Source organism: Pseudomonas nabeulensis (genome assembly GCF_004682045.1).
Lineage (GTDB): Bacteria > Pseudomonadota > Gammaproteobacteria > Pseudomonadales > Pseudomonadaceae > Aquipseudomonas > Aquipseudomonas nabeulensis.
In genome coordinates, this window is record NZ_QUZT01000027.1 from 1 (window position 1) to 57,671 (window position 57,671).

Annotated in this window: 47 protein-coding genes (1 of these 47 running past the window's edge); 16 read left to right on the forward strand and 31 right to left on the reverse strand. The window is 61.1% G+C overall.

All coding sequences use genetic code 11. The annotated features are described in order from the left end of the window. Nucleotides 1-36 precede the first annotated feature (36 nt). From DYL61_RS15440 to DYL61_RS15490, 11 genes are all read right to left on the reverse strand, one after another. Entirely contained in the window at nt 37-588 is a 552-nt protein-coding gene (locus tag DYL61_RS15440) for a GNAT family N-acetyltransferase (protein WP_135309021.1), read from the reverse strand. A gap of 5 nt (nt 589-593) precedes the next feature. Continuing rightward, on the reverse strand, nt 594-1,055 hold the full coding sequence (locus DYL61_RS15445; protein ID WP_033900377.1) for an LEA/WHy family protein: 462 nt from the start codon (nt 1,053-1,055) through the stop codon (nt 594-596). Nucleotides 1,056-1,066: 11 nt separating this feature from the next. Beyond that, entirely contained in the window at nt 1,067-2,488 is a 1,422-nt protein-coding gene (locus tag DYL61_RS15450; protein ID WP_135309022.1) for a nucleobase:cation symporter-2 family protein, read from the reverse strand. 96 nt (nt 2,489-2,584) lie between these two features. Next, on the reverse strand, nt 2,585-3,562 hold the full coding sequence (locus DYL61_RS15455) for an NAD(P)-dependent oxidoreductase (protein WP_135309023.1): 978 nt from the start codon (nt 3,560-3,562) through the stop codon (nt 2,585-2,587). Next, nucleotides 3,559-4,851, reverse strand: coding sequence for an MFS transporter (locus tag DYL61_RS15460; protein ID WP_135309024.1), 1,293 nt, complete (start codon nt 4,849-4,851; stop codon nt 3,559-3,561). The genes DYL61_RS15455 and DYL61_RS15460 overlap by 4 nt, the downstream gene beginning before the upstream one ends. 45 nt (nt 4,852-4,896) lie before the next feature. Beyond that, on the reverse strand, nt 4,897-5,838 hold the full coding sequence (locus tag DYL61_RS15465) for a sugar kinase (RefSeq protein WP_135309025.1): 942 nt from the start codon (nt 5,836-5,838) through the stop codon (nt 4,897-4,899). Then, nucleotides 5,831-6,613 carry a sugar phosphate isomerase/epimerase family protein gene (locus tag DYL61_RS15470; RefSeq protein ID WP_135309026.1) on the reverse strand — a complete coding sequence of 261 codons (783 nt, stop codon included), beginning with the start codon at nt 6,611-6,613 and terminating at the stop codon, nt 5,831-5,833. The genes DYL61_RS15465 and DYL61_RS15470 overlap by 8 nt, the downstream gene beginning before the upstream one ends. An 83-nt stretch (nt 6,614-6,696) precedes the next feature. Next, nucleotides 6,697-7,758 (reverse strand): LacI family DNA-binding transcriptional regulator, encoded by a 1,062-nt coding sequence (locus DYL61_RS15475; RefSeq protein WP_135309027.1) that lies wholly within the window; start codon nt 7,756-7,758, stop codon nt 6,697-6,699. A 136-nt stretch (nt 7,759-7,894) separates the two neighbouring features. After that, entirely contained in the window at nt 7,895-8,536 is a 642-nt protein-coding gene (locus DYL61_RS15480) for a DUF1345 domain-containing protein (RefSeq protein WP_135309028.1), read from the reverse strand. A 97-nt stretch (nt 8,537-8,633) separates the two neighbouring features. After that, complete coding sequence (locus DYL61_RS15485; RefSeq protein WP_135309029.1) at nt 8,634-11,720, reverse strand: efflux RND transporter permease subunit; 3,087 nt, start codon at nt 11,718-11,720, stop codon at nt 8,634-8,636. A gap of 6 nt (nt 11,721-11,726) precedes the next feature. Beyond that, on the reverse strand, nt 11,727-12,851 hold the full coding sequence (locus tag DYL61_RS15490) for an efflux RND transporter periplasmic adaptor subunit (RefSeq protein ID WP_135309030.1): 1,125 nt from the start codon (nt 12,849-12,851) through the stop codon (nt 11,727-11,729). A gap of 289 nt (nt 12,852-13,140) precedes the next feature. Between DYL61_RS15490 and DYL61_RS15495 the strand changes: the two genes are divergently transcribed. Both DYL61_RS15495 and DYL61_RS15500 read left to right on the forward strand, forming a co-directional pair. Continuing rightward, on the forward strand, nt 13,141-13,842 hold the full coding sequence (locus DYL61_RS15495) for a response regulator (RefSeq protein WP_105697105.1): 702 nt from the start codon (nt 13,141-13,143) through the stop codon (nt 13,840-13,842). Between the two features lie 3 nt (nt 13,843-13,845). Continuing rightward, on the forward strand, nt 13,846-15,147 hold the full coding sequence (locus DYL61_RS15500) for an ATP-binding protein (protein ID WP_135309031.1): 1,302 nt from the start codon (nt 13,846-13,848) through the stop codon (nt 15,145-15,147). On the opposite strand, the gene DYL61_RS15505 is transcribed toward DYL61_RS15500, so the two are convergent. From DYL61_RS15505 to DYL61_RS15515, 3 genes are read right to left on the reverse strand one after another with little or no spacing between them, the layout of a single operon-like run. Next, on the reverse strand, nt 15,148-15,816 hold the full coding sequence (locus tag DYL61_RS15505; RefSeq protein ID WP_135309032.1) for an anti-sigma factor: 669 nt from the start codon (nt 15,814-15,816) through the stop codon (nt 15,148-15,150). After that, complete coding sequence (locus DYL61_RS15510; RefSeq protein ID WP_135309033.1) at nt 15,813-16,328, reverse strand: sigma-70 family RNA polymerase sigma factor; 516 nt, start codon at nt 16,326-16,328, stop codon at nt 15,813-15,815. Before DYL61_RS15510 ends, DYL61_RS15505 begins: the two co-directional genes overlap by 4 nt. A 47-nt stretch (nt 16,329-16,375) precedes the next feature. Continuing rightward, a complete protein-coding gene (locus tag DYL61_RS15515) occupies nt 16,376-16,891 on the reverse strand; it encodes a DUF3455 domain-containing protein (RefSeq protein WP_135309034.1) in 516 nt (171 codons plus the stop codon). 193 nt (nt 16,892-17,084) lie between these two features. Between DYL61_RS15515 and DYL61_RS15520 the strand changes: the two genes are divergently transcribed. Then, nucleotides 17,085-17,870 (forward strand): sulfite exporter TauE/SafE family protein, encoded by a 786-nt coding sequence (locus DYL61_RS15520; protein WP_135309035.1) that lies wholly within the window; start codon nt 17,085-17,087, stop codon nt 17,868-17,870. A gap of 64 nt (nt 17,871-17,934) precedes the next feature. Here the strand turns inward: DYL61_RS15520 and DYL61_RS15525 are convergent, their stop codons facing one another. Then, the gene (locus DYL61_RS15525; protein WP_135309036.1) at nt 17,935-19,173 is read right to left on the reverse strand and encodes an acyl-CoA dehydrogenase family protein; all 1,239 of its coding nucleotides are present in this window, start codon (nt 19,171-19,173) and stop codon (nt 17,935-17,937) included. Nucleotides 19,174-19,430: 257 nt separating this feature from the next. Between DYL61_RS15525 and sfnG the strand changes: the two genes are divergently transcribed. Continuing rightward, nucleotides 19,431-20,516 carry a dimethylsulfone monooxygenase SfnG gene (sfnG, locus tag DYL61_RS15530; protein WP_135309037.1) on the forward strand — a complete coding sequence of 362 codons (1,086 nt, stop codon included), beginning with the start codon at nt 19,431-19,433 and terminating at the stop codon, nt 20,514-20,516. A gap of 235 nt (nt 20,517-20,751) precedes the next feature. On the opposite strand, the gene map is transcribed toward sfnG, so the two are convergent. Continuing rightward, a complete protein-coding gene (gene map / locus DYL61_RS15535) occupies nt 20,752-21,504 on the reverse strand; it encodes a type I methionyl aminopeptidase (RefSeq protein ID WP_135309038.1) in 753 nt (250 codons plus the stop codon). Nucleotides 21,505-21,810: 306 nt separating this feature from the next. Between map and DYL61_RS15540 the strand changes: the two genes are divergently transcribed. Next, nucleotides 21,811-22,077 carry a DUF1652 domain-containing protein gene (locus DYL61_RS15540; RefSeq protein WP_105697096.1) on the forward strand — a complete coding sequence of 89 codons (267 nt, stop codon included), beginning with the start codon at nt 21,811-21,813 and terminating at the stop codon, nt 22,075-22,077. A 92-nt stretch (nt 22,078-22,169) separates the two neighbouring features. On the opposite strand, the gene DYL61_RS15545 is transcribed toward DYL61_RS15540, so the two are convergent. The 10 genes from DYL61_RS15545 to DYL61_RS15590 all read right to left on the reverse strand — a co-directional run bounded on the left by DYL61_RS15545 (nt 22,170) and on the right by DYL61_RS15590 (nt 33,342). Beyond that, nucleotides 22,170-22,427: a DUF2790 domain-containing protein gene (locus tag DYL61_RS15545; protein WP_135309039.1), complete on the reverse strand. Its 258-nt coding sequence runs from the start codon at nt 22,425-22,427 to the stop codon at nt 22,170-22,172. An 84-nt stretch (nt 22,428-22,511) separates the two neighbouring features. Continuing rightward, a complete protein-coding gene (locus tag DYL61_RS15550) occupies nt 22,512-23,450 on the reverse strand; it encodes a carbohydrate kinase family protein (protein WP_135309040.1) in 939 nt (312 codons plus the stop codon). Between the two features lie 12 nt (nt 23,451-23,462). Further along, nucleotides 23,463-24,944: a xylulokinase gene (gene xylB, locus DYL61_RS15555; protein WP_135309041.1), complete on the reverse strand. Its 1,482-nt coding sequence runs from the start codon at nt 24,942-24,944 to the stop codon at nt 23,463-23,465. Between the two features lie 140 nt (nt 24,945-25,084). Continuing rightward, on the reverse strand, nt 25,085-26,560 hold the full coding sequence (locus DYL61_RS15560; protein ID WP_135309042.1) for a mannitol dehydrogenase family protein: 1,476 nt from the start codon (nt 26,558-26,560) through the stop codon (nt 25,085-25,087). 18 nt (nt 26,561-26,578) lie between these two features. After that, nucleotides 26,579-27,682 (reverse strand): ABC transporter ATP-binding protein, encoded by a 1,104-nt coding sequence (locus DYL61_RS15565; RefSeq protein WP_135309043.1) that lies wholly within the window; start codon nt 27,680-27,682, stop codon nt 26,579-26,581. A gap of 22 nt (nt 27,683-27,704) precedes the next feature. Next, nucleotides 27,705-28,535, reverse strand: coding sequence for a carbohydrate ABC transporter permease (locus tag DYL61_RS15570; protein WP_135309044.1), 831 nt, complete (start codon nt 28,533-28,535; stop codon nt 27,705-27,707). A 10-nt stretch (nt 28,536-28,545) separates the two neighbouring features. After that, nucleotides 28,546-29,436, reverse strand: a complete 891-nt coding sequence (locus DYL61_RS15575) for a carbohydrate ABC transporter permease (protein WP_135309045.1) — start codon at nt 29,434-29,436, stop codon at nt 28,546-28,548. 167 nt (nt 29,437-29,603) lie between these two features. Beyond that, nucleotides 29,604-30,914: an ABC transporter substrate-binding protein gene (locus DYL61_RS15580; protein WP_135309046.1), complete on the reverse strand. Its 1,311-nt coding sequence runs from the start codon at nt 30,912-30,914 to the stop codon at nt 29,604-29,606. Nucleotides 30,915-31,074: 160 nt separating this feature from the next. Beyond that, nucleotides 31,075-31,980 (reverse strand): AraC family transcriptional regulator, encoded by a 906-nt coding sequence (locus DYL61_RS15585; protein ID WP_135309047.1) that lies wholly within the window; start codon nt 31,978-31,980, stop codon nt 31,075-31,077. 72 nt (nt 31,981-32,052) lie between these two features. Further along, the gene (locus DYL61_RS15590; RefSeq protein ID WP_135309048.1) at nt 32,053-33,342 is read right to left on the reverse strand and encodes a glycosyltransferase; all 1,290 of its coding nucleotides are present in this window, start codon (nt 33,340-33,342) and stop codon (nt 32,053-32,055) included. Nucleotides 33,343-33,500: 158 nt separating this feature from the next. Between DYL61_RS15590 and tpx the strand changes: the two genes are divergently transcribed. The 7 genes from tpx to DYL61_RS15625 all read left to right on the forward strand — a co-directional run bounded on the left by tpx (nt 33,501) and on the right by DYL61_RS15625 (nt 46,498). Beyond that, nucleotides 33,501-34,001: a thiol peroxidase gene (tpx, locus tag DYL61_RS15595; protein ID WP_135309049.1), complete on the forward strand. Its 501-nt coding sequence runs from the start codon at nt 33,501-33,503 to the stop codon at nt 33,999-34,001. Nucleotides 34,002-34,232: 231 nt separating this feature from the next. Beyond that, nucleotides 34,233-35,537, forward strand: coding sequence for an MdtA/MuxA family multidrug efflux RND transporter periplasmic adaptor subunit (locus DYL61_RS15600; RefSeq protein WP_135309050.1), 1,305 nt, complete (start codon nt 34,233-34,235; stop codon nt 35,535-35,537). After that, complete coding sequence (locus tag DYL61_RS15605; RefSeq protein ID WP_135309051.1) at nt 35,534-38,635, forward strand: MdtB/MuxB family multidrug efflux RND transporter permease subunit; 3,102 nt, start codon at nt 35,534-35,536, stop codon at nt 38,633-38,635. Before DYL61_RS15600 ends, DYL61_RS15605 begins: the two co-directional genes overlap by 4 nt. Further along, nucleotides 38,632-41,739 (forward strand): efflux RND transporter permease subunit, encoded by a 3,108-nt coding sequence (locus DYL61_RS15610; protein WP_135309052.1) that lies wholly within the window; start codon nt 38,632-38,634, stop codon nt 41,737-41,739. Before DYL61_RS15605 ends, DYL61_RS15610 begins: the two co-directional genes overlap by 4 nt. Nucleotides 41,740-41,891: 152 nt before the next feature. Then, nucleotides 41,892-43,304, forward strand: a complete 1,413-nt coding sequence (locus DYL61_RS15615; protein ID WP_238704568.1) for an efflux transporter outer membrane subunit — start codon at nt 41,892-41,894, stop codon at nt 43,302-43,304. Between the two features lie 296 nt (nt 43,305-43,600). Beyond that, a complete protein-coding gene (locus DYL61_RS15620; protein ID WP_135309053.1) occupies nt 43,601-45,697 on the forward strand; it encodes a putative bifunctional diguanylate cyclase/phosphodiesterase in 2,097 nt (698 codons plus the stop codon). Nucleotides 45,698-45,751: 54 nt separating this feature from the next. Next, nucleotides 45,752-46,498, forward strand: coding sequence for an SDR family oxidoreductase (locus tag DYL61_RS15625; RefSeq protein WP_135309054.1), 747 nt, complete (start codon nt 45,752-45,754; stop codon nt 46,496-46,498). A 12-nt stretch (nt 46,499-46,510) separates the two neighbouring features. On the opposite strand, the gene DYL61_RS15630 is transcribed toward DYL61_RS15625, so the two are convergent. The 4 genes from DYL61_RS15630 to DYL61_RS15645 all read right to left on the reverse strand — a co-directional run bounded on the left by DYL61_RS15630 (nt 46,511) and on the right by DYL61_RS15645 (nt 50,471). After that, on the reverse strand, nt 46,511-46,975 hold the full coding sequence (locus DYL61_RS15630; RefSeq protein WP_238704567.1) for a hypothetical protein: 465 nt from the start codon (nt 46,973-46,975) through the stop codon (nt 46,511-46,513). 93 nt (nt 46,976-47,068) lie between these two features. After that, entirely contained in the window at nt 47,069-48,478 is a 1,410-nt protein-coding gene (gene mapR, locus DYL61_RS15635; RefSeq protein WP_135309055.1) for a GntR family transcriptional regulator MpaR, read from the reverse strand. Between the two features lie 171 nt (nt 48,479-48,649). Then, a complete protein-coding gene (ccoG, locus tag DYL61_RS15640; protein WP_135309056.1) occupies nt 48,650-50,059 on the reverse strand; it encodes a cytochrome c oxidase accessory protein CcoG in 1,410 nt (469 codons plus the stop codon). Nucleotides 50,060-50,231: 172 nt separating this feature from the next. Next, nucleotides 50,232-50,471, reverse strand: a complete 240-nt coding sequence (locus tag DYL61_RS15645; protein ID WP_135309057.1) for a DUF3203 family protein — start codon at nt 50,469-50,471, stop codon at nt 50,232-50,234. A 136-nt stretch (nt 50,472-50,607) separates the two neighbouring features. On the opposite strand from DYL61_RS15645, the gene DYL61_RS15650 reads away from it, so the two are divergent. Continuing rightward, nucleotides 50,608-51,102, forward strand: a complete 495-nt coding sequence (locus DYL61_RS15650) for an MgtC/SapB family protein (RefSeq protein ID WP_135309058.1) — start codon at nt 50,608-50,610, stop codon at nt 51,100-51,102. On the opposite strand, the gene DYL61_RS31285 is transcribed toward DYL61_RS15650, so the two are convergent. After that, nucleotides 51,080-51,256 carry a hypothetical protein gene (locus tag DYL61_RS31285; protein WP_167497967.1) on the reverse strand — a complete coding sequence of 59 codons (177 nt, stop codon included), beginning with the start codon at nt 51,254-51,256 and terminating at the stop codon, nt 51,080-51,082. The two genes, DYL61_RS15650 and DYL61_RS31285, sit on opposite strands and share 23 nt — an antisense overlap. A gap of 204 nt (nt 51,257-51,460) precedes the next feature. On the opposite strand from DYL61_RS31285, the gene DYL61_RS15655 reads away from it, so the two are divergent. The 3 genes in view from DYL61_RS15655 to glgB are tightly spaced (at most 43 nt apart) and all read left to right on the forward strand, a layout consistent with a single transcriptional unit that may run on beyond the window. Continuing rightward, nucleotides 51,461-53,455 carry an alpha-1,4-glucan--maltose-1-phosphate maltosyltransferase gene (locus tag DYL61_RS15655; RefSeq protein ID WP_135309059.1) on the forward strand — a complete coding sequence of 665 codons (1,995 nt, stop codon included), beginning with the start codon at nt 51,461-51,463 and terminating at the stop codon, nt 53,453-53,455. A gap of 43 nt (nt 53,456-53,498) precedes the next feature. After that, nucleotides 53,499-56,846, forward strand: a complete 3,348-nt coding sequence (treS, locus tag DYL61_RS15660; RefSeq protein ID WP_135309060.1) for a maltose alpha-D-glucosyltransferase — start codon at nt 53,499-53,501, stop codon at nt 56,844-56,846. Continuing rightward, nucleotides 56,843-57,671, forward strand: partial view of a 1,4-alpha-glucan branching protein GlgB gene (gene glgB / locus DYL61_RS15665; protein ID WP_135309061.1) — the 5' end (the start) only. 1,409 nt of this gene lie beyond the right edge of the window; 829 of the gene's 2,238 nt are visible here — the first part of the coding sequence; its start codon is at nt 56,843-56,845; its stop codon lies beyond the right edge, outside the window. Before treS ends, glgB begins: the two co-directional genes overlap by 4 nt.

Here is a 57,671-nt window from a genome sequence, read left to right on the forward strand (position 1 = left end):
CTGGCATTAGGGCAAGCCCCCTCCCACATTGGATTTTCAGCGCGTGGGGGATTTGGACTTGAGCCATTCATCGCGGGTCATTTCCCAGATATCCCGTGGGAAGGTGCCTGCGACAAACCGGCCTTCATCCGTCCTGATCAACCGCATGCCCTCACGCTCGGAAATGCGCCGCGATCCCAGGTTGGGTGCCGCTTTGGGCGCACGCAATACCGGGCGTTCGAGTACGCCAAACCAGTAGTCGGTCACCGCCGCACTGGCTTCGGCCATCAGCCCCAGGCCCTGCCATTGCCGGCCCAGCCAGAACCCACGGTTGTCGTCCTCGGTATCCGTCAGGCAGACGTTGCCGATCAGTACGTCGGGTGCACTTTTGAGGCAGATTGACCAGTGCCATGCCTCTCCCCGTGCCATCGCCGGCAAGGCCACGTTTTCCAGAAAGCTGCGCGCGCCGTCGGCCGGGTAGGGCCAGGGCACTTCGGCGTTGAGGTAGCGCACCACTTCCCAGTGGGGAAACAACTGCTGGGTGGCCTCGGCATCGTCCAGGGTCAGTGGACGCAGGATCAGTCGCTCGGTGTACAGCGTCGGTTGCATGGCGTTTACCAGGTGGCAGTGTTCGGCAGGTCCAGTGTGCCACGGTCGACAAACCGCATCGTGCCAAACAACCCGCCCGCCAACTTGCCGCGCAGTACATAGGGCAGGTTGTTCAAGCTTTGCGTCTGGCTGAGCCCGAGGGTCTGACGCAACACGGAAAACGCCGAAACACTCACCGGCACCATCAGAACGGTCTCGGAAAAACGTGGGATAGATCCGCTCTGATCACTTACCCCCGACGCCAGCGGCCGCCCATTGACCTCCAAATCCAGGGCCACGCCGTTGTAGTCGATCGCCGTTTCATTAGGGTTCTGCACCCGCAGCTTCACGGCAAAGCGCACTTCCAGATCCTGGCTTTGCAGTGGTTCGATGCCCACCACATTGATATTCACCGGGTCACGGTTGGGGAACAGCGCGCAGGCGCTCAGGGTCAGCAGCAGTAGCGATAGAACCATGAGCTTGCGCATATAAGGTGCTCCTATTTCGTGACGTCCGGGTCCTGCATCACTTTGAGGGTAGAGGACTCCGGATCAAATTCATCTTCTTCCAGCTCTATGAACTCTTCGGGCAGGAAAATGTTCAGCAGGATTGCACAGAACGCGCCCACGGTAATCGGCGATTCGAAGATGTTGTGCAGCGCCTTGGGCAGGTCGCGCAGCACTTCCGGTACGGCGGCGACGCCCAGGCCCATGCCGAGGGAGATCGCCACGATCAGTACATTGCGACGGTGCAGACCGGCTTCGGCGAGGATCTTGATGCCAGCGACGGCGACGGTGCCGAACATGATCAGGGTTGCGCCGCCCAATACCGGCTTGGGCATCAGTTGCAGCACTGCGCCGATCATCGGGAACAGCCCCAGCAGCACCAACAGGCCGGCGATGAAGTACGCCACGTAGCGGCTGGCCACGCCGGTCAACTGGATCACGCCGTTGTTCTGGGCGAAGGTCACCATTGGCAGGCTGTTGAAGGTCGCGGCCATCGCCGAGTTGAGGCCGTCGGCCAGCAGGCCCGACTTGATGCGCTTGATATACAGCGGGCCCTTGACCGGCTGCTGGGAAATCATCGAGTTGGCTGTCAGATCACCTGCCGCTTCCAGTGGTGAAATCAGGAAGATCACCGCCACCGGAATAAACGCCACCCAGTCGAACGAGAACCCGTACTTGAACGGCACCGGCACGCTGATCAACGGCACATGGGGCAACGCCGCCATGTCCACGCGGCCCATCAGCCAGGCGACCACAAAGCCCAACGTCAGGCCGATCACAATCGAACCCAGGCGCAGGAACGGATTGCTGAAGCGGTTGAGAACCACGATGGTCAGCAGCACCAGCGCGGCCAGGCCCATATTGCTGGCTGCGCCCAGGTCGCTGGCGCCAAAGCCGCCAGCCATGTCAGTGACGGCCACCTTGATCAACGACAAACCCATCAAGGTAATGATGGTGCCGGTGACCACCGGGGTAATCAGCTTGCGCAGCTTGCCGATGAACTGGCTGAGCACCACTTCGATAAACGCGGCAAAAAAGCAGATGCCAAAAATCGTCGACAGGATCTCATCGGTGCCACCGCCTCGGGCCTTGACCATAAACCCGGCACTGAGGATCACACTGATAAAGGAAAAACTGGTGCCCTGCAGGCACAACAACCCCGAGCCGACAGGGCCGAACTTGCGTGCCTGCACGAAGGTGCCCAGACCCGACACGAACAACGCCATGCTCACCAGGTACGGCACTTCGCTTTCCAGGCCCAGCACACCACCGACGATCAGCGTTGGGGTGATGATGCCGACAAAGCTGGCCAACACGTGTTGCAGCGCGGCAAAAATCGCCGCCGTGAAGTGCGGGCGATCGTCCAGGCCGTAGATCAGGTCGGATTTATAGCGGGGGGCTTGAGCGTCAGACAAAATACAGACCCGGTAAGGAAAAGGGGCGCGCAGAATGCCAGAAAGTGCCAGCTCTCAGAAGTGTGTTTAAACATTTCGAAGCCCCAGTGGAAGAGATTACTGGGTCCAGGCCGCTGGATTCACCAGATTATTGGGCTTTTCCCCGGCTAACGCCTGCAACAGATTATCTACCGCACAGGTGGCCATCGCCTCCCGCGTTTCATGGGTGGCCGAGCCGATATGCGGCGTTGCCACCACGTTGTTCAAACGCAACAACGGCGAGTCGTGACTCAGCGGCTCACGCTCAAACACATCCAGTCCCGCAGCGCGAATCGTGCGCTGTTGCAAGGCCTCGACCAGCGCCGGTTCATCCACCACCTTGCCCCGCGAGATATTGATAAAGATCGTCTCCGGACCCATCAGTGCGAACGCTTCGGCGCCGATCAACTTCTCGGTTTCGGCCGTCAATGGCAGCGTCAGGCAGACAAAATCCGCCTGTTGCAGCAACTCGTTCAGGCTGCGGTACTGCGCGCCAAAGCGTGCCTCCACCGCAGGTTTGGGCGAATGGCTGTGATAGATCACCGGCATGCCAAAGCCAAAATGCCCACGCTGGGCCAGGGCTTCGCCGATGCGGCCCATGCCGATGATGCCCAGGGTCTTGCCATGCACATCGGTGCCAAAATGAGCGGGGCCGATGTTTTTGTTCCATTGGCCGGCTCGCACCATGTCGGCCAGTTCGACCACGCGACGGGCAGTGGCCAGGATCAGCGCAAAACCGGTGTCGGCGGTGGTCTCGGTGAGCACATCCGGCGTGTTGCTAAGCAGGATGCCGCGCTCGGTCAGGTAGTCGATATCGTAGTTGTCGACACCCACGGACACGCTGGCGACCGCTTCAAGTTGCGGTGCCAGGTCCAGCAACCGAGCATCCAGGCGCAGGCTGGCACCCAGCAAGCCGTGGGCACCGGGCAGGGCATCGCGCAACCTGGCCAGGCCGGTGTCGTCCAGCGCTTCGATCAACGTCACCTCCGCGTGTTCACTGAGGCGAGCCATCAACGGCGCAGAGAGTTTCTTGTACAACACGACAGACTTTTTCATGCGGTCTTCACCTTCAATTCGCGGGTTGGCGCCGGCGCACGGTCGCTGGCGCCGGTCTTGAGGAAAATCGTCAGCACCACCGACAGCAGCAACGCGCCGCTCATCAGCAAGTACGATGCGCCGGGCGAGCCGGTGCTGCTATTGAGGTAACCCACCAGGTACGAGCCGCCGAATGAGCCAAGGGCCCCCATGCTGTTGATCAGCGCCATGGCGCCGCCGGCAACATTGGCCGGCAGAATCTCGGGGACGATGGCAAAAAACGGGCCGTACGGCGCATACATGCAGGCTCCGGCGATCACCAGCAAGGTGTAGGACCACCAGAAATGTTCGGCGCCGAGCGCGTAGGAGCCATAGAACGCGATGGACGCGATCAGCAACGGCGGCCACACGAAGCGTTTGCGCTTTTGCAGTTTGTCCGACCCCCAGGACACCGCCAGCATGCCGATCACCGCCGCCAGATACGGTAGCGCCGACAGCCAGCCGGCCTCGACCATGTCCATTTTCAACCCGGCCTTGAGAATCGACGGCAGCCACAGCACAAAGCCGTACACACCAATGCTCCAGCAGAAAAATTGCAATGCCAGGATGATCACCTTGGGCGAACGAAACGCTTCGCCGTAGTTCTTCACAGCCTTGATGCCCACCTGCTCGGCGGCCAATGCGCTTTCCAGCGCGGACTTTTCGCTGTCATCCAGCCACTTCGCATCCTTGGGGCGTTCATCGGCCAGCTTCCACCAGATAAACGCCCATAACACGGCGGGCAAGCCTTCGATGATAAACATCCAGCGCCAACTGAAATGCTGCACCAGATAGCCCGACACCACCGACATCCACAGCATCGTCACCGGGTTGCCGAGGATCAGGAAGGTATTGGCGCGCGAGCGTTCGGCACGGGTAAACCAATGGCACAGGTACACCAGCATCGCGGGCATCACCGCCGCTTCGACCACGCCGAGCATGAAGCGAATCACGATCAGCATATAGGCGTTGGACACCACGCCGGTCAGCGTGGCCAGCCCGCCCCAGAGGATCAGGCTGACGAAAATCAGCTTCTTGACGCTGCGTTTCTGCGCATAAATCGCCCCCGGCACCTGGAAGAAAAAGTAGCCGAGGAAAAACAGTGCCCCCAGCAGCGATGACATGCCGGGGGTGATCATCAGGTCTTCGGCCATCCCGGAGGCGGCGGCGAAGCCGTAGTTGGCGCGATCCAGGTACGCCAGGCTGTAGGTGATAAAGACGATGGGCATGATGTACCACCAACGGCGGGTGGCGAGTTTCACGGTGTCCATGGGGTTGCTCCTGAGCTTGTTGTAGTTGTGGCAACAGGTAACGGGTTACGCAGCGGTGTGGGTGGGTAGTTCCTTGCGTGTGGGCAGGCCTTCCATGTCACCGCGACTTTGCACGGCACGGCTGCCGATCCAATTGCCGCGTCGTACCGCCTCGGGGAAGCTGGCGCTTTCCAGCAGCGCGCTGATCATGCCCACCGCAAAGCCATCGCCGGCGCCGACGGTGTCGACCACGCGGTCCACACGGACGGCGGCGACATAACCTTGATCCATCTGGGTGCGGTAATAGGCGCCGTCCTGGCCGAGCTTGATCGCCACGGCTTCGGCGCCTTGGTCGAGGTAAAACGCGGCTATATCCGCCGGGTCGTCGAAGCCGGTCAGCAGACGGCCTTCGCCCAGGCCGGGCAGCACCCAGTCGGCCAGAGCGGCGAGGGCGTTGATTTCGCGGATCATCGTCTGTTGGTTGGCCCACAGCGACGGGCGCAGGTTGGGATCGAACGAGACGCTGCGCCCGGCCTTGCGCATGAGTGTCATCAACTCGGTGGAGAGCTCACGGGTCACGTCGGATAACGCAGGCGGTATGCCGGTGGCGTGCAAATGGCGAGCTTGCAGCAGTGCAGGGCTGATCGCCGCGATAGATAAATGACTGGCCGCCGAGCCTTTGCGGAAGTATTCCACCTGGGGATCGGCGCCTGCCTCTTCGCGAGACTTGAATTGAAAACCGGTGGGATGCAGCGGATCCACTGCCACGTGCCGACAATCCAGGCCTTCGTTTTTCAGCGTGTCGACGACAAAACGCCCCAGGGAGTCATTGCCCACCCGACTTAACCAGGCGACGTTAAAGCCCAGACGCGACAAGCCAATGGCGACATTGCTATCGGCACCCGCGATGCGTTTGTGAAACTGCGCCACTTGAGCCAGATCGCCGGTTTGCTCGGCGACAAACATCGCCATGGTTTCACCAAACGACAGGATATCAATCTCAGACATGAGCGTGCTCCCCACGGGGTTGGCCAAGGCGGGCGAGGGTGGCGACCTGCTGCGCGGTGACCTCGACCAGATCATCGCCTTGCAGCGGAAATTCCACGGCCCGCGTAATGCCTTGAGTCATGTGCTTGAGCAGTTGTTCCCACAAATGCAGGTCGGTGGCGCCAGGCGGTAGGGCTACCAGCTTGCCATCTGCCCGCCGCGCGACGGCTTTGCAGTGCAGGTAGTCGACATGCCGGCCCAACAGGCGCGCGGCAGTGAGGGCGGATTGGTCCTGCCATTGCCAGTTGCCGATATCGAACGTCATCTTCACCGGCAGGCCCAGGCGTTCCACTTCGGTGAAAAAACGCTGCATCGGTTCGATGCGGCCGCCGTGCAGGGTCTGGTCGTTTTCCACCAGCAATTGCACCGGGTGGCGGTTGAGCAGGGCGTGCAGGCTTTCCAGGTCGTTGGTGTCGGTGAAATAGCCCAGTGAGACTTTAAGCCACTGCGCGCCGAAAGACTGAGCGCGATCCAGGGTGGCGGCGAGTTCGGCATTGGGTTGCGCACGGCCTGCGACCCACAGTTCCAGCGGCGATGAAAACACTGATTCAAGGTGATGGTGCGCAGCCGCCTGGGCCAATGTTGCGGGTTGCTCGGTGGTCAGTAACTCTTCACGCCACTCGATGCGCTGGGCACCGGCGGACTTGAGCAGTTCGACAAAACTCAACTGACCTTGCTGGCGAACCAGGTCGGCGCCGTAGCTGGAGAGGCTGATGGAGACGGGGTATTTATGCATTGTTGTTTACCTCTGAAACCGGTTTCATTTTTAAGCAGCTAAATAGTGTGGGAGGGGGCTTGCCCCCGATGGCGGTGTATCAATCACCGTTGTAGTGGCTGACACACCGCTATCGGGGGCAAGCCCCCTCCCACAGGGGATCGTGTGGAGCCGCGGATGATCAGCTCGGGCAAAAAATCCAGGGTGCGTGTGGGTTCGGTATCGCCGCGCAGGCGCTTGAGCAAACAGTCGAATGCGTGGGCGCCGATGGCTTCGGTGGGCTGGGCGAGGGCGGTGATACCGCCGCCGACCAAGGGATACCACTCCAGGTCATCCAGGGCGATCAGGCCAACGTCGTCGAACAGATTGCAACCCAGGTGCTTGAGCGCGCGGGTACAGGCCAACGCCGCGACGCCGTTGGCGCAAAACAGCGCCTTGGGGCCAGGTTTGGCCAGGAAGATTTTCAGGTGGTGTTCGAGTTCGGCGTCCAGTTCCAGAACGCCGCCGGTCAACTGCGGGCGGCTGGCGATCTCTGCCTTGAAGCTTTCCACTCGCTCAAGGCGAGAGCTGGTGCCGTCGATGGCTTCGCTCACCAGCAACAGATCGCGATAACCCTGTTGCTGCAAATGCTCCACTGCCATGCGCACCGCCGCTGGGTTGTTCAATCCGACGAGGTCGCTGTGCAGCGGCTCGACCTTGCGATCCACCAGCACCAGGGGCATTTCCCGTTGCAGCTCCAGCAGTTGGTCAAGGTGATGGCCGAGGGTGTTCACGATCAGCCCTTCGATGTTGTACGAACGCAGCGCGGCCAAATGTTGGCGCTCCTGTTCGTCATCACGGTCGGTGTTGCACACCACCAGGCTGTAGCCATGCTGGCGACAGGCGGTTTCGACGCCGTGCATCACGGCAATGGAGTAGGGGTTACGAATATCAGCCACCAACATGCCGATCAGCCGCGTGCGCCCACGCTTGAGGCCACGGGCCATCTGGTTGGGGCGGTAGCCTAGGTGTTCGATGGCTTGTTCGATGCGCTGGGCGATGGCATCGGAGAGTAGGGCGCGGTCATCGCCGATAAAGCGCGACACGCTGGCCTTGGACACGCCGGCGTGTTGGGCGACGTCGAGCATGGTCACGCGGCTGCGCTGGGCGGCGGAAAATGAGGTCACGGTAGAGCCTTTATTATTGGATTAGATGAAGCACTGAAACCGGTTTCAGAAAACACCAGTCAGACAAAAACGTCAAGAATTTATTGATTGATGTGTCCATGGCCAAACGCCTAAAGCCGATCTGCGCTGTACAGCGTCAGCCGAACAGCCCGGCAGCGATATTGATCGAGAAACCCAGGATCGCCGTGTTGAACAGAAACCCGATCAACGATTGCCCCAGCACCACTTTGCGCATGCCACGCGTAGCGACGCCCACATCCGAGGTCTGCACCGCCACACCGATGGTGAAGGAGAAATACAGAAAGTCCCAATAGTTGGGGGTCAACAGCCCTTCGGCAAAGCGCAGCGCCGGCTCCTTGCCGTCCCAGGTGTAATAGAGGCGCGCGTAATGCACGCTGAAAATCACCCCGATCAACAGCCATGAACCGATCACCGTCAGTCCGGTGAAGCCGTAGTGCATCAAGCGCTCGGTAGTGGCCAGTTCCTTGCTGCCCAACAGTTCGAAGGTGATGGTCGCCAGGCTGGCGATAGCGGCGATGCAGACCGTTAACAGGACCAACCCCGCATTTTCATCTTCGATCTCGGCGATGCGTTTGACGTCGGGGGCCTTGGCGCGGATGGCCAGCCACAGCATCAGGACCAGGTAGGTCCACACGCCGGCATTCCAGCCAATGAGGGTTTTGCTGACGAGGGTGTCGGCGGGTGCCAGGATGCCGACGGCAAGGCCCAGTACTGCGGCGGCGGAGAGGCGAGGGTGGGTGCGGGCGAGGAAGGGCATGGTTGCTCACAGCGGGCTGGGTATCAGCAGACTGTAGCCGATTCCAAAAGGTGAAGCTGATCCCAATGTGGGAGGGGGCAAGCCCCCTCCCACAGGGTTAACCTTTTCTGACGAGCTTCATCACCACCACAAAAAACACCGGCACAAACACCACCGCCAGCGTCGCGGTGATCATGCCGCCAATCACCCCCGTACCAATTGCCTGCTGGCTCGCCGAGCTGGCCCCGGTGGCAATCGCCAACGGCACCACACCCAGAATGAACGCCAGCGACGTCATGATGATCGGCCGCAAGCGCAGCCGCGCCGCTTTCAAGGTAGCGCTGATCAGGTCTTCGCCCTGGTCATACAAGTCCTTGGCAAACTCGATGATCAGAATCGCGTTCTTCGCCGACAGGCCGATGATGGTGATCAAACCGACCTTGAAAAACACATCGTTGGGCATGCCGCGCAAGGTCACGGCGAGTACCGCGCCGAGTACACCCAGTGGCACCACCAGCAACACGGAGGTCGGGATCGACCAGCTTTCATACAGCGCCGCCAAGCACAGGAACACGATCAGCAGCGACAGGCCCAGCAGCATCGGCGCCTGGGCGCCGGACAAGCGCTCCTGCAATGACAAGCCGGTCCATTCCTGGCCCAAACCTGCCGGCAATTGGTTGACCAGCTGCTGGATTTCATCCATCGCTTCGCCGGTGCTGTGACCCGGGGCTGCTTCACCGCTGATGGCAATGGCCGGATAGCCGTTATAGCGGGTCAACTGCGCCGGGCCCTGGGTCCATTTGGCTTCGACAAACGAAGACAGGGGCACCATTTTCCCGGCGTTATTGCGCACATTGATTTTCATCAAGTCCGCCACCTGGCTGCGTTGGTCGCCTTCGGCCTGCACCACCACCCGCTGCATGCGGCCCTGGTTGGGGAAGTCGTTGATGTACGCCGAACCAATAGCCGACGACAGCACATTACCCACATCCGCAAACGACACGCCCAGCGCGTTGGCCTGCTTGCGGTCGACTTCCAACTGCACCTGCGGCGCTTCGGCCAGGGCACTTTCGCGCACGTTGGCCAGGATCGGGCTTTTCTCGGCGGCGGCCAGCAACTCGGTACGCGCCGCCATCAAGGCCGCGTGGCCGACGCCGCCACGGTCCTGCAAGCGGAACTCGAAACCACTGGACGTACCCAGTCCGTCTACCGGCGGCGGCAGGATCGCGTAGGCAATCGCGTCCTTCAATTCGCTGAAGGCCATATTGGCGCGGTCGGCAATCGATGCTGCTGAATCATCACTGCCGCGCTCGGACCAATCCTTGAGCGTGGTAAATGCCAACGCCGCGTTCTGCCCGGAACCGGAGAAACTGAACCCCATGATCATGGTGGTATCACCCACTCCAGGTTCCCCGGCGTTATGCGCCTCGATCTGTTCGGCCACCTGCACCGTACGGTTCTTGCTGGCACCCGGCGGCAATTGGATATCAGTGATGGTGTAACCCTGGTCTTCCACCGGCAGGAACGAGGAGGGCAGGCGCATGAACATCAGCCCCAGGCCCACCAGCAGCACGGCATAGATCAGCAGGTAACGGACACTGCGCTTGAGCGCATAGGCGACCCAGCCTTCATAGCGGTCGGTGAGCTGTTCGAAACGTTGGTTGAACCAGCCGAAGAAACCGCCCTTGGCGTGGTGATCATCCTGGGCAATGGGCTTGAGCAGGGTCGCACACAGCGCTGGGGTCAAGGTCAGTGCCAGGAACGCCGAGAACAGGATCGAGGTGGCCATCGACAGCGAGAACTGTTGGTAGATCACCCCCACCGAACCCGGCATAAACGCCATCGGCAGGAACACCGCCACCAACACCAGCGTGATACCGACGATAGCCCCAGTGATCTGGCCCATGGCCTTTTTGGTCGCGTCCTTGGGTGATAAACCCTCGGTGGCCATGATCCGCTCGACGTTCTCCACCACCACAATCGCATCGTCCACCAGGATGCCGATGGCCAACACCATGCCGAACATGGTCAGCACGTTGATCGAGAACCCCAGCAACAACATGGTGGCGAAAGTGCCCATCAACGCAATCGGCACCACCAGCGTGGGGATCAGCGTGTAGCGCACGTTCTGCAGGAACAGGAACATCACCGCAAACACTAGCGCCATGGCTTCGAGCAGGGTGTAGACCACCTTGGTGATCGAGACCTTCACGAACGGCGAGGTATCGTACGGAATCTTGTATTCCACATTGGCCGGGAAGTAGCGCGACAGCTCATCCATCTTCGCCCGCACCAACGTCGCGGTGTTCAGCGCGTTGGCGCCGGGCGACAACTGTACGCTGACGGCGGTGGAAGGCTTGCCGTTCAGGCGCGTGGAGAACTGGTATTCCTGGCTGCCGATTTCCACCCGCGCTACATCGCCGATGCGCACGGTGGAACCATCCGGGTTGGCCTTGAGCACGATGTCGGCGAATTCCGCAGGCGTCGAGAGCTGGCCCTTGACCAGGATCGCGGCAGTGATTTCCTGGGTGTTGGTGCCGGGCAAATCACCGATGCTACCGGCGGAAACCTGGGCATTCTGCGCGCTGATCGCGGCATTGACGTCGGCGGGGGTGAGGTTGAAACCGATCAGCTTTTGCGGGTCGATCCAGATACGCATCGCCCGTTCGGCGCCGTACAGCTGGGCCTTGCCCACACCGTCCAGGCGCTTGAGCTCGTTCATCACGTTGCGCGCCAGGTAGTCGCTGAGCGCTACGTCATCAAGCTTGCCGTCGCTGGAAGTGAGGGTGACCAGCAACAGGAAGCCGGCGGAGACTTTTTCCACCTGCAAGCCCTGCTGGGTGACCGCTTGCGGCAAGCGCGGCTCTACCGCCTTGAGGCGGTTTTGCACGTCGACCTGGGCCATTTCCGGGTCGGTGCCCGGTTGGAACGTAGCGGTGATGGTGGCCGAACCGAGGCTGCTCTGGGATTCGAAATACAGCAGGTGGTCGGCGCCGTTGAGTTCCTGCTCGATCAGGCTCACCACGCTTTCATCCAGTGTTTGCGCCGAAGCACCGGGGTACACCGCGTAGATTTCCACCTTCGGCGGTGCCACGTTGGGGTACTGCGCCACGGGCAATTGCGGAATCGCCAGTGCACCGGCCAGCAGGATAAACAGGGCCACCACCCAGGCGAAAATCGGGCGGTCAATAAAGAACTGCGGCATGGCGGGTTATTCCTCTACCTGGACTTTTTCACCGGGCCGAGCATGTTGCAGGCCTTCGACGACAATGCGGTCACCGGCCTTGAGGCCACTGCTGACCACCCAGCGGTCTTCGACCACTGCGCCCAGTTCAACCGGTTGCAGGCTCACCGTCTGTTCGGCGTCTACCAGCAGCACCATCGGGATACCCGCACTGTCGCGGGTGATGGCGCGTTGCGGCACGCTGATGCCTTGCTTGTCGACCGCTTGCTCCAGGCGCACCCGCACAAAGCTGCCGGGCAGCAGGTCAAGGTCGGGGTTGGGGAATTCGCTGCGCAAGATGATCTGACCGGTGCCGGGGTCGACGCTGATCTCGGCAAACAGCAACTTGCCCGGCAACGGGTACAGGCTGCCATCGTCCTGGATCAGCGTGGCCTTGGCCTGGTCCTGGCCGACCTGCTTCAAGCTGCCGGCGCGGAAGGCGCGGCGCAGGTCGTTGAGTTCGCGGGTGGATTGGGTGAGGTCGGCGTGGATCGGGTCCAACTGCTGGATGATCGCCAGCGGCGTGGCCTCGTTCTGGCCCACCAGCGCGCCTTCGGTCACCAACGCACGGCCAATGCGCCCGGAGATCGGTGCGGTGACGGTGGCATAGCCCAGGTTCAATCGGGCGCGTTCGACGGCGGCTTTGTTGGCCGCCACTTCGGCGTTGGTCTGGCGCAGGGTGGCGCGGGCGTTGTCGTAGTCCTGGGCGCTGATGGCTTTTTCTTCCACCAACTGGCTGTAGCGCTGCTCTTGCAGGCGCGCCTGGAACGCATTGGCCTCGGCCTTGCTCAGGTTGGCCTGGGCGCTGTCGAGGTCGGCCTTGAACGGCGCCGGGTCGATGCGGAACAGCACGTCGCCCTGTTTGACGTCATGGCCTTCGTTGAATACCCGCTGCATCACCACGCCGGCCACCCGCGCACGCACCTCGGCGATACGCGGCGCGGCAATGCGCCCGCTGAGTTCGCTGCTGATGGAAAGCGGTTTGGCTTGCAGGGTTTCGATACGGACTTTGGCCAACGGCGCTTCCGGCGCCTGGGCGGCCGATTTGTCGCAAGCGCTGAGGGCAAAGGTCAGGGCCAGCAGGCAAAACGGCGCAAACAGATTCTTCGACATGCTCTTATCCCAATAATGACTGGCGCATCCTAAGGTCACCTGCGCCGTGGTGCTGTGAAGCTGTGTAGGTGGTCTGTGAAGAAATGTAAGGTGCGGCGCACAGTGCGCCGGGTACGTATATCCTTATAAACATCCCACAAACACCAAAGATCCCATGTGGGAGGGGGCTTGCCCCCGATAGCGGTGGGTCAGTGAAGAATATTTCAACTGATACACCGCTATCGGGGGCAAGCCCCCTCCCACATTGGATTTGTGTAAGACCAACAATTGTATTTTCGGAAACATCCCCATGCCCAACATCCTCCTGGTGGAAGACGACGCCGCACTCTCCGAGCTGATTGCCAGCTACCTGGAACGCAATGGCTACCACGTCAGCGTGCTCAGCCGTGGCGACCATGTGCGCGAACGTGCGCGTCTGAACCCACCGGACCTGGTGATCCTCGACCTGATGTTGCCCGGCCTCGATGGCCTGCAAGTGTGCCGCCTGCTGCGTGCCGACTCGGCGGGCTTGCCGATCCTGATGCTCACCGCCCGTGATGACAGCCACGACCAGGTGCTGGGCCTGGAAATGGGTGCTGACGATTACGTCACCAAACCCTGCGAGCCCCGTGTGTTGCTGGCGCGCGTGCGCACCTTGTTGCGCCGCAGCAGCCTGTCCGAACCGCTCGCCGCCAACGATCAGATCATCATGGGCAACCTGTGCATCGACCTGTCGGAACGCACCGTGACCTGGCGCGAACAGGCCGTGGAGTTGTCCAGCGGCGAATACAACCTGCTGGTGGTGCTGGCCCGGCACGCTGGCGAAGTACTCAGCCGCGACCAGATCCTGCAACGCCTGCGCGGTATCGAGTTCAACGGCACCGACCGCTCGGTGGACGTGGCCATCTCCAAGCTGCGCCGCAAGTTCGACGACAACGCCGGCGAGGCGCGCAAGATCAAGACAGTATGGGGCAAGGGCTACCTGTTCAGCCGCTCCGAGTGGGAATGCTGATCCATGTTTCGTGTCCTGCTGCGGCTCTACCTGATCACCATCGTCACCTACAGTGCGGCGATTTTCCTCATCCCGAAACTGGTCATTCAACTGTTCGAACACCGTTACCTTGACTACAACGTCGAGCAGTCGCGGGGCATGCAAAAACTTATCGTCAAGCAATACCAGCGGGCACCGGTGTCGCGTTGGTCCCAGGTCACCGACCAACTGAGCCAGGATTTTGCACCGCTCAGCGTGCAATTGCTGTTGCGCCAGGACGCCAGCTATACGCCGGAGGAAGCGCAGCTGCTGGCCGACGGCAAACCGGTGATTCGCCTGGGGGAGTGGGGCTGGGCGGAAGATATCAGCTCGCCGCTCAATGACCAGTTTGTGGTCAAGCTGACCATTCCGCCGGACCCGCTGGACATGAACCTGCTGTACTGGTCAATGAACGTGTTGATCGGCGCGGCGCTGCTCGCTTGCCTGCTGGTTTGGCTGCGGCCGCACTGGCGCGACCTGGAGCGTCTGAAAAGCACCGCCACGCAATTGGGCAAAGGCAACCTGGGCGAGCGTACGCAGATTCCCGCCAGTTCCAACATCGGCAGCCTGGCCTCGGTGTTCGACACCATGGCCGACGACATCGAGCGCCTGCTCAACCAGCAACGCGACCTGCTCAACGCGGTGTCCCATGAACTGCGTACACCGCTGACCCGCCTGGATTTCGGCCTGGCCCTGGCCCTGTCCGACGAGTTGCCCCAGGCCAGTCGCGAACGCTTGCAAACCCTGGTGGCGCACATCCGTGAGCTGGATGAGTTGGTGTTGGAGCTGCTGTCCTACAGCCGCCTGCAAAACCCGGCGCAGTTGCCGGAACGCGTCGAGGTGGCGCTCGATGAGTTTGTCGACAGCGTACTGGGTAGCGTGGATGACGAACTGGAAAACCCCGAGATCGTCATCGATGTGGCCCTCGACTGTGCCGTGGAGCGTTTCAGCCTCGACCCACGCCTGACGGCCCGCGCCTTGCAGAACCTGTTGCGCAACGCCACGCGTTATTGCGACAAGCGGATTCAGGTAGGGGTCAAGGTCGGCGCCGACGGCTGCGAAATCTGGGTGGACGACGATGGTATCGGCATCCCCCTGGACCAGCGCGAGCGCATTTTCGAGCCGTTCTACCGCCTCGATCGCAGCCGCGACCGCGCCACAGGTGGCTTCGGCCTGGGCCTGGCCATCAGTCGGCGAGCGCTGGAGGCCCAGGGCGGCACCTTGACGGCGCTGGCGTCACCGCTGGGTGGTGCGCGGTTTCGGGTGTGGTTGCCCAGCGTCGGCTGATCAGAGCACCTTCACCGCACGACCGATAGCCTGGATCGGCCCGGTGGGTTTGCCAGTGGGCGAGCCGCTCGGGTCTTCCAGGGTCAGTTCGAACAGCTGGTTGGGCGCGAGCGGCGGCAGTGTGTCCAGCGGCACCGACAGCGACTGTCCAGGCTTGACCAACCCGAGGGACACCGGCCCTTGCCAGCCATCGCCCTTGGTCCAGAACTGCAAGGCCTTGTCGGCGGGTACTTCCATCACGCCCAAGGGAATCAACTGAATCTGCTGGTTGTTGCTGGCCTGGATCACCCAGCCCGGCGCCTGGCTTTGCGGTGCCACCAGCACCACCACAAACGTTGGATCAGGCGTCGGTGAGCGCATCACTAACAGCGTGCCCAGGATCACTGTTGCCAGTAGCCCGACGCCAGCCAGGCCGCGCCATACCGCCAGCAGGTCCCACCAGCGAGTGCGAGCAGTGGCGATATGGCGTTCGATACGCTGCCACAGCTGTGCCGAAGGCTGCACAGGCTCGGCCAGCGCCGTCAGCGGCAATAGACGTTGCTCCCAGGCATCCACCGCGGCACGCAACGCGGCGTCGTGCTTGAGGCGTTGTTCCACCTCGGCGCGCTGTTCGGCGGGCAGGGTGCCCAACACGTATTCACTGGCGAGTTCTTCGAGGGGGTCGCTCATGCCATGCACTCCCGCAGCGCGGCGAGGCTGCGTTTTATCCAGGCTTTGACCGTCCCCAGTGGGGTGCCCAGTTTCAACGCGATTTCGCTATGGGAATAACCGTCGACATACGCATGCAAGATGCACGTGCGACGAGCCGGGTCGAGTTGCTCCAGGCACGTGTGTACCTGCCCGGAGCGCGCACTGAATTCAAAGGTATCGCCATCATTGACCGGCTCGTGCTGCTCATCCAGTGGCACCTCGCGGTACTGGTTGCGCACGACATTGAGGGCCAGGTGGCGGGTCACGCTGAACACCCAGCCACGGGCGGAGCCGCGACTGGGGTCAAAACTGCCAGCACCGCGCCAGATCTTGAGGAACGCGTCATGCACGATATCCTCGGCCACCGCCTTGTCCCGGACGATACGCATGGCTACACCGAGCAGGTGGTTGCTTTCCTGCTCGTATAACCGGCGCAAGGCCTTTTGATCGCCACGGGCACAGGCCAGCAAACAGGCTTCGTAATCAAACACGCACGTCCCTCAAGCATGGATTCCTCACGCAGCGTAGCCGACTTTGCTCAATTGGCGGCCCAGAAGATGTAATCCGCCTGGTACTTCACCACTTCCTGCTTGCCCTTGTTGGCCACCGTGCAGGCGCTGCTCGGTGCGACGCCGCCCTTGAGGGCAACCCGTTGGATATAGCTCACGCCGCTCATCGCACCCTTGCCTTCGGCCGGGTTGGCCTTGACCAGTTGGTACGGCAGGTTGCCCGGACTCGACGGCGCTACGGCCAACTGGGTGCCGGTGATCTTCGAACCGTCCTTGGCTTCCCAGGTGGCCGGCGGGCCGAAATAGGTACCCACTTGCTTGCCACTGCGGTCATTCAACACGGCCTTGGGACCGACAAAGGTCCACTCGACCTGGCCGGCGGCGTTGGCCTTGTCGCGGCACTCGTAGGTGATTTCGCCAACGCCGGTGGTTTCCAGCGCCACCTTGTGGCCGTCGGGTACCTTGATGCTGTCGGGCACGGCCTGGGCGAAGGCGGCGGGGGCGGCAAGCAGGGTGGCGAGGCAGAGCAATGCTTTAGCGTTCATGGTGGTTCTCCATTGGGTAGAACAGCAGGGTTGCTGCCGGTACTACCCAGAGACATAGAAATTGGATGCAGTGCCCGCCAATAAAATTTACCGAAAAACAAAAAGATCTAAAGTCAGATCATATTGATATAAGTCGTTATAAGAAAAATCGCTATCCTGCCGCCAGAAATTTATAAGGCCGCAGGTAGCAGTAATGGATGTGGGTAATTTTGGTTTTGTAATTGCGGGCCTGATCGTCGGTTTTATCGTGGGCATGACCGGCGTGGGTGGGGGCTCGTTGATGACCCCGATCCTGTTGTGGTTCGGTATCAACCCGGCCACCGCCGTGGGCACCGACCTGTTGTACGCCGCCATCACCAAGTCCGGTGGGGTGCTGGTGCACAGCAAGAACAAGAATATCGACTGGACCATCACCGGCTGGCTCACGCTCGGCAGCGTGCCCGCCGTCCTGCTGACCCTGTGGTTCCTGGCCAGCTTGCACACCGACCCCAGCGCGATGAACGCGGTGATCAAGCAGGCCCTGGGCGTGGTGCTGCTGCTGACGGCCCTGGCGATCCTGTTCAAGAAAACCCTGTTGGCCTTCGCCCAGCGCCATGCCGGCGACGACTACCACATGAATCCGCGCAACCTGAATGCGCTGACAGTGGTGACCGGCGCGGTCCTCGGCACCATGGTTGCCCTCACCTCCATCGGCGCCGGCGCCCTCGGCACGGTGGCGCTGTTTATCCTGTACCCGTTCCTGGCGACTCGCCGTTTGGTGGGCACCGAGATCGCCCACGCCGTGCCGCTGACCCTGGTGGCGGGGTTGGGCCATGCGAGCATGGGCAATATGGACTGGCACCTGTTGGGCTTTTTGCTGATGGGGTCGTTGCCGGGGATTTATATCGGTAGCCATATGACCGGCAAACTGCCGGATGGTGTGTTGCGGCCATGCCTGGCGATCATGCTTATGGCCATCGGCTACAAACTCGCTTTCTAAGCCTGTACACAGTTTAAATGTGGGAGGGGGCAAGCCCCCTCCCACATGTTGATTGTGGCTGGCCTTAAGCCTTTGCCGGGCCATTCCCGATCTGCCACACAAACGGCGGCTCAGCCCCATTGATCACCCAATCCCCGACAATCCGTGCCTTGTAGATCACCGGGTTATGGGACGACACCGTCCGCGCATTGCGCCAATGCCGATCAAGGGCTTTACCCTGGCGCACATCCGACGCCCCCAGCGCATTGAACAACTCGCTGGTCGCACGCTGGATCAATTCCGACACCACCACCTGCGCCGTGGCCGATTCAATCTCGGCGGCCACATTGGCTTCACGCTCAGCCCCATCATCCCCGCCAAACCGCGCCACGTACGCCTGTTGCGCCGGCACTGTCGCCTTCAAGGCGCTGGCCTCGGCGGCATACACCAGCGCGGCGACTTCGCCCACCACCTGCTGGATCTGCGCGTCCTGGCTGACATGCTGCGCATTGCCGTGGCTGTAGATGCGCTTGCGGCTGCGCACCTGATGGGCCACATCCCGCAACGCTGCGCGTCCAATACCGGCGAGGCTGGCCAGTAGCACCAACTGATAGAACGCGGTCTGGTATTTGAAGCGGGTCGCAAAGTCGATCACATTTTCTGCGTCCACCACGGCATCGGTAAAGCGCGAAGTGCCGCTGCCGGTGGTGCGCTGGCCAAAGCCGTCCCAGTCATCGCTGTGCACCACGCCAGGCTGGCGGGCGCGGGTTGCTGCGATCACGTCGCCGCCGGTATCGCTGCGTTGGGCATACACGTCGATCCAATCGGCGAAAATGCTGCCGGTGCTGTAGAACTTTTCACCGTTGAGTTTCCAGCTGTCGCCGTCGGGGCTGACCTGGGTGACCACATCGCCGATGGCCACATTGCCGATCTCGGTCCAGGCGCAACCGACGATATCGCCGTCGACAAAGCGCTTGAACCACAGGTCACGGCCGGCGCTTGGCGGCGCATTCAAGCGGTCTTCCGCGAAGGCAAAGTGCCCGCGCAGGGCCTGGGGCACATTGGAGTCGGCTTCGGCGAGTTCAATCAACAGCTCAAACAACTGAGGCAGAGACGCGCCACCGCCGCCGTATTCCACCGGCACGCGCACCGCGCCAAAGCCTGCTTCTTTCAACCACTGGATCGGTTCATGGGGCAGGGTGCGGGTGTGCTCGCGCAACACGGCGCCTTCGGCGATACGCTGGAAGATCGGTCGGAAGCGGCCGGCCAATGCGGGGTAGTCGACGCCGGTGGACAGCGGGTTGATGACGTGATGTTCGGTCATGGGGGACGGCTCCTGGGCAGTGATCAATAGCCTGGGGGATTGCACAGTCCGTGCCGGGTGCCGGCCCCTGTGTTTACGGGGAAAACATCTCGGCGACTGTTGCCCTGGCAACAGTGGATGGACAAACCCGCACAATCCGCGACATCGGCGCCGACCTGCATTATTCGTCGCAGCCCCGCTGGTACGGGCGTCTTACAGGCCTGGCACACTTGCTGCTCTAGCCCTCGGTACATCCCTTTTGTGCGAGGTAGCGTCCGATGAGCCAGAGTCCTGTGAAATTTGCCTATTGGGTGCCCAACGTCAGCGGCGGGCTGGTGGTGAGCAAGATCGAGCAACGTACCCACTGGGGCATCGACTACAACCGCACGTTGGCGCAACTGGCCGAAGCCGCCGGTTTTGAGTACGGGCTTACCCAGATTCGCTTCACCGCCGGCTACGGCGCTGAAAACCAGCATGAATCCGTGGCATTCAGCCATGCGCTGCTGGCCGCCACCACCAAACTCAAGGTGATCGCCGCGATCCTGCCAGGCCCATGGCAACCGGCATTGGCGGCCAAGCAATTGGCAACCATCGACCAACTCACCAACGGCCGTATCGCGGTAAATATCGTCAGCGGCTGGTTCAAGGGCGAGTTCCAGGCCATCGGCGAGCCGTGGCTGGAGCATGACGAGCGCTATCGGCGCTCCGAAGAATTTATCCGCGCGTTGAAAGGCATCTGGTCCCAGGATGACTTCACGTTCAAAGGCGATTTCTACCGCTTCAACAACTACACACTCAAGCCCAAGCCCCTCGGCCAACCGGAAGTGTTTCAGGGCGGTAGCTCGCGGGCCGCACGGGACATGGCCGCGCGGGTGTCCGACTGGTACTTCACCAACGGCAACACCCCGGAAGGCATCAAGGCGCAGGTCGATGACATCCGTGCCAAGGCGGCGGCCAACAACCACTCGGTCAAAGTCGGCGTCAACGCCTTCGTGATCGCCCGCGACACCGAAGAAGAAGCCCGCGCCGTATTGGCCGAAATCATCGACAAGGCCGACCCGGAAGCCGTGAATGCCTTTGGCGACGCGGCCAGACAGGCGGGCAAGGCTTCACCGGAAGGCGAGGGCAACTGGGCCAAGTCCAGCTTTGAAGACCTAGTGCAGTACAACGACGGCTTCAAGACCAACCTGATTGGCACGCCGCAGCAGATTGCCGAGCGTATCGTGGCGCTCAAGGCAGTGGGTGTGGACCTGGTGCTGGCGGGCTTCCTGCACTTCCAGGAAGAGGTGGAGTACTTCGGCAAGCGTGTGTTGCCGCTGGTGCGTGAGCTGGAAGCCAAGGCCGGGATCAAGCAGGTGGCCTGATAAACACCACCGATCAAATGTGGGAGGAACCTGAATTCTGTGGCCGGTACACAAGCAAGCAGATCCACTGCCATCGGGGGCAAGCCCCCTCCCACATTTGGATCTGTGCCGGGCCGGAAAACCGAGTACAGCGCCAATCCCCTGTGGGAGGGGGCTTGCCCCCGATGGCGGTGGGTCAGCTAGCATTTGTGCCAGATGATACGCCGCCTTCGCGGGCAAGCCCGCTCCTACAGGGTCAAGGTGTTTGCAGGGTCAGCACCTCAAAGCCATCCGCCGTCACCGCCACCGTGTGCTCCCACTGCGCCGACAGGCTGTTGTCCTGGGTCACCACCGTCCAGCCATCTTTCAGGCTGCGTACTTTGGAGCTGCCCTGGTTGAGCATCGGCTCCACCGTAAACACCATGCCTTCGCGCAGCACCAACCCGGTGCCGGGGCGGCCGAAGTGCAGCACCTGCGGTTCTTCGTGCATCTCCCGGCCGATGCCATGGCCACAGTACTCACGCACCACGCTGTAGCCGTTGGTTTGCGCATGGCTTTGGATGGCATGCCCGATGTCACCCAGGCGTGCGCCGGGCTTGACCTGGCGGATGCCGGCCCACATCGCTTCGAAGGTCTTCTCCACCAGGCGCCGCGCCTTGGGCGCCACGCTGCCGATCATGTACATCTTGCTGGAATCGGCGATATAGCCGTCTTTTTCCAGGGTGATGTCGATGTTGATGATGTCGCCGTCTTTCAACACGTCCTTTGCGCTGGGCATGCCGTGGCACACCACCTCGTTGATCGAGGTGTTGATAGAGAAGGGGTAGTCGTACTGGCCCAGGCTGGCGGGCCGGGCCTTGAGGTCATTGCGTATAAACGCTTCGACGGCGCTGTCCAGCTCCAAAGTCGACCGGCCAGCGACGACGAAACCGTCGAGCATCGTAAATACCTGGGCCAACAGGCGACCGGATTGGCGCATCACGGCCAGTTGTTCGGCAGTCTTGGTCATTACATGCACTCTCGGGTCAGTAGGTTAGGTTCCGCTCGGCGCGCAGGCCGATCCATGAATCGTATGCGTTTGGTCTATTTTGCGTAAAGCCCTGGCAAAAAGATTGCGATATGTTGCCGAGTGCAACGTGCCATCCAGCGCCACGCGGGGGGTTAAACGTTTAATCGCAGTGATTCGACGACGATATCACCGACGCCATTTTCCTTATCTATTCCGGCATTGCGCTTATGAAGAATAGTTACAACGAGCGCCGGTTTTGCCGAGTAGGCTTCGAAGTTGTAGGTCCATAAAAGGGAGAAGTTGGCCATGCTTTCGGAATTAGAGCTTCGCAGCATTATTGAAGGAAGTTTCCTGCCCAAACGGTGCGAATGCACCAAAGCCGAAGATGCTTCGTTGACGATCAAGGTCTACGACGACCGCGACCGTGACCGGGTGGACCTGGAAGTCAAAGGCATCAACGCAGACAGGCTCGACAGCAGTCGAGCGATTTGCAACCTGATCACCGGGTTGCGCGAGGATCTCAAGCACACCCATGCACCTGTCCTGCAAAGGGCGGGAGGGCGCGCCTACTGACCTGTAGGAGCGAGCTTGCTCGCGAAGGTATTTCAGGCGCATTGCGGCGTCGGATGTACCTTTTTCGCGAGCAAGCTCGCGCCTACAGGAAATCAGTTTTGAAAGTCGCAGGCTTCGGACATTTTCCGGTAGCTCACGTCTTGCACTTTGCCCGCCGTATCCACGAACTTGATATCGGCCTTGATGACTTTGCAGTCGTCGGTCGGGGTTTCGTTCATGGCCAACACTTTGGCGATATTCATCGGCATGCCGTAGTGGTAAGGCACGGGCTTGGCATCGTCGGCCTGGGCCAGGTTCGACACGGCTGCCAGCGCCAGTGCGCCGCCAAACACGAGAGTGCGCAGTTTCATGGTGGTGCTCCGCAAGTGGGTACAACTTCACTCTCGGCTTGCGGGATTAAGCATCGATTAATGTTTGCCTGGCTGACAAAACCTTCATCCAAGCTGCTGGCGATACGGCAGGTCCGGCCCGGTCTTGGCGCAGGTCAGCGCTGCGGCGCGGGTCGCAAAGCCCAGCATCGCGTCGATCTGCGCGCGGGTGAGCTGTTGCAGCCCCTCCACCGAATCCAGTTGCTGTTCGGTCAACCAGGCAATCAAAGCCGCTTGGAAGGTATCGCCGGCACCTACCGTATCGGCCATCACCACCTTGACCGCTGGCGCAGACCAACTGCCGTGCTGGCGGCTGAATACCGTCGCGCCATCGCCGCCACGGGTCAGGAACACCAACTGGCAACGGTGTTGCAGCCAGCCTTGCAGCACGCTCTCGGGCGATTGGTCGGGGTAGAGCAGGTGCAAGTCTTCGTCGCTGACCTTGATCAGGTCGGCATGCTTCACCAACTGCGCAACGCGGTCACGCCACAGCTGGATATCCGGCTGCGGGTTCAGGCGCACATTGGGGTCGAGGCTGATCAGGCGCTTGCCGCTTTCACGCTGGACCAGGCTCAACAGGGTGTCGCCAATGGGCTGCACCACCAAGGAGAATGAGCCAATATGCAGCCCGCGAATGTCATCGCCCAATACCGGCAGGTGCCCGATTTCCAGCAGCCGGTCGGCGCACCCTTCGCCCCGGAAGTTGTATTGCGGTGAGCCGTTGGCCCCTACGGCAACCATCGACAACGTAGTGGGCGCCGCGAATTCCACCAGGAATTGCTCGCTCACACCTTCATCCTTGAGCACCTGCAACAGGCGGCGCCCCAGAAAATCTGTCGACAAACCGCCAAACAACCCCGCCTCGATGCCCAGGCGGCGTAATCCCACCGCCACGTTGAACGGCGAACCGCCGGCAATCGCCTTGTAATTAACCTTGGAAGCCTGCCCGCTGGCATCCTCCTCGCTGAAAAAATCAAACAGCGCTTCACCACACACCAGATACATAGTCGTTCGCTCTTAAAGGGTTGCCACAAGCTGCTGGTAGCGCTCGTAAGCCTGTTGATAGGCGCTGACGTTGGCCGCCACCGGCAAGGTGCGGCTGGCCGGGTCGACGCTGACGCATTTGTCGCACAGGCTGGCCAGCGATTCGCCGGATTGGCACCACGCCGCCTGGATCGCCGCGCCCAGGGCCGCAGCTTCGCTTTGTTCGGTGCAGACCACTTCGGTGTTCATGATATCGGCGACCATCTGCCGCCACAGCGGGCTTTTCGAGCCGCCGCCGATCAAGCGGATGCTTTGGCTTTGCAGACCGGTCTGGCGCAGCAAGTCGAGGCCGTAACGCAGGCCGAAGGTGGTGCCTTCGACCACCGCCCGGCACAGGTTGGCGCGGGTCAGGTTGGTCATGGTCAGGCCGTGCAGGCTGCCAGTGGCGTGGGGCAGGGCGGGTACGCGTTCGCCGTTGAGGAACGGCAACATGCTCACGCCGTCGGCCCCGATGGGCGCCTGGTCGACCAAGGCGTTGAAGGTGTTCAGGTCCAGTTCGAACAGCTCACGAATCACCCCGGTGGCGTTGGTCAGGTTCATGGTGCAAATCAGCGGCAACCAACCGCCGCTGGACGAGCAGAACGTGGCCACCGAGGCTTGGGGGCTGACGTTGGGTTGATCAGCAAACGCGTAGACGGTGCCCGATGAGCCGAGGCTCATGGTGATCACGCCCGGTGCGATATTGCCGGTGCCAATGGCGCCCATCATATTGTCGCCGCCGCCGCTGGCGACAATGGCATTGGGGTTGATCCCCAGGCGTTCGGCGATGGCGGGCAGGACGGTGCCGACGGGTTGATCGGCCTCGATCAGTTCCGGCAACGCCGCTTCCAGGCGCCCGCTGGGGTCGATGTGCTTGAGCAGGTCGAGGTCCCACTGGCGGCTGCGCACGTTGAAATACCCCGTGCCGGACGCATCGCCATATTCGGCCACGGCGCGGCCGGTGAGCCAGTAGTTGAGGTAATCGTGGGGCAGCAGGATATGGGCGGTGCGCGCAAAAACATCGGGGTGTTGTTCGCGGGTCCAGAGTAGCTTGGACACGGTGTAGCCCGGTGCAATCGCCACGCCCAGGCGTTCCAGGGAACCGCTTTCGCCGCCCAGGTGGTGCAGCAGGCGGTCGTTCTCGGGCGCGGTTTCGGTGTCGCACCATAGCTTGGCCGGACGAAGGACCTGGCCTTGCTTATCCAGCAGCACCAGGCCGTGTTGCTGGCCGGATACGCCGATGCCTAGGATGGCCTGGCCGTCGACGCCGGCCTGTTGCAAGGCGCGGTGGGTGGCTTCGGTAAAGGCATCGAGCCATTCCTGGGTGTGTTGTTCGCGACGGCCGTTGGCGCCGCTGATCAGGGTGTGGGCAGCAGCGCCCAGGCCAAGCACCTTGCCGGTGGACGCGTCGAGGACGATGGCCTTGGTGCCCTGGGTGCCGCAGTCGATGCCGAGGAACAGGTTTTGCTGGGTCATGGTGGGGTGCTCAGCAGTATTATTCTTGGGTTGGCAATACAGTCCAGTGTGGGAGGGGGCTTGCCCCCGATGAGGGAGTGTCAGTTGAAACATAGGTGACTGACACACCCCCATCGGGGGCAAGCCCCCTCCCACATTTTTTAAGCCGGTTTCTTCAGTAAAGTTTGCAGGGTTGCGGTAACACCGTGGTCACGCAAACTCACAAAACACCGCTCAAACGCTGCCACAAACTCAGGCGAATTGGGAATAGCCGTACCAAAAATCTCCTCCACGCCCAACAGCCGTTTGCTGATCAATGCATCGTCACTCACCAACCCCTGGCAAAACTCCGCACGCGGGTCGGGGATCTTGTAGCTCACCCCATTCTCATCCACGCCCTTCAAGTACAACGCCCAAGCCGCCACCACCAACGCCGCACGCTCGGTCTCGCGCCCATCGGCAATCAGGCGGTTGATGGTCGGCACGGTGAACTTGGGAAACTTCGACGAGCCGTCGGAGCACACCCGTTCCAACTGATCGGCAATCGCCTGGTTGGAAAAGCGATCCACCAGGGTGTGCTTGTAATCGGTCAGGTCGATACCCGGCACCGGCGCCAGGTTCGGCGTGACGTCCAGGTCCATGTACGCACGCATATACGCCACGAACACCGGGTCGTTCATGGTCTCGTGCACAAACCGATAGCCTTTGAGAAAACCCAGGTACGTCAGCGCCAGGTGGCTGCCATTGAGCAAGCCGATCTTCATCTCTTCATAAGGCGTCACATCATCGGTGAACTGCACGCCGACCTTTTCCCACGCCGGGCGACCGTTGACGAACTTGTCTTCCAGCACCCATTGCACAAACGGCTCGCATACCACCGGCCAGGCATCGTCGATGCCGTGTTCGTCGTGCAATTGCAGGCGATGGGCGGTGCTGGTCATCGGCGTGATGCGGTCGACCATGGCGTTCGGAAAGCTCACATTCGCCTTGATCCAGTCATGCAGTTCGGCGTTGTGCAACGCAGCGAAGGCCAGCAGCGCCTTGCGCGTCACGGCGCCGTTGTGGGGCAGGTTATCGCAGGACATCACGGTAAATGCCGGGATGCCGGCGGCGCGGCGCTGGGTCAGGGCGGCGCAGATAAAGCCGAACACGGTTTTCGGTGCCTTTGGATGCGCCAGGTCGTGCTGGATCTGCGGCAGGTGGGCCATGAACTCGCCGTTGCTGTCGTCGATGCAGTAGCCGCCCTCGGTGATGGTCAGCGAGACGATGCGGATCTCGGGGCTGGCGAGCTTGTCGATCAGGGCCTGGGCGCCGTCTTCGGCCAACAGCATGTCGCTGATCGAGCCGATCACGCGCACTTCGGTGTCGTCGGTATCGCCCAGTTCATACAGGGTAAATAGATAATCCTGACCGGCCAGGTCGTCGCGGGCCTTGCGGTCTTCACTGCGCAGGCCGACGCCGCAGATGCTCCAGTCCAGGCCCTCGCCGGTATTCATCAGCGCGTCGGTGTAATACGCCTGGTGCGCACGGTGGAAACCGCCGACGCCGATATGGGCGATGCCCTGCGAGGTGTGGGTATAAGTCGGCAGTTGCACTTCGGGCGCCAACTGGGTGAGGTTCTGTTTATTCAGTTTCATGACGGAATACTCGCGAAATCAGGCGGCAGCGCGCAGTGGACGGGTCACGGCGACACCCTCGGCGTCGAATAGATGGCAGTGCGCTGGGTCGAGGTGCAAGTGCAGCGTCTCGCCGTATTGGCTGGCCATGTCGCCACGAATGCGCAGGGTCAGCGGCTCACCGCTGGCGGTATTGACGTGGCAGAAGGTGTCGCTGCCCAGGCGCTCGCCGACGTCGGCGGTGACGGTCAGCGTGGTCTGGCCGGGGGCGGCGATCTCCAGGTGTTCCGGGCGGATACCCAGGGTCACGGCGCTGCCGACGCTCAAGGTCGGACTGCTTAGCGGCAGGCTGACGGTGGTGCCGGCGTCCAGCTGAACCTCACAGCCCTGGGCCTCAACGCGGGTGACCTTGCCCTTGAGGAAGCCCATTTTCGGCGTCCCCAGGAAGCCCGCCACAAACAGGTTGGCCGGCTGGTGGTACAGCTCCAGCGGCGAACCGACCTGTTCAATGCGGCCACTGTTCAATACCACCACCTTGTCGGCCAGGGTCATGGCCTCGACCTGGTCGTGGGTCACGTAGATCATGGTGGCTTGCAGTTCTTTATGCAGGCGTGCCAACTCCAGGCGCATTTGCACCCGCAGGGCGGCGTCGAGGTTGGACAGCGGTTCATCGAACAGGAAGATCTTCGGGTTGCGCACAATCGCTCGACCAATCGCCACGCGTTGGCGCTGGCCGCCGGAGAGCTGCTTGGGCTTGCGTTCCAGCAACGGCCCCAGCTCCAGGATGCGCGCCGCTTCGCTGACCTTGCTTTCAATCAACTTCTTGTCGACGCCAGCCAGGTCCAGGGCAAACGACATGTTTTTGCGCACGCTCATATGCGGGTACAGCGCGTAGGTCTGGAACACCATGGCCAGGTCGCGCTTGGCCGGGGTCACTTCAGTGATGTCGCGACCGTCCAGCTCAATGGTGCCTTCGCTGACTTCTTCCAGGCCGGCGATCAATCGCAGCAGGGTGGATTTGCCACAGCCCGACGGGCCGACAAACACCACGAATTCTTTGTCGTTCACTTCCAGGTCAATGCCTTTGATGATCGAGAAACCTTCGAAGCCTTTTTGCAGATTCTTGATTTTCAGGTTGGCCATGATGGGCCTCCGCTTGGAATTATTATTTAACAGCGCCGAAGGACAAACCGCGCACCAGCTGTTTCTGGCTGATCCAGCCAAAGATCAGGATCGGCGCGCAGGCCAGGGTCGAGACGGCCGACAATTTGGCCCAGAACAAACCTTCGGGGCTGGAGTAGGAGGCGATCAACGCAGTGAGCGGCGCGGCATTCGAGGAGGTCAGGTTCAACGACCAGAATGCCTCGTTCCAGCACAGGATCAGCGACAGCAGCACGGTGGACGCCAGGCCACCCTTGGCAATCGGCAGCAGCACTGTGACCATTTCCTGCCACAGGCTCGCGCCATCCAGGCGCGCGGCTTCGAGGATGTCCTTGGGGATGTCCTTGAAGTAGGTGTAAACCATCCACACCACGATCGGCAGGTTGATCAGTGTGTAGATGATGATCAGCGCGATACGCGTATCCAGCAGGCCCAGGCTCTTGGCCAACAGGTAGATCGGCATCAGCACGCCCACGGGCGGCAGCATTTTGGTGGAGAGCATCCACAGCAACGTGCCCTTGGTGCGCTGGGTTTCGTAGAACGCCATGGAGTAGGCCGCCGGCACCGAGATCAGCAGGCACAGGGCGGTGGCGCTGAAGGAGATCACCACGGAGTTCCAGGCGTAGGCGAAATAGTTGCTGCGCTCGTTGATGTGCAGGTAGTTCTCCAGCGTCGGCGTGAAGATAAACTGCGGCGGCGTGGCGAACGCGTCGATTTCGGTCTTGAAGCTGGTCAGCACCATCCAGAAGATCGGGAAGAAAATCAGGATCGCGATGGCCCAGGCCAACGTGCCGAGCAACAGGCTTTGCAGGCGACGGGATTGTTGAAGCGTCATGGCGCGGCCCTCAAGGCTTGTCAGTCAGGTTTTTGCCGATCATCCGCACCAGGATGATCGCCGCGATATTGGCGATGACCACGGCAATCAAGCCGCCGGCCGAGGCCATGCCCACGTCGAACTGCACCAGTGCCTGGTTGTAGATCAGGTAGGCGAGGTTGGTCGATGCGTAGCCGGGGCCACCGTTGGTGGTGGTGAAAATTTCGGCGAAGACCGAGAGCAGGAAGATCGTCTCGATCATCACCACCACGGCAATCGGGCGTGCCAGGTGGGGCAGGGTGAGGTGCCAGAAGATCGCGATGGCGCCTGCACCGTCCAGGCGCGCGGCTTCCTTTTGTTCCTGGTCGAGGGACTGCATGGCGGTCATCAGCAGCAGAATGGCGAAGGGCAGCCATTGCCACGAGACAATGATGATGATCGACAGCAACGGGTAGTGCGCCAGCCAGTCCACCGGCTCGGCGCCGAAGAATTTCCACACCGCGGCAAGAATCCCCGACACCGGGTGGAAAATCAGGTTCTTCCAGATCAGCGCACCGACGGTGGGCATGATGAAGAACGGCGAGATCAGCAACACCCGCACCAGGCCGCGACCGAAGAACTCACTGGCCTCCAGCAGCGCACTGATCAACACGCCGAGCACCACGCTGATCAGCAGCACGCTGCCCACCAGCAACAGGGTATTGGTGGCGCCGGGCAGGAAGCCCGAATCGGTGATGAAGTAGGTGAAGTTCTCCAGCCCCACGAACTCGTTTTCGCCGGGGTAGAGCAGGTTGTAGCGGATCAGCGAAAAGTACAGGGTCATGCCCAGCGGCACGATCATCCACAACAGCAGCAAGGCCACCGAAGGGCTGACAAGGAACCAGCCGGGGTTGGCCAGGCGGTTTTTGGGTGGTGTATTCATGGTATTCAAGGCCACTACAGAGCAAGAATCAGAGTGCGATCAATGTGGGAGGGGCGGTGCGACGATTCGACTTGCCCCCGATAGCGGTGGATCAGCTACAAATTAGTTGGCTGACCGGTCCTCATCGGGGGCAAGCCCCCTCCCACATTTACAGTGGTGAGGCAGGGTTATTTGGGGTAACCGGCCCGCTTCATTTCCCGCTCAGTAGTGGTCTGCGCAGCGGTCAATGCCGCATCCACCGTCTGCTGCCCGGTCAATGCACCCGAGAAGAACTTGCCCACCTGCGTGCCAATCGCCTGGAACTCAGGAATGGTCACCAACTGGATACCGATATACGGCACCGGCTTGAGGGTCGGTTTGGTCGGGTCCGCGACTTTCAGCGATTCCAGCGTTACCTTGGCAAACGGCGCAGCCTTCATGTACTCATCGCTGTAGGTCGACTTGCGCGTACCTGGCGGTACATTGGCGATGCCGTCGGTCTTGGCCACCAACTCGCCGTATTCCTTGGAGGTTGCCCAGCTGGTGAACACCTTGGCGGCGTCCTTGGCCTTGGAACTGGTTGGAATCGCCAGGCTCCAGGAGTACAGCCACGACGTGCCCTTGTCGGTCTTCTCGTGGGGGGCGAAGGTGAAGCCGACGTGATCCGCGACCTTGCTCTGGGTCTTGTCGGTGACAAACGAGCCGGCCACGCTGGCATCGACCCAGATTGCGCACTTACCGCTGTTGAACAGCGCCAGGTTTTCGTTGAAACCGTTGCTGGAAGCACCCGGCGGGCCGGATTTCTTCATGTTGTCGACGTAGAAGTTCAGCGCGTCCTTCCACTCAGGGCCGTTGAATTCCGGTTGCCACTTCTCATCGAACCAGCGCGCACCGTAGCCGTTGGCCAAAGTGGTAATCAACGCCATGTTCTCGCCCCAACCGGCTTTGCCGCGCAGGCACAGGCCGTATTGCTCTTTGGATTTGTCGGTGAGTTTGCTGGCGAATTCGCCGATCTGGGTCCAGGTCGGATGCTCGGGCATGGTCAGCCCGGCGTCCTTGAACAAATCGGTGCGGTAGTAGGTGATCGAACTTTCGGCATAGAACGGCAGGGCATACAGCGAACCCTTGACGGACAAACCGTCACGCACCGAAGGGAACACATCGTCGAGGTCGTAGGACGCCGGCAGGTCCTTCATCGGCTCCAGCCAACCCTTGGCACCCCACAGTGCAGCTTCGTACATGCCGATGGTCAACACATCGAACTGTCCGCCCTGGGTGGCGATGTCGGTGGTCAGGCGTTGGCGCAGCACGTTTTCTTCGAGCACCACCCAGTTCAGCTTGATCTCCGGATGCTCGGTCTCGAAGGTTTTCGAGAGCTTCTGCATGCGAATCATGTCGCTGTTGTTGACGGTGGCAATGGTCAGGGTCTGCGCGCCAAGGCTGACGGCGCTGAGGGTCATGCAGGTACAAGCGAGCAGGGCTTTTGCTGTGAACTTCATCGCGCACTCCATTTCCGCGCCCAGGGGGCTACAGAAGGACAGTTATTGTTGTTGTGTCTTCCCACAGGGAGTCAGGAAGAGTGTGCGGTTGATTACAGCCTTGAAATGGCGGTGTGACAAATCCTTGGGCGCACTGGGACTGATACTTTTTTGCACTCGATCACGCGAGGTTCTGCTCGGTCAACCGCTGCACCGCCAGGCGGCGGTAGTGGGAAGGGGTCATGCCTTTGAGTTGCTGGAAGCGCCGGTTGAAGTTGGAGATGTTGTTGAACCCCGACTCAAAGCACACGTCCGTCACCGCTTTGTCGCCGTCCGCGAGCAACTCGCAGGACTTGCTGATACGCAGCCGATTGACGAACTCGATAAATGTGCGCCCGGTGGCCTGTTTGAACACCCGCGAAAAATAGGTGGGCTTCATCCCCAGGTAGTCCGCCACTTCTTCCAACGGTAATTCCCGCGCGTAGTGGGCAAAGATGTAGTCCACTGCGCGGTTGGTACGGTCGATGCTGTGTTCGTCAGCCAATTGCGGCGTGGTCACGCCGGAGAGTAATTGGTAGTCCTCACAGGCACTCAATACGTCCAGCAGGATAAAGAAGTGTCCCAGGCGCGCCATGCCTTGGGCGTCTTCGATGCGTTGCATCAAGGCCATGGCTTGGGCGATGGTCTTTTTACAGCGGAATTCGATGCCGTACTGCGCGCGTTCCAGCAACGGCGCCAGCGTCTTGAGTTCGGCAAATGTCTGGCTACCGCTTTCAAACAACTCATCAGTGAAGTTCACCAACATGTCGCGCTTGGCCACTACTTCGTCTTCCTCCACTTGGCTGATCCAGTTGTGAGGCAGGTTGGGGCCGGTGAGGAACAGGCTTTCCGGATAGAAATTGCCGATGTAGTCGCCGATAAACACCTTGCCGGAGCTGGCGACGATCAGGTGCAGCTCGTATTCCTTATGGAAATGCCAGCGCACCAGCGGGCAGGGGAAACCGTGCTGGCGGTAGATGATGGACAGACCGTTGTGATCGTCCATCAACTCGTAGGACGGGTCGGTGATGCGCGCTGCTCGGGTCATGCTGCCGTCGCTTTATTGTTGGGTGCGACCCGAATAATGCCCCCATGTGTGCGACGCTGTCAGCCTTGGTGTTTACAGGCTGCGGTTTTTCGCCTCGATCCACTGGGACATGTACTGGGTACTTTTATGCGCATGATGGCGCAGCATGCTGCCGGTGAAGTTGTCGCGACGGTGGTGGGCCAGGTGGCTGCGGCATTGCTCCAGGCACTCGATCAGCGCTGGGCCGTGGATAGTCTGGTCATAGCGATGGGCCAGCAGTTGGCGGCCATCTTCCTGAGCCTGGACCCAGCGGCTGCGATCCTGATACAGCGCCACGGCGGCAGCGGCAAACGCGGGGGCGCTCTGTTCGATCACGCCAGGCCATGGCTGATCATCTGCCATGCCTTCGGCGCCGATGGGGGTGGTGATATTCGGCGTGCCGCAGAGCATCGCGTCCGCCAGCTTGCCCTTGATGCCGGCGCCGAAACGCAGCGGCGCCAGGCAGAGGCGGGCGGCGCTCATCACCGCTAGCGCGTCTTCGGCCCAGTTCATCACATGAAAACCCTGGGCCGGGTTGTGCAATGCCGTGGCCTTGGGCGGCGTGTACGAGCCATAGATGTGCAGCTGGGCGCCGGGTAGGTGTTGGCGGATCAGTGGCCAGACGCTGTTTTTCATCCACAGCACGGCATCCCAGTTGGGCGCGTGGCGGAAGTTGCCGATGCTGAGGAAGTGCGCACGGTCTTCAAACGGGGTGAAGGGTGCGGTCGGCGCCTCCATCATCAAGGGGCACCAGTGGAGCAGGGCAGCAGGCACCTTGAACTGCTCGGTGAGCAGGCGGATTTCCACATCGGAGATCATCAGGCTGATATCGCAACGGTAAATCGCGGCGATTTCACGCTTGGCCAGGTCGGTGTCAGCCATCAGCTGGAACTCCTGCGTGAGAGCAGGGGCAAAGAGCGCGCTGAAATCATCGCTGTCGGGATCGGCCTTGAGCTGGGCCTTGAGGCGCTGATGGCGCGCGTCGCGCAGGCTTTGCAGGTCGCTGGTTTCCAGCACGCGCAGGGCGTCGGGGCAGCACTTTTCTACACGCCAGCCGAATTGCTCTTCCATCATGAAACGGTCGAACAGCACGATATCCGGGGCCAGTTCGCGAACAAAGTCATCGAAACTGCTGTTATTGAGTTCGATGGTGCGCTCGGCAATACCCAGCACCTGCAAATCGGCCTTGTGCTCGCCAAGTGCGGCTGGGCTGGCGAAGGTAATGTCCCAACCTTGTGTAAGAAAACTCTCAAGGATTTGCATCATGTGCCCGCCGGCAGCCGAGGAACGAGGCTCGGGCCAGACATAACCAATGACCAGGACGCGGGTGGCAGGCAGATTCATCAACAACGGTTTCCTTGGAGAGGGGGCGCAAAGCGCGCAATTAAACCACAAGCGGGCGGCATGACAATTTGTGCATGGCGGTAGGTAGCCACACAACTTTGTGGTTAACTTCCGCCTCTCGAATTCGTTTCAATAAACCCAGCATAAGGATTCCGTTCATGGCTCAAGTCACTCTCCGTGGTAACCCTGTCCAGGTTGAAGGCGAACTGCCACAAGTCGGCACCCAGGCCCCTGAGTTCACCCTGACCGCCGGCGACCTGTCGGACGCAACCCTGGCTACTTTCGCCGGCAAGCGCAAAGTGCTGAATATCTTCCCAAGCGTTGACACCCCGACCTGCGCCACGTCGGTACGCAAGTTCAATGCCCAGGCCAACGAGCTGAACAACGCTGTCGTCCTGTGCATCTCCACTGACCTGCCATTCGCCCAGGCTCGTTTCTGCGGCGCCGAAGGCCTGGAAAACGTGAAGAACCTGTCGGACTTCCGCAGCGCAGCCTTCGCCGTTGACTACGGCGTAGCCATCGCTGAAGGCCCGCTCAAAGGCCTGACCGCCCGTGCCGTTGTGGTACTGGACGAAAACGATAACGTGCTGCACAGCGAACTGGTTGCCGAAATCGGCCAAGAGCCAAACTACGAAGCAGCCCTGGCTGTTTTGAAGTAACTGTTTCGGCGCATTACTGTCGTTTAGCAGTAACACGCGTGATGCATGATTGCGGCCTGGCCTAGTCCAGGCCGTTTTTATTTGTCGCTCAGAGGCTTAGCCCGATAGCGAATGGACTAAGGTCAGAAGTTAAAAGTTGTAAGCCCAAGGTAAATAGCCGGTAAAGGCGCTTTTCTTAATGCGCCCCAGTGCTTATCTTTCAGCCTCCCCAAGTAGAAGCTCTCGCGCCCAATGGTTGATCACTCCATGCAATCCACCCCTCGTAACTCCCGCCGCTGGCTGTTCGGCCTGCTCGTGCTGCTGATTATTGCCGGCCTGTGCTGGAAATTCTGGCCAGGCAGCCACACGGACAGCGCCGAGCAAAAGCCCGCCGGGCGTGCCGGCAAGACGGGGATGATGCGCCCGGGCTTTGGTGGCTCCACAGGTCCCATCCCGGTGCGTGTGGCGCCGGCAGTACAGGGCGAGTTCCCGGTGTACTACAAGGCCTTGGGCACGGTGACCGCGCTCAATACCATCAATGTGCGCAGCCGGGTGGGCGGGGAGTTGGTCAAGATCGCCTTTGAAGAAGGGCAGATGGTCAAGGCCGGCGACCTGCTCGCCGAGATCGACCCGCGCAGCTACCAGAACGCCTTGCTCCAGGCCCAGGGCACGCTGTTGCAGAACCAGGCCCAGCTGAAAAACGCCCAGGTCGATGTGGAGCGTTATCGCGGTCTCTACGCCCAGGACAGTATTGCCAAGCAAACCCTGGACACCGCCGAAGCACTGGTCCTGCAATACCAGGGCACGGTCAAGACCAACCAGGGCGCGGTGGATGACGCCAAGCTCAACCTCGAATTTACCAAGATCCGTGCGCCGATCACTGGCCGCGTGGGCTTGCGCCAGGTCGACGTCGGCAACCTGGTGGCGGCCAACGACACCACTTTCATCGCGGTGATTACCCAGACCCAGCCGATCAACGTGGTCTTCACCCTGCCGGAAAACACCCTCGATACAGTGCTCACCCGCTATCACGCCGGCAACAAGCTGCCGGTGGAAGCCTGGGACCGTGGCGACGCGAAACAACAGGCCGTCGGCGTGCTGCAAAGCCTCGACAACCAGATCGACGTGACCACCGGCACCCTGAAATTCAAAGGCCGTTTCGATAACAAGGACCAGGCCCTGTTCCCCAACCAGTTCGTCAACGTGCACCTGCTGGCCGACACTCTGCATAACGTCGTGCTGGCGCCGTCCGCCGCGATCCAGTTCGGTAACAGCGGCACCTTTGTCTACAAGCTCGACGGCGACAAGAAGGTCAAGGTCCAGCCGCTGGTGGTGGGTGACACCGATGGCGACAACACCGTGATCAAGGAAGGCCTGGTCGCCGGCGACCGCGTGGTGCTGGAAGGCACCGACCGCTTGAAGGACGGCAGCGAGATCGAAGTGGTCAACAGCAGCAGCGAAGTGCTGACCACCCCGACCGAGCACCTGCAAGGCAAGCCCGCCGCCAAAGGGGAGACCGGCGCTACCGCCGGCAAGGCGCAAAAGGTCGGTTCATGAACCTGTCGCGGCTGTTTATCCTTCGCCCGGTCGCCACCACGCTGAGCATGCTGGCCATTGTCTTGGCCGGCATCATTGCCTATCGCTTGCTGCCGGTGTCGGCCTTGCCCCAGGTGGACTACCCGACCATCCGCGTGATGACGTTGTACCCCGGCGCCAGCCCGGACGTAATGACCAGTGCGGTCACCGCGCCGCTGGAGCGCCAGTTCGGGCAGATGCCGGGCCTGACGCAGATGGCGTCCACCAGTTCCGGCGGCGCCTCGGTGCTGACCCTGCGTTTCAACCTCGACATCAACATGGATGTCGCCGAGCAACAGGTGCAGGCTGCGATCAACGCCGCCACCAACCTGTTGCCCAAGGATTTGCCGGCGCCGCCGGTGTACAACAAGGTCAACCCGGCGGACACCCCGGTGCTGACCCTGGCGATCACCTCCAAGACCATGTTGCTGCCCAAGCTCAATGACTTGGTCGACACGCGCATGGCGCAAAAAATTGCCCAGATCAGCGGCGTCGGCATGGTCAGCATTGCCGGCGGCCAGCGCCAGGCTGTGCGCATCAAGGTCAACCCGGAAGCCCTGGCGGCCAACGGCTTGAACCTGTCGGACGTGCGCACCCTGATCGCCGCGTCCAACGTCAACCAGCCCAAGGGTAACTTTGACGGCCCAACGCGGGTGTCGATGCTCGACGCCAACGACCAGTTGGTCTCACCGCAGCAATATGCCGAGCTGATCCTGGCCTACAACAACGGCGCGCCGCTGCGCCTGAAAGACGTGGCGCAGATCGTCGATGGCGCCGAGAACGAACGCCTCGCCGCGTGGGCCAATGAAAACCAGGCCGTGCTGCTGAATATCCAGCGCCAACCCGGTGCCAACGTGATCGAGGTGGTCGACCGCATCAAGGCGCTGCTGCCGAGCATCACCGACAACCTGCCGGCCGGCCTGGATGTGACGGTACTCACCGACCGCACCCAGACCATCCGCGCTTCGGTCACTGACGTACAACATGAATTGCTGATCGCCATTGCCTTGGTGGTGATGGTGACGTTCCTGTTCCTGCGCCGCGTCAGCGCGACGATTATTCCGTCCATCGCCGTGCCGCTGTCCCTGGTGGGCACCTTTGGCGTGATGTACCTGGCGGGCTTCTCCATCAACAACCTGACGCTGATGGCCCTGACCATCGCCACGGGGTTTGTGGTGGACGATGCCATCGTGATGCTGGAGAACATTTCCCGCTATATCGAGGAAGGCGAAACGCCGATGGCCGCGGCGCTCAAGGGCGCCAAGCAGATCGGCTTTACCCTGGTGTCCCTGACCCTGTCGCTGATTGCGGTACTGATCCCGCTGCTGTTCATGGCCGATGTGGTCGGGCGGCTGTTCCGCGAATTCGCCATCACCCTGGCGGTGGCAATCCTGATTTCCCTGGTGGTGTCGCTCACGCTGACGCCAATGATGTGCGCGCGCTTGCTCAAGCGTGAACCCAAGGAAGAAGAGCAGGGCCGTTTCTACAAGGCCAGCGGTGCCTGGATCGATTGGCTGATCGAAGCCTACGGACGCAAATTGCAGTGGGTGCTCAAGCATCAACCGCTGACCCTGCTGGTGGCCATCGCCACTCTGGGCCTGACCGTATTCCTCTACCTGGTGGTGCCCAAAGGCTTTTTCCCGGTGCAGGACACCGGGGTGATCCAGGGCATTTCCGAGGCGCCGCAGTCGATTTCCTTCGCCGCGATGAGCCAGCGCCAGCAGGAATTGGCCAAGATCATCCTGGAGGATCCGGCCGTGGAAAGCCTGTCTTCCTACATCGGTGTAGACGGTGATAACGCCACGCTCAACAGCGGTCGTCTGCTGATCAACCTCAAGCCCCACGGCCAGCGTGACCTGAGCGCGGCCCAGGTGATCACGCGCCTGCAACCGCACATCGACAAGCTGGTGGGCATCCGTCTGTTCATGCAGCCGGTGCAGGACCTGACCATCGAAGACCGTGTAAGCCGCACCCAGTACCAATTCAGCATGTCCTCGCCAGACGCCGACCTGCTGGCGCTGTGGAGTGACAAACTGGTACATGCCCTCAGCCAGTTGCCGGAGCTCACCGACGTTGCCAGTGACTTGCAGGACAAAGGCCTGCAAGTGTTCCTGGTGATCGACCGCGATGCGGCCTCGCGTCTGGGCGTCAGCGTGTCGACCATCACCGACGCGCTGTACGACGCCTTCGGCCAGCGGCAGATTTCCACCATCTACACCCAGGCCAGCCAGTACCGCGTGGTATTGCAGGCCCAATCGGGCGAAACCCTGGGCCCGGCGGCACTGAACCAGATCCACGTGAAGACCACCGATGGCGGGCAGGTACGCCTGTCGAGCCTGGCCCATGTGGAACAGCGTCAGGCGCAGTTGGCGATTGCGCATATCGGCCAGTTCCCGGCGGTAATGATGTCGTTCAACCTGGCCCCTGGCGTGGCGCTGGGCAAAGGCGTGGAGCTGATCAACCAGACCCAGAAAGACATCGGCATGCCGGTGGGTGTGCAGACACAATTCCAGGGCGCGGCCCAGGCGTTTGAAGCGTCGCTGTCGAGCACCTTGCTGCTGATCCTGGCAGCGGTGGTGACCATGTACATCGTGCTCGGCGTGCTCTACGAGAGTTATATCCACCCGATCACCATCCTCTCGACCTTGCCGTCGGCGGCGGTGGGGGCCTTGCTCGCCTTGCTGCTCAGCGGCAATGACCTGGGCATGATCGCGATCATCGGCATTATTTTGTTGATCGGTATCGTGAAAAAGAACGCGATCATGATGATCGACTTCGCCCTCGATGCCGAACGTAACCAGGGCCTCGACCCGCAGACCGCGATCTACCAGGCGGCGCTATTGCGCTTCCGGCCAATCCTGATGACCACCCTGGCTGCCTTGTTTGGTGCGGTGCCGTTGATGTTGGCCACCGGTTCCGGTGCAGAGCTGCGTCAACCGTTGGGCCTGGTCATGGTCGGTGGTTTGCTGGTGAGTCAGGTATTGACCCTGTTCACCACGCCGGTGATCTACCTGTATTTCGACCGCCTTGGCCGTCGCTGGCGCAAAGAGCCGCAAAGCCTGGAGCCGGTTGAGTCATGAACCTGTCCGGACCTTTTATTCGCCGGCCGGTTGCCACCATGCTGTTGAGCCTGGCGATCATGTTGCTGGGCGGCGTGAGCTTCAATCTGCTGCCGGTGTCGCCGCTGCCGCAGATCGACTTCCCGGTGATCGTGGTGTCGGCCAGCTTGCCCGGTGCCAGCCCCGAGGTGATGGCATCGACCGTGGCCACGCCGCTGGAGCGTTCGTTCGGCGCGATTGCCGGCATCACCACCATGAGCAGTTCGTCGAGCCAGGGCTCCACGCGGGTGATTCTGGCGTTTGATTCCGACCGCGATATCAACGGCGCGGCGCGTGAGGTGCAAGCGGCAATCAACGCCTCGCGCAACTTGTTGCCCAGTGGTATGCGCAGCATGCCCACCTATAAGAAGATCAACCCGTCCCAGGCACCGATCATGGTGCTGTCGCTGACCTCGGACGTGTTGCAGAAAGGTCAGCTGTACGACTTGGCCTCGACCATCCTGTCCCAAAGCCTGTCCCAGGTGCCGGGTGTGGGCGAAGTGCAGATCGGCGGCAGTTCCTTGCCGGCGGTGCGTATCGAGCTGGAGCCCAAGGCCCTCGACCAGTACGGCGTGGCCCTGGACGATGTGCGTAACACCATCGCCAACGCCAACCAGCGTCGGCCAAAGGGCTCCCTGGAAGACAGCGAGCGCAATTGGCAGATCCAGGCCAATGACCAGCTGGAAAAAGCCAAGGACTACGAACCGCTGCTGATTCGCTACCAGAACGGCGCGGCGTTGCGCCTGGGGGATGTGGCCAAGATCAGTGACGGTGTGGAAGACCGCTACAACAGTGGTTTCTTCAACAACGAGCCGGCGGTGCTGCTGGTGATCAACCGCCAGTCCGGCGCCAACATCATCGAGACCGTCCGCCAGATCAAGGCGCAGTTGCCGGCGTTGCAGGCGGTGCTGCCGTCCAGCGTCAAGCTCAACCTGGCCATGGACCGCTCGCCGGTGATCACTGCCACCCTGCATGAAGCCGAGATGACTCTGCTGATTGCCGTGGCCCTGGTGATCCTGGTGGTGTACCTGTTCCTCGGTAACTTCCGCGCCTCGTTGATCCCAACCCTTGCAGTGCCGGTGTCGCTGGTGGGCACCTTTGCGGTGATGTACCTGTTCGGCTTCTCATTGAACAACTTCTCGCTGATGGCGCTGATCCTCGCCACTGGCCTGGTGGTGGACGACGCCATCGTGGTGCTGGAGAACATTTCCCGGCATATCGACGACGGTGTGCCGCCGATGAAGGCGGCGTACCTGGGGGCCAAGGAAGTCGGGTTCACCTTGCTGTCGATGAACGTGTCGCTGGTGGCGGTGTTTCTGTCGATCCTGTTTATGGGCGGCATCGTCACCAACCTGTTCCGCGAGTTCTCCATCACCTTGTCGGCGGCGATCATCGTCTCGCTGGTGGTGTCGCTGACCCTGACCCCGATGCTCTGCGCCCGTTGGCTCAAGCCCCATGTCAAAGGGCAGATGACCGGCTTGCAACGCTGGAGCCAGAAGCTCAACGACCGCATGGTCGCCGGCTACGCCACCAGCCTGGATTGGGTACTGCGTCACCGTCGCCTGACCTTGCTCAGCCTGTTGATCACCGTGGGCGTGAATATTGCGCTGTACGTGGTGGTGCCAAAAACCTTCATGCCACAGCAAGACACCGGCCAACTGATCGGCTTTGTGCGCGGCGATGACGGGCTGTCGTTCAATGTGATGCAGCCGAAGATGGAGACGTTCCGCCAGGCCGTACTCAAGGACCCGGCGGTGCAGAGCGTGGCTGGCTTTATCGGTGGTAACAACGGCACCAATAACGCGGTGATGCTGGTGCGCCTCAAGCCCATCAGCGAGCGCAAGGTCTCTGCCCAGGCGGTGATCGAGCGTCTGCGCAAGGACGTACCGTTGGTGCCGGGTGGGCGCCTGTTCCTGATGGCTGACCAGGACCTGCAATTCGGTGGCAGTCGCGACCAGACCAGCGCGCAGTATTCCTACATCCTGCAAAGCGGTGACTTGGCCGCGTTGCGCCTGTGGTACCCGAAAGTGGTCGCGGCCTTGCGCGAATTGCCGGAGCTCACCGCCATTGATGCCCGCGAAGGTCGGGGGGCGGCGCAGGTTACGCTGGTGGTCGACCGCGACCAGGCCAAGCGCCTGGGCATCGACATGAGCATGGTCACGGCGGTGCTGAATAACGCCTACAGCCAGCGGCAGATTTCCACCATCTACGACAGCCTCAACCAGTACCAGGTGGTGATGGAGGTCAATCCCAAATACGCCCAGGACCCGATCACCCTGAACCAGATGCAGGTGATTACGGCTGATGGTGCGCGAGTGCCGTTGTCGACCATTGCCCATTATGAAAACAGCCTGGCGGATGATCGGGTCAGTCATGAAGGCCAGTTCGCCTCGGAAAATATCGCCTTCGATATGTCGCCCGGGGTGACGGTGGAGCAGGGCACGGCCGCCATCGAGCGGGCGATTGCCAAGGTCGGTTTGCCGGAAGACGTGATCGCCAAGATGGCCGGCACCGCCGATGCCTTTGCGGCGACCCAGAAGGGCCAGCCGTTCATGATCCTCGGCGCGCTGGTGGCGGTGTACCTGGTGCTGGGCATCCTCTATGAAAGCTACATTCACCCGCTGACGATTCTGTCGACATTACCGTCGGCCGGTGTCGGCGCGTTGCTCGCGATTTACCTGACCGGTGGCGAGTTCAGCCTGATTTCCTTGCTGGGCCTGTTCCTGTTGATCGGCGTGGTGAAGAAAAACGCGATCTTGATGATTGACCTGGCCTTGCAGCTGGAGCGCCACGACGGCCTCGGGCCACTGGAGTCGATTCGCAGCGCCTGCCTGCTGCGGCTGCGCCCGATCTTGATGACCACCCTGGCGGCCATCCTCGGTGCCTTGCCCTTGCTGCTGGGCGCGGGGGATGGCGCAGAAATGCGTCGCCCGCTGGGCCTGACCATTATTGGCGGCCTGGTGTTCAGCCAGGTCCTGACCCTTTACACCACCCCGGTGGTTTACCTTTATCTCGACCGCGCGCGCCATCGTTTCAACGCCTGGCGCGGCGTACGGACCGATGCTGCCTTGGACACTGCGCTATGACCGATTCAACCAACATCTCCGCCGGCGCCGGTTTACTGTGGCGAGGGAGCTTGCTCCCGCTGGGCTGCGAAGCGGCCCCAAAAAAGCTTGGGAGCGCTTCGCACTCCAGCGGGAGCAAGCTCCCTCGCCACAAAGGCATAAAGCTTTTGGCAATGGTCATTTGTGGCGCGCTGCTCAGCGCCTGCGCCATCGGCCCCGACTACAAGCGCCCGGAGATCACCGAACCGGTGCAATTCAAAGAGGCCCAGGGCTGGCGCCAAGCCACTCCAAGCGACTCTCTGGCCCGTGGTGCCTGGTGGGAGCTATACGGCGACCGTCAGCTCAATGACCTGGTGACGCGCCTGAACAACGCCAACCAGACCGTGGCCCAGGCCGAAGCGCGCTTTCGCCAGGCCCAGGCGCAGGTACGCAGCGCACGCGGTGCATTCTTCCCCACCGTGGACCTGAGTGCCGGCAAGACCCGCGCCAGCCAAGGCACCGGTAGCAGCAACGCCAGCTTGAGCAGCTCCAGCAGCGGTATCCGCGATACCCTCAACACGCAGTTGGGCGTGAGTTGGGAGGCGGATGTCTGGGGCAAGTTGCGCCGTGGCCTGGAAGCCAACGAAGCCACGGCCGAAGCCAGCTCGGCGGACCTGGCGGCGATGCGCTTGAGCCAGCAATCGGAACTGGTGCAAGACTACCTGCAACTGCGCGTCATGGATGAACAGACCCGTCTGCTGCAAGCCACCGTCGACGCTTACCAGCGCTCGCTGACCATGACCGAAAATCAATACCGCGCCGGTGTGTCCGGCAAGGACGCCATCGCCCAGGCGCAAACCCAGCTCAAGAGCACCCAGGCCAGCCTGATCGACTTGATCTGGCAGCGCGCCCAGCTGGAAAACGCCATCGCGGTATTGATCGGCGAAGCACCGGCCAACTTCAACCTGGCGGTCAGCAAGGACATTCCGGCGCTGCCGCAGATTCCGCTCAGCGTGCCGTCGCAACTGCTGGAACGTCGCCCGGACATCGCTTCGGCCGAACGCTCGGTGATTGCCGCCAACGCCAATATCGGCGTGGCCAAGGCTGCCTACTACCCGGACCTGACCTTGAGCCTGGCCGGTGGTTACTCCAGCAGCACCTACGCCGACTGGATCAGCCTGCCGAACCGCTTCTGGTCGGTGGGACCCAAAGTCGCCATGACCCTGTTCGACGGCGGCCAGCGCTCGGCCGAAGTCGACCGCAGCATCGCCAGCTATGACGAAACCGTGGCCAAGTACCGGCAGACCGTGCTGGATGGTTTCCGTGAAGTGGAAAACTACATGGTGCAGTTGAAAGTGCTGGAAGACGAAGCGGTGGTCAGCAATGAAGCGCTGGACGCGGCGCGCGAATCGCTGCGCCTTACCGAGAACCAGTACAAGGCGGGGTTGATTGCGTATCTGGATGTGGTGACGGTGCAGGCCACGGCGTTAAGCAATGAGCGCACCGTATTGACGTTGTTGCAGACGCGGTTGGTGGCCAGTGTGCAGTTGATTGCCGCGCTGGGTGGCGGTTGGGATGGGCAAACCCCGATCAGCGACAAAGATTAGAACCGAATCCAGATGCAATGGGGGAGATCCAATGTGGGAGGGGGCTTGCCCCCGATAGCGGTGGGTCAGCTAATACATGTGCTGACTGACACCCTGCTATCGGGGGCAAGCCCCCTCCCACATTTGAACCTAATTGTGTCCTGAATCTGTGGTGTTTTTGAGCCATTGGTTTGACGTCAAAAAGACAGTGATGGCTATACGCTAATAATTCAACTGTACAAGAATTATTCTCGCTACAATCGGCCGCTTTGCCACCTGGCACGGGCCTTTCAGGCCCGTCAGTCTTGAGAAGTCCCATGCTGATCGGTAGCTATTCTCCCTCCCTGGTTGTGATCTCGCTGTTCGTCGCGATCCTGGCTTCCTATACCGCGCTGGACCTGTCCGGTCGTATCGCAACGGCCAAGGGCCGCGCTGTTTATTTGTGGATGGCCGGCGGTGCCATCGCCATGGGCATTGGCGTGTGGTCCATGCATTTTATCGGCATGCTGGCGCTGCGTTTGCCGTTTGCGTTGGGCTTCGACGTGGGCATTACCGCGTTGTCGTTGCTGATCGCCATGTTGTCCAGCGGCTTTGCGTTGTGGCTGATCAGCCAGCCACGCTTGCCCGCTTGGCAGTTGGCATTTGGCGCACTGGTGATGGGCGCGGGTATCGCGGCCATGCACTACACCGGCATGGCTGCGATGCGCATGACCCCAGGCATCGACTATGACCCGACCTTGTTTGGCGTCTCATTACTGATCGCCGTTGCCGCCTCCGGCGCGGCGCTGTGGATCGCCTACAACCTGCGACGCAACACGCCGTACGTGCGCCTGATGCGGGGCGGCGCCGCGGTGATCATGGGCTTTGCCATCGTCGGTATGCATTACACCGGCATGGCCGCCGCGCAGTTCGCCGACGAGAGTTTTTGTGGTGCTGCGTTGTCCGGCTTGAGCGGTAAAGGCCTGGACAACCTGGTGGTGGTCACCAGCCTCGCAGTGCTAGCCATCGCGTTGCTCACCTCGCTGCTCGACGCGCGCCTGGAAGCACGCACGGCTGTGCTCGCGGACTCGTTGTCATTGGCTAACCAGGAGCTGACTCATCTCGCCCTGCACGACATGCTCACTGGCCTGCCCAACCGCACGTTGCTCGCCGACCGCATCCAGCAGTCCATACAGACGGTGAGAGAGAAGGGCGGTTGCTTCGCCCTGATGTTTATCGACCTGGACGGCTTCAAGCCGGTCAATGATGCGTTTGGCCATCACATGGGTGACCAGTTGTTGCGGGAAGTCGGCCTGCGCCTGCGCGAAGACCTGCGCAGCCAGGACACCCTCTCACGCATAGGCGGCGACGAGTTTGTATTGCTGGTGCAACTGACCCAGCCAGACGATGCGCTGCGCTTGGCCGAGCGCCAGGTCGGCTTGATCGACCGCGCGTTCAAGGTGGCCGAGCATGAGCTGAAGATTTCTGCCAGCGTCGGCATCGCCATGTTCCCCGGCAACGGTGGTAACCCTGATGAACTGCTGATGAACGCCGATGCGGCGATGTACCACGCCAAAGGCATGGGCAAGAACGGCTACAGCTTCTTCGATGTGTCGATGAACACCAATGCGCGTAAACAACTGCAACTGTTGCAGGATCTGCGCAATGCCATCGAGTACCAACAATTTCGCCTGTATTACCAGCCCAAGTTCGACGCGGTCAGTGGCATTCCGGTTGGCGCCGAAGCGCTACTGCGTTGGGAGCATCCGCAACAAGGCCTGTTGCTGCCGGCTACGTTTATCGAGCTGGCGGAAAAGACCGGACTGATCATTGCCATCGGCGACTGGGTACTCAATGAAGCCTGCCGCCAGATGGCGCTCTGGTACGCCCAAGGCTATGAAGATTGGCGCATTGCGGTGAACCTGTCGGCGTTGCAGTTTTGCCACGCCGGGTTGGTCAACAGTGTGGCCAAGGCCCTGGAGTGTCACCAGTTGCCGGCCAACAACCTGACCCTGGAAATCACCGAAACCACTGCCATGAGCGATGCCGATGCGAGCATGACGGTGTTGCAACAGTTGTCGGACATGGGTGTCGATCTGTCCATCGATGACTTTGGCACCGGTTACTCCAGCTTGATGTACCTCAAGCGCCTGCCGGCCAATGAGTTGAAGATCGACCGCGGGTTTGTGCGCGACCTGGAACACGACAGCGACGACGCTGCCATCGTTTCGGCCATCGTCGCCCTCGGTCAGGCGTTGGGCCTGCGCATCGTCGCAGAGGGTGTGGAGACCGACGTGCAGCAGAACTTCCTCACGCGGCTGGGCTGCAACTCGCTGCAGGGTTACCTGCTGGGCCATCCGCTGCCGGCAGACAATTTCATGGCGGATATCCAACGCGCCGAAGAAGCCGTCACGCCTGACAAAAGCCGTGCATGACGGCTATTCTTGGGCCCAGCCATACACATCAGGTTGAATCAGGAGAGCGTACGCATGGACAAAGTCGTCATCATCACCGGGGGCAGTCGTGGGATTGGCGCCGAGACGGCATTGCTGGCCGCCCGCCAGGGCTATCGTGTCTGCATCAATTACCAGTCTGACGAAGCCGCCGCCCTGAGCGTGCTTGAGAAGGTCCGCGCGTTGGGTGCACAGGCCATCGCCGTGCGTGCGGACGTAAGCATCGAAGATGAAGTGATTGGCCTGTTCAACCGCGTCGACGCGGAGTTGGGGCGCGTGACCGCGCTGGTCAATAACGCCGGCACCGTGGGGCATAAGTCGCGGGTGGACGAGATGTCCGAGTTCCGCATTCTCAAGATCATGAAGACCAACGTACTGGGGCCGATCCTGTGTGCCAAGCATGCGGTGCTGCGCATGTCGCCCAAGCATGGCGGGCAGGGCGGCAGCATCGTCAATGTGTCATCGGTGGCGGCACGGTTGGGGTCGCCGGGTGAGTATGTTGACTATGCGGCGTCCAAAGGGGCGCTGGATACCTTCACCCTGGGTCTTTCGAAAGAAGTGGCGGGTGAGGGGATTCGCGTCAATGCGGTGCGCCCCGGCTATATTTTCACGGACTTCCATGCCTTGAGCGGCGATCCTGACCGGGTCAGCAAGCTGGAATCCGGCATCCCCATGGCCCGTGGCGGGCGCCCGGATGAAGTGGCAGAGGCGATTGTCTGGTTGTTGTCGGATAAGGCCTCGTATGCCACGGGGACATTCTTGGATTTGGGGGGCGGTCGTTAGGCGACGCCATTATCAAGTCGGTAGATGGCGCAGCACTTCATAACCTTTGTAGGAGAATGCCTTTAACAGGCTGGCTTCCGAGTTATCCAGGGTGCTGTAGCCGTCGTTTGAGAAGCCGTCGATTTTACCATTGCGGCAGTGACTGCCGTTCAAGGTGCGCGGGTCCACGTTGTCGATGAACCGTAGCACCTTGTCTAGGTCGTAAGCCGCATTGGCCCTGGCCTCCAGGACCGGGTTGGCTTCGGTCCAATCGCCAACTTGCCTCTTCAAATCGTCGAGCAAGTGATAATTATCGCGGTTCTCCAAGAAATACTTGAGTACCGGGCTTTGCTCGATGATCCGTTCAGCAGAACGATGGTCTCCGGCAGGGCGTCCTTGGGGGCCCGTCATCTCGCGAATCTGGTCCTGTTCAGCCTTGCGCATGTAGTGGGGGGGAGTCGGCAGCGGCGTCAGGCCGGCGGGTGGGGAAGAAATCATGTGAAACCTCCAAGATGAGTTTCTGAAAGCGCATCCATTGATATGGGAAGTGTGCGCTCCCTTATGTGGTTCATCCTTTGGGATGGTTCCAGCTTAAAACGACCGCACAATCCGCCCCAACGTCTCCATCGCCTTCTCCGACACCTCAGTCCACGGGCTGCCATAGTTCAAGCGAATACAGTTCCTGAACCGCCGGGTCGCCGAAAAAATCGGCCCCGGCGCAATGCTGATGCCTTGCGCCAGCGCCATCTGGAACAATTTCAGCGAGTCGGTCTGCTCCGGCAATTCCAGCCACAGGAAGTAGCCACCCGCAGGCTGGCTGACCCGCGTTTGCGCGGGAAAGTAACGCGCAATCGCCGCCAGCATGGCGCTTTGTTGTTCCTCCAGCGCATAACGCAATTTGCGCAGGTGTCGGTCATAACCGCCGTGTTGCAGGTAGTCGGCAATCGCCGCCTGGGCCGGCATCGACGGGCACAGCGAAGTCATCAGCTTTAACCGTTCGACCTTCTGCGCAAAACGCCCGGCGGCTACCCAGCCCACGCGGTAGCCGGGGGCCAGGCTCTTGGCGAACGAGCCGCAATGCATCACCAGGCCTTCGGTATCGAACGCCTTGGCCGGTTTGGGCGCATGTTGGCCGTAGTACAACTCGGCGTAGACATCGTCTTCGATCAAGGGCACTTGATGGCTGCGCAGCAATTCCACCAAAGCCTGTTTTTTCGCCTCTGGCAAGGTTGCGCCCATGGGGTTCTGGAAACTGGTCATGGTCCAGCAGGCCTTGATCGGGTAGCGCTCCAGGGTTTGCGCGAGCGCGCCGAGGTCGATGCCGTCGCGCGGGTGCACAGGAATTTCCACGGCCTTGAGTTTCAAGCGCTCCAATACTTGCAGGCAGGCATAGAACGCCGGGGCTTCGATGGCCACCAGGTCGCCGGGTTCGGTGACGGCTTGCAGGCACAGGTTGAGGGCTTCGAGGGCGCCATTGGTGATCAGCAGCTCTTCCATCGGCAGCATCAGGCCACTGACCATGTAACGCAGCGCAATCTGGCGGCGCAGTTGCGGGTTGCCCGGCGACATGTCGGTGACCACCATGCGCGGGTCCATCTCACGGCCGGCGCTGGCCAGGGAGCGGGCCAGGCGCGGCAGCGGGAACAGCGTGGGGCTGGGGAATGCCGAACCGAAGGGCACGGTGTTCGGGTCTTTGATGGAATCGAGGACCGAGAACACCAGTTCGCTGACGTCCACTTCGGTGGATTCGTGCACCTGCTCACTCACCACCGGCTCGGAAAACGGGCTGGGCGCGTGGGTGTTGACGAAGTAGCCGGAACGCGGGCGTGCGCGGATCAGGCCGCGGCGCTCCAGCAGGTAATAGGCCTGGAACACCGTGGACGGACTGACGCCGTAGGTCTGGCTGGCGTAGCGCACTGAGGGCACGCGCTGGCCGGGGCCGAGGACGCCGGAGCGGATCAGTTCTGCGATGTCGTCGGCGAATTTTTCGTAGCGTTTCATGGTGGCCTTAAACAAAATTTTCAGAATGTACACGAACCGAAATGTGGGAGGGGCGGTGCGACGATTCGGCTTGCCCCCGATTGCAGTGTGTCAGCCAATGAAGCTGTAACTGATCCACCGCCATCGGGAGCAAGCTCCCTCCCACATGTGATCTCCATTGTCTGGGAAGCTTCAGCGATTCAGCGGCGCCACAAAGCGGCTGTCGGAAACGCTGTAGACCCACGGCTCATCCACATCCGTCACTTTGAAACGCAAGGTCTGCGAACTGCTCGCCGGTTTATCCGCCAGCAGTGCCACCGACACCGGCATATCGCTGATTTCCCCCGGCGCCAGGCTGATCTCAGTCTTGCCTTGCAGTTGGAAGCCGTCCGCATCCACCAATTCCACACGGTAATCCTGGCGTTGCTGGGTCTTGTTGATGACCTTGAGGCTGTAGATGTTCTCGATCTGGCCGAGGGCATTCTCACGGAACATGCCGCGGTCCTTGGTCACATCCAGCGACACCATCGGCCGTTGCACCAATGCCACCACCAACGCCGCAATCATCGCCAGCAGCACCGCACTGTAGCCGATCAGGCGCGGTCGTAGCAGGTGAGTCTTGCCGCCTTGCAGTTGATGTTCGCTGGTATAGCTCACCAGGCCTCGGGCATACCCCATCTTGTCCATGATCGAATCACAGGCGTCGATGCACGCGGCACACCCGATGCATTCCATTTGCAGGCCGTCGCGGATGTCGATGCCGGTGGGGCACACCTGCACGCACAGCTGGCAGTCGATGCAGTCACCCAGGCCGATCTCGGCAGGTTTGACGTCACGTTTGCGTGGGCCACGGTTTTCGCCTCGGGCCGGGTCATAGGAAATGGTCAGGGTGTCCTTGTCGAACATCACGCTCTGGAACCGCGCATATGGACACATATGCATGCACACCGCTTCACGCAGCCAGCCAGCGTTGATGTAAGTGGCTGCGGTGAAGAACAACACCCAGAACAGGCTGACGCCGCCCAGTTGCCAGGTCAGCAGTTCAGCGGCCAGCGGGCGGATAGGGGTGAAGTAGCCGACAAAGGTCAGCCCGGTCAGCACGCTGATACCCAGCCATAGGGTGTGCTTGGCCGAGCGCCGCGCCAGTTTGTTCAGGCTCCACGGTGCGGCGTGCAGCTTGATGCGTTGGTTGCGTTCGCCTTCGGTGACCTTTTCGCACCACATGAACAGCCAGGTGAATGAGCTTTGCGGGCAGGTGTAGCCACACCAGACGCGGCCAGCGAACACGGTGATCGCAAACAGGCCAAAGGCGCAGATGATCAACAGGGCCGATAACAGAATGAAGTCCTGCGGCCAGAACGTCGCGCCAAATACGTGGAATTTGCTTTCAGCCAGGTCCCAGAGCACCGCCTGGCGGCCGCCCCAGTTCAGCCACACGGTGCCGAAAAAGGCCAGGAACAAAAAGCCTGCGCCGGCCACGCGCAAGGTGCGGTAGAGGCCGGTGAAGCTGCGGGTATGGATCAGGTTGTCGCTGGATTTGGCCTTCACCTTCTTTGGGTGTATCGGCACAAAGGTTTCCACGGTTGGGATTCGTTCGCTCATGGTCGTTCGCTCATCAGCCTCCATCAGGCCAATGAACTATGCGCACTCGTCTGTTTGCATAACAGACTCAGCTATGGCGATAAAAAGCGGATCAGATAGACCTGCGACAATAGGCTGCACCCCTTTCTGCCAGGGGTGCGGCCTTTACGAACGCGGTGCTGATACAGATCAATCAAATCGCCGAACCAGGCTCGGTGACCTTCTTGTGCTGACGGCCATCGACCGCACCGGCGACGGTGAGGGCGTCGGCTTCCTGCTCGGTGATATACAGCCGGTCACCGTCCAGGTCGACGTAGGACATGGACTTGGGAATATCGGTATTCACCGTAACCGCCGGTGCCGGCAGGCTTTGTTCCTGGCCTTGCTCGTTGACCTTGAAGTAGCACGTCTGGTTTTCAATACGTACTGGCATGTCGGTCTCCTTTTTCTTGGGCTGGTAAAGATTAGGTTTCCGATCCGCGCCAAGTGTTCCAGGCAACTGACTGGCGGTCGTTGCTGTCCATCCTCTATGGACCTAACTGTATGGACCTAACAAAGGACGGTTTCCCATGGACGCTTGGTGGCAAGAAGTGTGGCAAACCCTGCAAGCCGAGTTCGCCGATATCGGCGATGCCAGGCAACTCACCCAGATCACCGTGCGTTTGCTCATAGCTGCCGTGCTGGGTGGCATTCTCGGGTTCGAGCGCGAGAGCAAGGGCAAGGCGGCGGGCGTGCGTACCCATATGCTGGTGGCACTGGGCGCTGCGTTGTTTGTGCTGGTGCCGCAGATGTCCGGCAGTCAGGCGGACGCCATGAGCCGGGTGCTGCAAGGGGTGATCGCCGGGATCGGTTTTTTGGGCGCCGGCACCATTCTCAAGGGCAAGGAGGACGAGGAGGGCCAGCACGTCAAGGGCCTGACCACTGCCGCGGGCCTGTGGATGACCGCCGCCATTGGGGTAGCGGCGGGCATGGGCCGTGAGTCAACCGCCGTGCTCAGTACCTTGTTGGCCCTCGCGGTGTTCAGGGTGATGCCGATGATCGTCAAACGTTTTGAGAAGGACTGACGATCACCGGGGGCATGGTCGTGGGCGGTTCCTCCACCACCGGCGGATCGGTTTCCGGCGGTTCTTTCTCCGGAATCGGCTCGGGCTCAGTGGGCGGCAGGGTCGGTTTATCGATATTCGGGTCTGGGGTTTCTGCCGGAATCGGGATATTCATCGGTGTGGCCTCCTTTGTGCTTTGCTCTATCGGTGGACAGCCGCCGGGGCGAATTGATTCCCCGCCCAATGGCGGTATATCCACCTGAACTTTTCGCGAGAGCCCGGGCTCGGACCTATGACGGCCCTGCTCAGGGAGAGCGGCGCCGTATCAGAATTCGGATCAAGCAAAGAGCGTCCACAGGGCGTAAGGGGAAGATGCTCGATGACTGCTGAAACACTGACTCCACATGAACCCGTGCTACCGCTGTCCCAGGCGCTGTTGTTGCCCAGGATTGCGATTGAAAGCACCACCCCCGTGATCGACGGCGGTGAGTTCGCCGCCAAAGCCGTGGTAGGCCAGCGCGTCAATGTCACCAGCAAAGTGTTCGCCGACGGCCACGACAAGCTTGCCGTATTGGTGCGCTGGCGTGCCCTGGCAGATGAAAGCTGGCACAGCGTGGTGATGACCGACGTGGGCAACAATGGCTGGGAGGGCGCCTTTACGGTGGCCGACCAAGGCCCCCACGAATTTTGCATCGAAGCCTGGATCGATACCTTCGCCAGTTTCTGCTACGAGCTGCGCAAGAAGCACGAGGCCGGAGTGCCGGTCAGCCTGGAATTGCAAGAAGGCCGCAGCCTGGTGCTGCAGGCCGCCGAACGTAGCGACAACGAGCTGCGCGACCGCCTGATGCTGCTGCATCATGAACTTTCCGGCCTGCTGGAAACCGAACAGGTCGCGCTGTTTTTGCACGAAGACAGTGCACACCTGATGACCCAGGCCGATCACCGCGCCTACCTGAGCATCAGTACCGTATACCCCATTGATGTGGAGCGGCCTGCCGCGTTGTTTGCCAGTTGGTACGAGCTGTTCCCGCGCTCGATCACCGACGATCCCGCGCGCCACGGTACGTTCAATGACGTGCACTCGCGCTTGTCGATGATCCATGACATGGGCTTCGATGTGCTGTATTTCCCGCCGATTCATCCCATTGGCCGCAGCCACCGCAAAGGTCCCAATAATTCTCTGACTGCCGGTCCCAATGATCCGGGCAGTCCTTATGCCATCGGCAGCGAAGACGGCGGCCATGAGGCGATTCATCCGCAACTGGGCAGCCGCGATGACTTCCGCCGCTTGGTCCAGGCCGCCGCCGACCACGGTCTGGAAATCGCCCTGGACTTCGCCATCCAATGCTCCCAGGACCACCCGTGGCTCAAACAGCATCCTGGCTGGTTCAACTGGCGCCCGGACGGCACGATCAAATACGCGGAAAACCCGCCGAAGAAATACCAGGACATCGTCAACGTCGACTTCTATGCCGCCGATGCGATTCCCAGCCTGTGGACCGAGCTGCGTGACATTGTGGTGGGCTGGGTGGAAGAGGGCGTGAAGACCTTTCGCGTCGACAACCCCCACACCAAGCCGCTGCCGTTCTGGCAATGGCTGATCAGCGATGTGCGCGCCAAGTACCCCGAGGTGATCTTCCTCGCCGAGGCCTTCACCACCCCAGCGATGATGGCGCGGCTGGGCAAGGTCGGGTATTCCCAGAGCTACACCTACTTCACCTGGCGCAATACCAAGGCCGAGTTGAGTGAGTATTTCACCCAGTTGAACGAATCGCCGTTGCGCGAATGTTTCCGGCCGAACTTTTTCGTCAACACGCCGGATATCAACCCGGGCTTCCTGCACGAATCCGGCCGCCCCGGCTTCCTGATCCGTGCCGCGCTGGCCACCATGGGCTCGGGCCTATGGGGCATGTACTCCGGTTATGAACTGTGCGAAGCCGCGCCGGTGCCGGGCAAAGAGGAATACCTGGACTCGGAGAAATACCAGATCCGCGTCCGTGACTTCACTGCGCCGGGCAACATCATCGCTGAGATCGCCCAACTCAACCGCATCCGCCGGCAAAACCCGGCGTTGCAGACGCACTTGGGCCTAAAGCTCTACAACGTGTGGAACGACAACATCCTTTATTTCGGCAAGCGCAGCGAGGATGGCAGCAACTTTATCCTCGTCGCCGTGAGCCTGGACCCCTACAACGCCCAGGAAGCGAATTTCGAGTTGCCGTTGTGGGAGCTGGGCCTGCCGGATGATGCGCAGACCCAGGGTGAAGACTTGATGAATGGCCATCGCTGGACCTGGTATGGCAAGACCCAATGGATGCGGTTGGAGCCCCATACGCCGTTTGGTATTTGGCGGATTACCCATTCCCAAGCCTGACGGCATCCGGTCTGCAATATTTAAGTGTTATCAGGAGTTTCCAATGGCGAAGAAACCCACCCCGGCCACCTTCATCAAAGACCCGCTCTGGTACAAGGACGCGGTGATCTATCAGGTTCACGTCAAATCCTATTTCGACTCCAATAACGACGGCATCGGCGACTTTCCCGGCCTGATCGCCAAGCTCGACTACATCGCCGACCTCGGCGTGAACACCATCTGGCTATTGCCGTTCTACCCCTCGCCCCGCCGTGACGATGGCTACGACATCGCCGAGTACCGTGGCGTACACAGCGACTACGGCACCATGGCCGACGCCAAGCGCTTTATCGCCGAGGCCCATAAACGCGGGTTGCGGGTGATCACGGAGCTGGTGATCAACCACACCTCCGACCAGCACCCGTGGTTCCAGCGTGCCCGCAAGGCCAAGCCTGGTTCGGCGGCGCGAGATTTTTATGTGTGGTCCGATGACGACCAAAAGTACGACGGCACCCGCATCATTTTCCTGGACACCGAAAAATCCAACTGGACCTGGGACCCGGTCGCCGGCCAGTACTTCTGGCACCGCTTCTATTCCCACCAGCCCGACCTCAACTTCGACAACCTGCAAGTGATGAAGGCCGTGCTGGGGGTGATGCGCTATTGGCTGGACATGGGCATCGACGGCCTGCGCCTGGATGCCATCCCGTATCTGATCGAGCGCGACGGCACCAACAACGAAAACCTCCCGGAAACCCACGACGTACTCAAGCAGATCCGCGCCGAAATCGACGCCCATTACCCCGACCGCATGCTGCTGGCCGAAGCCAATCAGTGGCCGGAGGACACCCAGCTCTACTTCGGCGACAAAAAGGGCGATGACGGTGACGAATGCCATATGGCCTTTCACTTCCCGCTGATGCCGCGCATGTACATGGCGCTGGCCCAGGAAGATCGCTTTCCCATCACCGACATTCTGCGCCAGACCCCGGAGATTCCGGCCAATTGCCAGTGGGCGATCTTCCTGCGCAACCACGATGAATTGACCCTGGAAATGGTCACCGACAAAGAACGCGACTACCTGTGGAATTACTACGCCGCCGACCGCCGCGCCCGTATCAACCTGGGCATTCGTCGCCGTCTCGCGCCGTTGATGGAGCGTGACCGCCGCCGTGTGGAACTGCTCAATAGCCTGCTGCTGTCGATGCCCGGCACGCCGACCCTGTATTACGGCGATGAAATCGGCATGGGCGACAATATCTACCTCGGCGACCGCGACGGTGTGCGCACGCCGATGCAATGGTCCATCGACCGTAACGGCGGTTTCTCCCGCGCCGACCCGGCCAGCCTGGTGCTGCCGCCGATCATGGACCCGCTGTATGGCTATCAATCGGTCAACGTCGAGACCCAGACGCAAGACCCTCATTCGTTACTGAACTGGACCCGGCGCATGCTGGCGGTGCGCAAGCAGTCCAAGGCATTTGGCCGGGGCAGCCTGAAAATGCTCTCGCCGAGCAACCGGCGCATTCTGGCGTATACACGGGAGTTCACCGCCGAAGACGGGCGTAGCGAGATTATCCTGTGTGTGGCCAACGTGTCTCGCAGTGCCCAGGCGGCTGAGTTGGACCTGTCGGCATTTGCTGGCATGGTCCCGGTGGAGATGCTCGGCGGTAACGCGTTTCCGCCTATCGGCCAGCTGAATTTCCTGCTGACCCTGGCACCCTACGGTTTCTATTGGTTTGTGCTGGCGGCCGAAAACCAGATGCCCAGCTGGCATGTGGAACCGGCGCAAAGCATGCCGGACTTCACCACATTGGTCTTGAAAAAACGCATGGAAGAGCTGTTGGAGGAGCCCAGCCGCACCACGCTCGAGCAGACCTCGCTGCCGGCCTGGCTGCCGAAACGGCGCTGGTTTGCCGGTAAGGATGCGGCCATCGACAGCGTGCATATCGCCTACGGCGTGCGCTTCGGTGACCCGCAGCATCCGGTGTTGCTCAGTGAGATCGACGTGAACAGTGGCGGTCAGGTCAGTCGCTATCAGCTGCCTTTGGGGTTCCTCGGCGAAGACCAGTTCACCAGCGCCTTGCCGCAACAACTGGCCCTGGCGCGGGTAAGGCGCGTGCGCCAGGTGGGCTTGGTGACGGATGCGTTCAGCCTTGAGCCCTTTATCCGCGCCGTCATCCAGGGGTTGCAGGCCGGCACGCTGTTGCCGACCGGTGAGGGCGACCTGCGCTTTGAGTCCACGGCGCACCTTGCCCCGTTGCAACTGACCGACGATTGCGAAGTGCGTTACCTGTCGGCCGAACAATCCAACAGTTCGGTGGTGGTGGGCGAAAGCCTGGTGCTCAAGCTGATTCGCAAAGTCGCCAGCGGGGTCCACCCGGAGCTGGAAATGAGTGCCTACCTGACCGCCGCCGGTTACCCGAATATCTCGCCACTGCTGGGCTCGGTGATGCGTCGCGACGGCGCCGGGCAAGACAATCTGCTGATGATCGCCCAGGGCTACCTGAGCAATCAGGGCGACGCTTGGGCCTGGACGCAAAACAGCCTGGAGCGGGCGATTCGCGATGAGCTGGCCGAGGTCGTGTCCGAGCAGGAGCAGCATTACAACGCCTTGGGCGAGCTCAAGGACTTTGCCGGTCTGCTGGGCCAACGCTTGGGTGAAATGCATGAGGTTCTGGGTGCAAACACTCCCGACAAGGACTTCAAACCCGAAGTCACCACGGTCAAGGATACGCAAGCCTGGGCCAAGGACGTGGGCGCGCAGATCGACCGCGCCCTGCAATTGCTCAAGCTGCATCAAACCCAGTTGAACCCTGCGGATCAGGCGTTGGTCAGTGAATTGCTGGCGCAGAAAAAAGCCATCACCGCTCACGTCCAAGCCTTGGCGAAAGCCACGGTTGGCGGATTGCGCATCCGGGTCCATGGTGATTTGCATCTGGGCCAGGTCTTGGTGGTGAAGGGCGATGCCTACTTGATCGACTTTGAAGGCGAGCCGGCGCGCCCGCTGCACGAACGGCGCGGCAAGCACAGCCCCTATAAAGATGTGAGTGGTGTGTTGCGTTCGTTCGACTACGCAGCGGCGATGGCGTTGAACGTGCACGGAGTGGACCAATCGCCCGAAGCGGGCCAGGCACGCAAGCGCGTGACCGACCGTTATCTGAACGAAGCACGCCAGGCATTTATCCAGGCTTATCAGGCAGCTACGTCTACACTGGCGCATGACTGGCAGGAAGCCAAAGGCCAGGACGCCGCGCTGACGTTGTTCAGCCTGGAGAAGGCCGCGTACGAAGTGGCCTACGAAGCGGAAAACCGCCCGAGCTGGTTGCCGGTGCCCTTGCAAGGGTTGCACGGCTTGCTGCGGGGGGTGAAACCTATAACGAATACTGCACGCGGTGGGGAAACGTCATGAGTTTTACAAGTAAGGAACCGCTGCACGCGAAGTTGACCGCATTGCCGGCGTCCAGGGATGTCGAAGCGCTGGTGCGCGCTGAACACCACGATCCGTTTTCGATTCTCGGGCCCCATGAGGACGGGCAGGGCGGCCAGTTTATCCGCGCGTTTCTGCCAGAGGCTCTGAGTGTCCAAGTGCTGGCCCGCGACAGCAGCGAACCGATCGGCAGCCTGGAGGCTACCCAGGTGCCGGGCTTGTTTGTCGGCCAGTTCCCCCAGCGCCAGGCGTATCTGCTCAAGATCCAATGGGCCGGCGGTGAGCAGATCACCGAAGATCCCTACAGTTTCAACCAATTATTGCTAGGGGAAATGGACCTGTACCTGTTTGCCGAAGGCAATCACCGCGACCTCGGCAGTTGCCTGGGGGCCCAGGTGACCAGCGTCGATGGCGTGCAGGGCGTGCGTTTTGCCGTCTGGGCGCCGAATGCACGGCGGGTGTCGGTGGTGGGCGATTTCAATATCTGGGACGGGCGCCGCCATCCGATGCGTCTGCGGCATCCGTCTGGCGTATGGGAGATCTTTATCCCGCGCCTGCAACCGGGCGCGGCCTACAAGTACGAGATCCTCGGGGCCAATGGCATCCTGCCGCTTAAAGCTGACCCCGTGGCGCTGGCCACGCAGTTGCCGCCGGATACCGCTTCCAAGGTGGCCGAACCGTTGCAAGTGCAGTGGCAGGACCACGAGTGGATGCAGGCGCGGGTCGAGAAACAAAAGACCAGCGCGCCGCTGTCCATCTATGAACTGCACGTGGGCTCCTGGCAAGCCGAGTTGGACGAGGCAGGCG

What these genes read in the sequence shown, in the direction of transcription:
- DYL61_RS15590 (WP_135309048.1), bottom strand. Translation starts at nt 33,342, where the DNA reads ATGAATCTGCCTGCCACCCGCGTCCTGGTCATTGGTTATGTCTGGCCC.
- DYL61_RS15485 (WP_135309029.1), bottom strand. Translation starts at nt 11,720, where the DNA reads ATGCCGCAGTTCTTTATTGACCGCCCGATTTTCGCCTGGGTGGTGGCC.
- DYL61_RS15605 (WP_135309051.1), top strand. Translation starts at nt 35,534, where the DNA reads ATGAACCTGTCGCGGCTGTTTATCCTTCGCCCGGTCGCCACCACGCTG.
- DYL61_RS15515 (WP_135309034.1), bottom strand. Translation starts at nt 16,891, where the DNA reads ATGAACGCTAAAGCATTGCTCTGCCTCGCCACCCTGCTTGCCGCCCCC.
- DYL61_RS15520 (WP_135309035.1), top strand. Translation starts at nt 17,085, where the DNA reads ATGGATGTGGGTAATTTTGGTTTTGTAATTGCGGGCCTGATCGTCGGT.
- DYL61_RS15645 (WP_135309057.1), bottom strand. Translation starts at nt 50,471, where the DNA reads ATGCCAGTACGTATTGAAAACCAGACGTGCTACTTCAAGGTCAACGAG.
- DYL61_RS15490 (WP_135309030.1), bottom strand. Translation starts at nt 12,851, where the DNA reads ATGTCGAAGAATCTGTTTGCGCCGTTTTGCCTGCTGGCCCTGACCTTT.
- tpx (WP_135309049.1), top strand. Translation starts at nt 33,501, where the DNA reads ATGGCTCAAGTCACTCTCCGTGGTAACCCTGTCCAGGTTGAAGGCGAA.
- DYL61_RS15650 (WP_135309058.1), top strand. Translation starts at nt 50,608, where the DNA reads ATGGACGCTTGGTGGCAAGAAGTGTGGCAAACCCTGCAAGCCGAGTTC.
- DYL61_RS15505 (WP_135309032.1), bottom strand. Translation starts at nt 15,816, where the DNA reads ATGAGCGACCCCCTCGAAGAACTCGCCAGTGAATACGTGTTGGGCACC.
- DYL61_RS15445 (WP_033900377.1), bottom strand. Translation starts at nt 1,055, where the DNA reads ATGCGCAAGCTCATGGTTCTATCGCTACTGCTGCTGACCCTGAGCGCC.
- DYL61_RS15550 (WP_135309040.1), bottom strand. Translation starts at nt 23,450, where the DNA reads ATGTATCTGGTGTGTGGTGAAGCGCTGTTTGATTTTTTCAGCGAGGAG.
- DYL61_RS15655 (WP_135309059.1), top strand. Translation starts at nt 51,461, where the DNA reads ATGACTGCTGAAACACTGACTCCACATGAACCCGTGCTACCGCTGTCC.
- DYL61_RS15525 (WP_135309036.1), bottom strand. Translation starts at nt 19,173, where the DNA reads ATGACCGAACATCACGTCATCAACCCGCTGTCCACCGGCGTCGACTAC.
- treS (WP_135309060.1), top strand. Translation starts at nt 53,499, where the DNA reads ATGGCGAAGAAACCCACCCCGGCCACCTTCATCAAAGACCCGCTCTGG.
- DYL61_RS15615 (WP_238704568.1), top strand. Translation starts at nt 41,892, where the DNA reads ATGGTCATTTGTGGCGCGCTGCTCAGCGCCTGCGCCATCGGCCCCGAC.
- DYL61_RS15455 (WP_135309023.1), bottom strand. Translation starts at nt 3,562, where the DNA reads ATGAAAAAGTCTGTCGTGTTGTACAAGAAACTCTCTGCGCCGTTGATG.
- DYL61_RS31285 (WP_167497967.1), bottom strand. Translation starts at nt 51,256, where the DNA reads ATGAATATCCCGATTCCGGCAGAAACCCCAGACCCGAATATCGATAAA.
- ccoG (WP_135309056.1), bottom strand. Translation starts at nt 50,059, where the DNA reads ATGAGCGAACGAATCCCAACCGTGGAAACCTTTGTGCCGATACACCCA.
- mapR (WP_135309055.1), bottom strand. Translation starts at nt 48,478, where the DNA reads ATGAAACGCTACGAAAAATTCGCCGACGACATCGCAGAACTGATCCGC.
- DYL61_RS15545 (WP_135309039.1), bottom strand. Translation starts at nt 22,427, where the DNA reads ATGAAACTGCGCACTCTCGTGTTTGGCGGCGCACTGGCGCTGGCAGCC.
- sfnG (WP_135309037.1), top strand. Translation starts at nt 19,431, where the DNA reads ATGAGCCAGAGTCCTGTGAAATTTGCCTATTGGGTGCCCAACGTCAGC.
- DYL61_RS15560 (WP_135309042.1), bottom strand. Translation starts at nt 26,560, where the DNA reads ATGAAACTGAATAAACAGAACCTCACCCAGTTGGCGCCCGAAGTGCAA.
- DYL61_RS15620 (WP_135309053.1), top strand. Translation starts at nt 43,601, where the DNA reads ATGCTGATCGGTAGCTATTCTCCCTCCCTGGTTGTGATCTCGCTGTTC.
- DYL61_RS15585 (WP_135309047.1), bottom strand. Translation starts at nt 31,980, where the DNA reads ATGACCCGAGCAGCGCGCATCACCGACCCGTCCTACGAGTTGATGGAC.
- DYL61_RS15600 (WP_135309050.1), top strand. Translation starts at nt 34,233, where the DNA reads ATGGTTGATCACTCCATGCAATCCACCCCTCGTAACTCCCGCCGCTGG.
- DYL61_RS15610 (WP_135309052.1), top strand. Translation starts at nt 38,632, where the DNA reads ATGAACCTGTCCGGACCTTTTATTCGCCGGCCGGTTGCCACCATGCTG.
- DYL61_RS15540 (WP_105697096.1), top strand. Translation starts at nt 21,811, where the DNA reads ATGCTTTCGGAATTAGAGCTTCGCAGCATTATTGAAGGAAGTTTCCTG.
- DYL61_RS15575 (WP_135309045.1), bottom strand. Translation starts at nt 29,436, where the DNA reads ATGAATACACCACCCAAAAACCGCCTGGCCAACCCCGGCTGGTTCCTT.
- DYL61_RS15480 (WP_135309028.1), bottom strand. Translation starts at nt 8,536, where the DNA reads ATGCCCTTCCTCGCCCGCACCCACCCTCGCCTCTCCGCCGCCGCAGTA.
- DYL61_RS15465 (WP_135309025.1), bottom strand. Translation starts at nt 5,838, where the DNA reads ATGTCTGAGATTGATATCCTGTCGTTTGGTGAAACCATGGCGATGTTT.
- xylB (WP_135309041.1), bottom strand. Translation starts at nt 24,944, where the DNA reads ATGACCCAGCAAAACCTGTTCCTCGGCATCGACTGCGGCACCCAGGGC.
- DYL61_RS15630 (WP_238704567.1), bottom strand. Translation starts at nt 46,975, where the DNA reads ATGATTTCTTCCCCACCCGCCGGCCTGACGCCGCTGCCGACTCCCCCC.
- DYL61_RS15625 (WP_135309054.1), top strand. Translation starts at nt 45,752, where the DNA reads ATGGACAAAGTCGTCATCATCACCGGGGGCAGTCGTGGGATTGGCGCC.
- DYL61_RS15565 (WP_135309043.1), bottom strand. Translation starts at nt 27,682, where the DNA reads ATGGCCAACCTGAAAATCAAGAATCTGCAAAAAGGCTTCGAAGGTTTC.
- DYL61_RS15570 (WP_135309044.1), bottom strand. Translation starts at nt 28,535, where the DNA reads ATGACGCTTCAACAATCCCGTCGCCTGCAAAGCCTGTTGCTCGGCACG.
- DYL61_RS15460 (WP_135309024.1), bottom strand. Translation starts at nt 4,851, where the DNA reads ATGGACACCGTGAAACTCGCCACCCGCCGTTGGTGGTACATCATGCCC.
- DYL61_RS15440 (WP_135309021.1), bottom strand. Translation starts at nt 588, where the DNA reads ATGCAACCGACGCTGTACACCGAGCGACTGATCCTGCGTCCACTGACC.
- DYL61_RS15470 (WP_135309026.1), bottom strand. Translation starts at nt 6,613, where the DNA reads ATGCATAAATACCCCGTCTCCATCAGCCTCTCCAGCTACGGCGCCGAC.
- DYL61_RS15580 (WP_135309046.1), bottom strand. Translation starts at nt 30,914, where the DNA reads ATGAAGTTCACAGCAAAAGCCCTGCTCGCTTGTACCTGCATGACCCTC.
- map (WP_135309038.1), bottom strand. Translation starts at nt 21,504, where the DNA reads ATGACCAAGACTGCCGAACAACTGGCCGTGATGCGCCAATCCGGTCGC.
- DYL61_RS15500 (WP_135309031.1), top strand. Translation starts at nt 13,846, where the DNA reads ATGTTTCGTGTCCTGCTGCGGCTCTACCTGATCACCATCGTCACCTAC.
- DYL61_RS15495 (WP_105697105.1), top strand. Translation starts at nt 13,141, where the DNA reads ATGCCCAACATCCTCCTGGTGGAAGACGACGCCGCACTCTCCGAGCTG.